This window comes from Dysgonomonas reticulitermitis, from assembly GCF_054601275.1.
The window spans coordinates 1-44290 of record NZ_BAAHWU010000025.1; the positions used below are offsets into that span (position 1 = coordinate 1).

The 44290-nt window shown below is 39.0% G+C and carries 33 protein-coding genes and 1 rRNA gene; 19 read left to right on the forward strand and 15 right to left on the reverse strand.

Annotation, left to right across the window (positions count from 1 at the left end):
* Positions 1 to 2 precede the first annotated feature (2 nt).
* The 6 genes from rrf to ACYPZI_RS10240 all read left to right on the forward strand — a co-directional run bounded on the left by rrf (position 3) and on the right by ACYPZI_RS10240 (position 4139).
* Positions 3 to 113: ribosomal RNA gene (gene rrf / locus ACYPZI_RS10215) — 5S ribosomal RNA — on the forward strand.
* A gap of 66 nt (positions 114 to 179) precedes the next feature.
* On the forward strand, positions 180 to 680 hold the full coding sequence (locus ACYPZI_RS10220; protein ID WP_459601218.1) for a PDDEXK nuclease domain-containing protein: 501 nt from the start codon (positions 180 to 182) through the stop codon (positions 678 to 680).
* Between the two features lie 22 nt (positions 681 to 702).
* Positions 703 to 1578, forward strand: coding sequence for a DUF6043 family protein (locus ACYPZI_RS10225; protein WP_459601220.1), 876 nt, complete (start codon positions 703 to 705; stop codon positions 1576 to 1578).
* A gap of 180 nt (positions 1579 to 1758) precedes the next feature.
* Positions 1759 to 2073 carry a helix-turn-helix transcriptional regulator gene (locus ACYPZI_RS10230; RefSeq protein ID WP_459601222.1) on the forward strand — a complete coding sequence of 105 codons (315 nt, stop codon included), beginning with the start codon at positions 1759 to 1761 and terminating at the stop codon, positions 2071 to 2073.
* 4 nt (positions 2074 to 2077) lie between these two features.
* Positions 2078 to 3289 (forward strand): primase-helicase family protein, encoded by a 1212-nt coding sequence (locus tag ACYPZI_RS10235; protein WP_459601224.1) that lies wholly within the window; start codon positions 2078 to 2080, stop codon positions 3287 to 3289.
* Positions 3290 to 3536: 247 nt separating this feature from the next.
* Complete coding sequence (locus ACYPZI_RS10240) at positions 3537 to 4139, forward strand: CHC2 zinc finger domain-containing protein (RefSeq protein WP_459601226.1); 603 nt, start codon at positions 3537 to 3539, stop codon at positions 4137 to 4139.
* Between the two features lie 1027 nt (positions 4140 to 5166).
* Here the strand turns inward: ACYPZI_RS10240 and tsf are convergent.
* The 6 genes from tsf to ACYPZI_RS10270 form a co-directional block, all read right to left on the reverse strand.
* Positions 5167 to 5991: a translation elongation factor Ts gene (tsf, locus tag ACYPZI_RS10245; RefSeq protein WP_459601228.1), complete on the reverse strand. Its 825-nt coding sequence runs from the start codon at positions 5989 to 5991 to the stop codon at positions 5167 to 5169.
* A 194-nt stretch (positions 5992 to 6185) separates the two neighbouring features.
* Positions 6186 to 7037, reverse strand: coding sequence for a 30S ribosomal protein S2 (rpsB, locus tag ACYPZI_RS10250; RefSeq protein ID WP_459601230.1), 852 nt, complete (start codon positions 7035 to 7037; stop codon positions 6186 to 6188).
* A gap of 192 nt (positions 7038 to 7229) precedes the next feature.
* On the reverse strand, positions 7230 to 7616 hold the full coding sequence (rpsI, locus tag ACYPZI_RS10255; RefSeq protein ID WP_459601232.1) for a 30S ribosomal protein S9: 387 nt from the start codon (positions 7614 to 7616) through the stop codon (positions 7230 to 7232).
* A 6-nt stretch (positions 7617 to 7622) separates the two neighbouring features.
* On the reverse strand, positions 7623 to 8078 hold the full coding sequence (rplM, locus tag ACYPZI_RS10260) for a 50S ribosomal protein L13 (RefSeq protein ID WP_459601234.1): 456 nt from the start codon (positions 8076 to 8078) through the stop codon (positions 7623 to 7625).
* Between the two features lie 240 nt (positions 8079 to 8318).
* Entirely contained in the window at positions 8319 to 10043 is a 1725-nt protein-coding gene (locus tag ACYPZI_RS10265) for an LIC_10190 family membrane protein (RefSeq protein WP_459601236.1), read from the reverse strand.
* A 388-nt stretch (positions 10044 to 10431) separates the two neighbouring features.
* Positions 10432 to 11418 (reverse strand): cation diffusion facilitator family transporter, encoded by a 987-nt coding sequence (locus ACYPZI_RS10270; RefSeq protein ID WP_459601238.1) that lies wholly within the window; start codon positions 11416 to 11418, stop codon positions 10432 to 10434.
* Positions 11419 to 11529: 111 nt separating this feature from the next.
* Here ACYPZI_RS10270 and ACYPZI_RS10275 point away from each other — a divergent pair, with 111 nt between their 5' ends.
* Both ACYPZI_RS10275 and ACYPZI_RS10280 read left to right on the forward strand, forming a co-directional pair.
* On the forward strand, positions 11530 to 12555 hold the full coding sequence (locus ACYPZI_RS10275; protein ID WP_459601240.1) for a glycerophosphodiester phosphodiesterase: 1026 nt from the start codon (positions 11530 to 11532) through the stop codon (positions 12553 to 12555).
* Between the two features lie 279 nt (positions 12556 to 12834).
* Complete coding sequence (locus tag ACYPZI_RS10280) at positions 12835 to 14016, forward strand: DUF5009 domain-containing protein (RefSeq protein ID WP_459601242.1); 1182 nt, start codon at positions 12835 to 12837, stop codon at positions 14014 to 14016.
* A gap of 88 nt (positions 14017 to 14104) precedes the next feature.
* Here ACYPZI_RS10280 and ACYPZI_RS10285 read toward each other — a convergent pair whose 3' ends face one another.
* Both ACYPZI_RS10285 and ACYPZI_RS10290 read right to left on the reverse strand, forming a co-directional pair.
* Positions 14105 to 14461 carry a DUF4890 domain-containing protein gene (locus tag ACYPZI_RS10285; RefSeq protein ID WP_459601244.1) on the reverse strand — a complete coding sequence of 119 codons (357 nt, stop codon included), beginning with the start codon at positions 14459 to 14461 and terminating at the stop codon, positions 14105 to 14107.
* Between the two features lie 194 nt (positions 14462 to 14655).
* On the reverse strand, positions 14656 to 14832 hold the full coding sequence (locus ACYPZI_RS10290; protein ID WP_459601246.1) for a helix-turn-helix domain-containing protein: 177 nt from the start codon (positions 14830 to 14832) through the stop codon (positions 14656 to 14658).
* A 164-nt stretch (positions 14833 to 14996) separates the two neighbouring features.
* On the opposite strand from ACYPZI_RS10290, the gene recJ reads away from it, so the two are divergent.
* The 3 genes from recJ to ACYPZI_RS10305 all read left to right on the forward strand — a co-directional run bounded on the left by recJ (position 14997) and on the right by ACYPZI_RS10305 (position 19738).
* The gene (gene recJ, locus ACYPZI_RS10295) at positions 14997 to 16724 is read left to right on the forward strand and encodes a single-stranded-DNA-specific exonuclease RecJ (RefSeq protein WP_459601248.1); all 1728 of its coding nucleotides are present in this window, start codon (positions 14997 to 14999) and stop codon (positions 16722 to 16724) included.
* 20 nt (positions 16725 to 16744) lie between these two features.
* Positions 16745 to 17539 carry an MBL fold metallo-hydrolase gene (locus tag ACYPZI_RS10300; protein ID WP_459601250.1) on the forward strand — a complete coding sequence of 265 codons (795 nt, stop codon included), beginning with the start codon at positions 16745 to 16747 and terminating at the stop codon, positions 17537 to 17539.
* A 306-nt stretch (positions 17540 to 17845) separates the two neighbouring features.
* Positions 17846 to 19738, forward strand: coding sequence for a RecQ family ATP-dependent DNA helicase (locus ACYPZI_RS10305; RefSeq protein ID WP_459601252.1), 1893 nt, complete (start codon positions 17846 to 17848; stop codon positions 19736 to 19738).
* Between the two features lie 10 nt (positions 19739 to 19748).
* Here ACYPZI_RS10305 and ACYPZI_RS10310 read toward each other — a convergent pair whose 3' ends face one another.
* The gene (locus ACYPZI_RS10310; RefSeq protein ID WP_459601254.1) at positions 19749 to 20684 is read right to left on the reverse strand and encodes an IS1595 family transposase; all 936 of its coding nucleotides are present in this window, start codon (positions 20682 to 20684) and stop codon (positions 19749 to 19751) included.
* A 584-nt stretch (positions 20685 to 21268) separates the two neighbouring features.
* Between ACYPZI_RS10310 and ACYPZI_RS10315 the strand changes: the two genes are divergently transcribed.
* Entirely contained in the window at positions 21269 to 21859 is a 591-nt protein-coding gene (locus ACYPZI_RS10315) for an RNA polymerase sigma factor (RefSeq protein ID WP_459601256.1), read from the forward strand.
* Positions 21860 to 21968: 109 nt separating this feature from the next.
* On the opposite strand, the gene ACYPZI_RS10320 is transcribed toward ACYPZI_RS10315, so the two are convergent.
* Entirely contained in the window at positions 21969 to 24626 is a 2658-nt protein-coding gene (locus ACYPZI_RS10320; protein ID WP_459601258.1) for a TonB-dependent receptor plug domain-containing protein, read from the reverse strand.
* Positions 24627 to 24869: 243 nt separating this feature from the next.
* Between ACYPZI_RS10320 and ACYPZI_RS10325 the strand changes: the two genes are divergently transcribed.
* Positions 24870 to 26036, forward strand: coding sequence for an esterase (locus ACYPZI_RS10325; RefSeq protein ID WP_459601260.1), 1167 nt, complete (start codon positions 24870 to 24872; stop codon positions 26034 to 26036).
* Between the two features lie 56 nt (positions 26037 to 26092).
* On the opposite strand, the gene ACYPZI_RS10330 is transcribed toward ACYPZI_RS10325, so the two are convergent.
* Positions 26093 to 28729: a carboxypeptidase-like regulatory domain-containing protein gene (locus ACYPZI_RS10330; RefSeq protein ID WP_459601262.1), complete on the reverse strand. Its 2637-nt coding sequence runs from the start codon at positions 28727 to 28729 to the stop codon at positions 26093 to 26095.
* Positions 28730 to 28733: 4 nt separating this feature from the next.
* The gene (locus ACYPZI_RS10335) at positions 28734 to 29669 is read right to left on the reverse strand and encodes a GLPGLI family protein (RefSeq protein ID WP_459601264.1); all 936 of its coding nucleotides are present in this window, start codon (positions 29667 to 29669) and stop codon (positions 28734 to 28736) included.
* 528 nt (positions 29670 to 30197) lie between these two features.
* On the opposite strand from ACYPZI_RS10335, the gene ACYPZI_RS10340 reads away from it, so the two are divergent.
* Together ACYPZI_RS10340 and ACYPZI_RS10345 are read left to right on the forward strand one after the other, a co-directional pair.
* A complete protein-coding gene (locus ACYPZI_RS10340) occupies positions 30198 to 31634 on the forward strand; it encodes a hypothetical protein (RefSeq protein WP_459601266.1) in 1437 nt (478 codons plus the stop codon).
* 99 nt (positions 31635 to 31733) lie between these two features.
* Positions 31734 to 33305: an OmpP1/FadL family transporter gene (locus tag ACYPZI_RS10345; protein ID WP_459601268.1), complete on the forward strand. Its 1572-nt coding sequence runs from the start codon at positions 31734 to 31736 to the stop codon at positions 33303 to 33305.
* Between the two features lie 233 nt (positions 33306 to 33538).
* Here ACYPZI_RS10345 and ACYPZI_RS10350 read toward each other — a convergent pair whose 3' ends face one another.
* Complete coding sequence (locus ACYPZI_RS10350; RefSeq protein ID WP_459601270.1) at positions 33539 to 34000, reverse strand: GNAT family N-acetyltransferase; 462 nt, start codon at positions 33998 to 34000, stop codon at positions 33539 to 33541.
* A gap of 126 nt (positions 34001 to 34126) precedes the next feature.
* On the opposite strand from ACYPZI_RS10350, the gene ACYPZI_RS10355 reads away from it, so the two are divergent.
* Positions 34127 to 35923: a chloride channel protein gene (locus ACYPZI_RS10355; protein ID WP_459601272.1), complete on the forward strand. Its 1797-nt coding sequence runs from the start codon at positions 34127 to 34129 to the stop codon at positions 35921 to 35923.
* A gap of 115 nt (positions 35924 to 36038) precedes the next feature.
* Here the strand turns inward: ACYPZI_RS10355 and ACYPZI_RS10360 are convergent, their stop codons facing one another.
* The gene (locus ACYPZI_RS10360) at positions 36039 to 36956 is read right to left on the reverse strand and encodes a helix-turn-helix domain-containing protein (protein ID WP_459601274.1); all 918 of its coding nucleotides are present in this window, start codon (positions 36954 to 36956) and stop codon (positions 36039 to 36041) included.
* A 684-nt stretch (positions 36957 to 37640) separates the two neighbouring features.
* Positions 37641 to 38627 (reverse strand): hypothetical protein, encoded by a 987-nt coding sequence (locus ACYPZI_RS10365; RefSeq protein ID WP_459601276.1) that lies wholly within the window; start codon positions 38625 to 38627, stop codon positions 37641 to 37643.
* An 891-nt stretch (positions 38628 to 39518) separates the two neighbouring features.
* Between ACYPZI_RS10365 and ACYPZI_RS10370 the strand changes: the two genes are divergently transcribed.
* The 3 genes from ACYPZI_RS10370 to ACYPZI_RS10380 all read left to right on the forward strand — a co-directional run bounded on the left by ACYPZI_RS10370 (position 39519) and on the right by ACYPZI_RS10380 (position 44175).
* Positions 39519 to 39914, forward strand: coding sequence for a hypothetical protein (locus tag ACYPZI_RS10370; protein ID WP_459601278.1), 396 nt, complete (start codon positions 39519 to 39521; stop codon positions 39912 to 39914).
* 1123 nt (positions 39915 to 41037) lie between these two features.
* Positions 41038 to 42339, forward strand: a complete 1302-nt coding sequence (locus ACYPZI_RS10375; protein ID WP_459601280.1) for a peroxiredoxin family protein — start codon at positions 41038 to 41040, stop codon at positions 42337 to 42339.
* A 1395-nt stretch (positions 42340 to 43734) separates the two neighbouring features.
* Positions 43735 to 44175: a DUF3575 domain-containing protein gene (locus tag ACYPZI_RS10380; protein ID WP_459601282.1), complete on the forward strand. Its 441-nt coding sequence runs from the start codon at positions 43735 to 43737 to the stop codon at positions 44173 to 44175.
* The last annotated feature ends 115 nt before the right edge of the window (positions 44176 to 44290 follow it).

Below are 44290 nucleotides of genomic sequence, written 5' to 3' on the forward strand. Positions count from 1 at the left end.
ATTCAGGTGGTTATAACACCGGGGTTCCACCTCTTCCCATTCCGAACAGAGAAGTTAAGCCCGGTCGTGCCGATGGTACTGCGTATAAGTGGGAGAGTAGGTTACCGCCGTTTTAAAAGGGAAGTCCTCGTACAGATAATGTATGGGGACTTCTTGCGTTGATACAGATAGATACAGGTATGTATGACCTCTATAATTTTGATTTTCTGGTATTGACAGAAAATTACAAGGAAAAAGAATTGGAAGATGCTTTGGTCGCAAATATAGCCAAGTTTTTACTGGAATTGGGACAGGGCTTTGCGTATGTCGGGAAGCAATATCCAATACAGGTGGGAAACAGAGAACGAAATATTGATTTGCTGTTCTACCATTTGGAATTACGTTGCTATGTAGTTATTGAATTGAAAGTCAAAGAATTTGAACCGGAATATACCGGCAAACTCGGATATTACATCATCGCAGTCAATAATCAATTGAAGAAAGAGGTCGATAATCCGACAATAGGATTGCTTATTGTTAAAGAGAAAGATAATATTGATGCTCAGTATTCTTTGGAAAGTAGCAGTCAGCCTATCGGAATTTCGGAATATACTTTGTCTAAATTGATACCGGAGAATTTTAAATCTTCTCTGCCGTCCATTGAAGAAATAGAAAGGGAGTTGAATAAAGAGGAAGAATAAATACAATGTCAGTGAGTAACCTATGCCCCAACAAGACTTCGACAACTTCAAACAACGCCTGAAAGGATGGAAAGAAACCCATCCAGAGGAATACGACTTGTTCGAGGAAGAAATGAACAGTCGTGATGCCGTTGGCTATCAAAAGATTTTGAATCTGGCCGTTACTCTTGTTCCTGCATATCAAAAGTTTATCAATCAGAAAGCGAATCAGGGAACTTTTGATGATATTTCCGAAATTGAAAACTTGTTCGCAGAAAACAAGTTAGCTCAAACGTTGCTCAACGGATTTGAGAATCCCGACAAAAACATCATTATTCCCGCAATGCTCTACTGGCTATATTTTGGTCAAAGTTTTGAACGCATGGTAGAAAAAGGAGAAGAATTACGCAAGATGCCGGACATTAGTTATATCAGGAAATTCCTTATCAAATCTACCATCCGTTTACTTAGAAACAAATCCACCAGCTTGGGACTTCGCGCCAAATCCGATTGGGAAAAGCATTATCAACTGATGAAAGAAGTAGATGATAGTGAAGTTCTTGATTTGGATGCAAAAGCAAATACACTACTTACTAAACCAAAGAATAACAAAGAATTATCATTGGAAGACATGATAATGGTTGGCGATGAAAAGAAAGAAATACTCTTAACCAAAATCGGGGATTACATCCGGCGGGGGACAAAAGGCAAGAAAATCGCATGGATGATTCTTGCTTTGAGACAATTAGGCTATCTTCCCAATACCACATCCGACCGACATTTGTTCAATGCTATTCGTGAAAAATTCGGATTAGACATCGGTTCGGACAAAGGTATTTATGCTTACCTTGACCCTTCTGTACAGAAGTATGACCGTTCCGAAATCGAAGCTTTGATGAACTACTTCAAGCTAAATTAGATTCAAACTGATTCAATTCCGTTGAAACTTTTTCTGTGTAAGAATGTGAACTTTTCCTGTTGATTATTCGGATAAATTTCGTATATTTTTGTAGCCGCTTTCCACTATTCGGATAGCGGCTTTCTTTTTTTGTATGCCTGCCGGAAAAGAAAGTTTCATACCGTCGGGCGTATGTAATGTATGAAAAATCTATTATCAATTATTCAAGACGAAAAAGCCAGCATCAAGTTGGAAGTAAGCGGTGAGGATTTATTGGAATTTTCCAATGACCTGATTAACCGGGCAAAATCGGAATTATCTACTGAAATTGCCGAAGCCCGGAAAGAACGATACCTCACCCGCAGTGAAGTAAAGGAAATTTGTGGCGTTTGCGATGCTACTTTGTGGCACTGGAACAAAAAGAACTACCTGAAAACTATCAAGGTAGGGAACAAAGTACGTTACCGGATGTCGGATGTCCGGCGGATTTTGGAAAGTAACCAAGAAAACCGCTAATCCCATGAAAAAAGAAAACAAGGATTCTAGGAAATACATCCGAGTGGGTACAACCCTCTATAAGATTGTCCGCCGTCCGTTGATGAGCGGTGATTTTATAGAGGAACGCCGGGTGTGGAACTATGAGACCCTCAGGCAAGACCACTCCAAAGACTTCATTTCCCGAATTGAGAAGTACGATGGCTTTTGCTCCGTCCCCGACCACATTAGTTATCAGCGCAGCATCGGCACGTTCTTGAATCAGTATGAGCCGATTAATTATCAGCCTGCACTTGGCGACTGTCCGTTGATTTTGGAATTTCTAAGGCATATTTTCGACGAACAGTTTAAAATGGGTTTGGATTATCTGCAATTGCTTTACCTCAAGCCATTTACCAAACTCCCTATTCTTCTTTTGGTTTCCGCAGAACGAAACACAGGCAAAACGACTTTCCTCAATTTCCTGAAAGCGATTTTTGCCGGAAACATGACTTTCAACACCAACGAGGACTTTCACAGTCAATTCAATTCCGACTGGGCAAACAAGTTGATTGTCGGTGTCGATGAAGCTCTGCTCGACCGTAGGGAAGATTCCGAGCGCATCAAGAATTTGAGTACAGCCCTTTCCTACAAGGCGGAAGCTAAAGGAAAAGACCGTCAGGAAGTAGATTTCTTCGCCAAGTTTGTATTGTGTTCCAATAACGAAACCTGTCCTATTATCTTCGAAAAAGGCGAAACACGTTATTGGGTGCGCAAAATACATCCGCTTACTCAAACGAATGTCAATATGTTGGATAATCTGAAAAGAGAAATTCCTCAATTCCTGTACTTTCTTTTGCACAGGGAATTAAGCACAAAGAAAGAATCCCGCATGTGGTTCAGGCATGATTTGTTGGTTACCGATGCTTTGCGCAGGATTATCACATATAATCGGGGAAAGATGGAGAATGAAATGATTCATATCATTTCAGACCTGATGCAGATACAACAAACGGAAGAATATCAATTTTCCGTCAATGATTTGTTCGATATGGTCAGGCGCACAGCCATTTCAACCGATGCCAATCAAATCCGAAAAATAATGCAAGACAAATGGCGGCTTCAACCGCAACCGCCAACCTATTATACGGCTTGCATTTTCGGTTGCAACGGCGAAATTCTATCCTTGCCCGGTAAGACGGCAAGAGTGTATTGTATCTCGAAAAAGCAATTGGACGGGATTATGTCAGAATGTTAGAAGTATGTTTTAATTTATTGATTTATAACAAGTAATAAGTCTAACAAAGTTCTAACAAATCTCTTACAACCTAACAAATGATAAACCTAACAAAAATATCGGGCTGTAAGAAGAATGTAAGACTGATAAGTTACTAATAACCAACGATTAAACAAGTATTTCTAACAATATCACAAAATTTCAAAGGACTTCTATCCAACCGGAATAATTCCCTCTGAAAGAAGAATAACAAATTAAACACAGCAATATGAACATGTTAAATGAAATATCAATAAGACAATATTTAGCAAAGATGAATATCCATCCGGTAAAAGATTACGGCTATTACGGAATGTGTCACTGTCCGTACAGAGAAGACCGGAATGCAAGCGTCAAAGTGGATTATAACAGAAATGTGTGGTATGACTTCGGAACAAATGAAGGCGGGACAATGATAGACCTTGTAATGAAAATGGAAAATTATTCATTTCATGAAGCTGCAACCAAATTGGAAAAAGAATATGCAAACAACCCCGATTCATTTTCTTTTCATGGAAAACCTGTTTCCGATGAAGTAAAGGGTGATGCTCCTGTGATAACCATTCAAAATATCATTCCGGTTACCCATCCCCAATTAGTAAGTTGGGTTCAGGAACGGAAAATAGATTTAAACCTGGCAAACCTGTATTGCCGGGAAGTCCATTACCGGAACAGGAACAGGGACAGGGATTATTTCTCTATCGGGTTCAGGAATGACAACGGCGGATATGAATTGAGCAGTCCGCCGAATTTCAAAAGTTGTATTTCGCCAAAAGATATTACAACTATCAAGAATAATAGCAATACTAGTCTGGTAAAGGTTTATACATAACGTTCAAGTATCGTTTATCAAGCCGGAACAGGGGAAATACAGGTAACGGTTTAGTAACTGTACCCTGTCCGAAAGGGGTATTTTCCGGTCTTTTTCCGGCTTCATCAACCTGTTTGCCTTTTGATTAAAAATACTGGTAATCAGTTAGTTTGCTTCAACTTACGCAAAGTTGCTTGTGGGTATTAATTTTTAACTAAAAAGTAACAAACTTCTACAGTTATCAGTGAACAGTAAACAACTCGTCACTTTTTAACTAAAAAGTAACATTTTCCCATAGTACATGACAAAAAATATTACAAAATCTTATATTGCCCTTACAGGGCGCGGTTTCAGGGATTGTATTTTCCCTCCCAAGGCGTTGCCATTGGGCTATATTATGTAGCCCCTTCAGGGCATCAAGGAAAGAAACAGGCTGAAGGCCTGATATATTCCAGCCCGGGGTAACACCCCGGTGAGATGACAACCGAAGGAACTGCGCCCTGTAAGGGCAACATAATAAGCCTTTTAAATATATATAAAATATTTTTTGTCATGTACTATGCATTTTCCACACTCAATTCGTTTTTTACTTTCTGGATTGCTTCGGGCAAACCCTCGCAATGACGAGAGAAAAACTCCTTCCTTATTTTAACTAAAATGTAACAAACCTCTACAGTTATTTTTTAGCTGTTAGCCGTTAGCCCTTGCTCGCGCGGCTACCCTCTTTGTCATCCTGACCGCAGGGAAGGATCCCGATCCCCGAGAGACAGGAGATGCTTCCTGTCGTCAGCATGACAAACTAGAATTTAACTAAAAAGTAACAAACTTCTACAGTTATTGTCGCTTCGCGCCATTTGCTAATTCGCTAATTTTCAAATTATCACTACATCTATAGATAAAACTAACGCCGGACAATGTTTCACTTCTCATCGATTCGCGCCATTCTTCATTTTTAATTCTTCATTTTTTTGAGGGTTGCCCTGTATTATAGTAAATAAAAAAGTGCGATCGTTTACCGATCACACTTCTTCCATTTTGTACTTTCGAATTATTCTGCGTTCAAAGTATAGCGTTTAAATCCTGTAACAGCCAGTTCCTTGTCGTTTGCGGCAAGATATTGAGCGATTGTTTGTTTTGGATTTTTTACAAACTCCTGTTGAAGCAATGTAAATTCTTTATAGAATTTTTGTAAAGCGCCTTCTGCAATTTTATCAAGCAGATTTTCAGGTTTTCCGGCTTCGATAGCTTTTTCTCTTGCGATGTTTAATTCTCTTCGTTTGACTTCTTCAGAAACATGTTCAGGAAGAAGGGCGACAGGATTCATCGCCGCGATTTGCATTGCCACATCCTTAGCCACTTGAGGATCTACATTTGGTTTATTAAATCCTACGATTGTAGCCAGTTTGTTTCCCGGGTGTACATATGCTACAACTGTCGGTGCTGTTACTTGTTCGTAAACGTTTAATTCCATTTTTTCTCCGGTAACACCCATTCTGTCTGTTACCAGCTCTGCGATTGTACGATCTCCAACTGTGATTGTTTTTAGAGTATCCACGTCAGCAGGTTTGTTTTCCAGAGCCGCAGTAAGTATAGATTTAGTCATTCCTACGAAATCTGCATTCATAGCAACGAAGTCTGTTTCGCAGTTGACAGCGACAATTGCCGCAAATTCGCCTTTAGTTGCAGCAAGTACACAGCCTTCAGAAGCATCACGGTCTTCCCGTTTAGCTGCGAAAGCTTGTCCTTTTTTGCGTATTATTTCGATAGCTTTGTCAAAATCACCTTCTGCTTCGGTCAAAGCATTTTTACAATCCATCATACCGGCACCCGTCATTTTGCGTAAGTGCTGAATGTCTGCCATAGAAATTGCCATATTCTTTCTCCTTTTATTTAGTTTATAATTTTTTGTTAGTTGACAAGTAAACAAGATACGAGATACGAGTTTAAAAATTTTAGTGTTTAACTTGTATCTTGTCTACTCGTTAACTTGTTTACTTTGACAAAAAAGACCAAGAAATAGTCTCGAAGAAAACTCTTAGAGGCTAGATCTTAGTCTATTCGTTTTATTTACTCTTCCTCTTCTTTAGCAAATTTGCTGGCTACCGCAGCATTCATTGCATCTTGGTCTTCTTTTGCTACCGCTTTCTTAGCGCCAGACTTAGATTTACGTTCTCTTCTTGGAGATTCTTCATCGTCTTGGGCTTCTGCAGCAGCAGAGTCAGCTTTTTCGATCTTTCTTTCTTCCAAGCCTTCTTTAATTGCTTCGCAAAGGCTTCCCAGAATTAGTTCGATTGATTTTGCAGCATCATCATTCGCCGGGATTACAAAGTCGATATCCCCTGGATCAGAGTTTGTGTCTACCATTGCGAATACAGGTATTCCAAGGCGATTGGCTTCTCTTACTGCAATATTTTCTTTCATAACGTCTACTATAAATAGAGCAGATGGAAGACGAGTCAGGTCTTGGATAGATCCTAATGTTTTCTCCAGTTTTGCACGTTGACGTGTAACTTGAAGTCTTTCTCGTTTTGACAAAGTGTCGAAAGTACCATCTTTTATCATTTTGTCGATAGTAGACATCTTTTTCACAGCTTTACGGATTGTAGGGAAGTTTGTCAGCATCCCACCCGGCCAGCGTTCTACCACATAAGGCATATTCACGTTCAGTGCCAAATCTGTAACAACTTGTTTCGCTTGTTTTTTTGTAGCAACAAACAATATTTTCTTTCCTGATTTGGCTATTTGCTTTAATGCGGCGGCAGCTTCTTCAGTCTTAGCTATTGTTTTATAAAGGTCGATAATATGTATGCCGTTGCGCTCCATAAAGATATAAGGAGCCATCGCCGGATTCCATTTTCTTTTTAAGTGTCCGAAGTGTACACCGGCATCTAATAATTGGTCGAATTCTAATTTTGCCATTTTTTTGTTTTTGTTTTCGTTTACTTTCTTTTTCTGTTAGTGAATTGTCGGGTAGTTCATTTTTCGAAGTCCCGGCAATTTAGATACTAAACGTAATTTTAGAGATGAGGCCGTCTCATCATATATTAACCAACTTAAACTTTTTAAGCAGCAAAAGCTGACAAAGCGTAATTGGGTAAAATAATATCCAAATTAACGTTTTGAGAATTGAAATCTTTTTCTTGCTTTTGGTTGTCCCGGTTTTTTCCGTTCTACAACACGTGGGTCGCGAGTCATAAATCCTTCAGCTCTAAGAGCAGGCTTATCTTCTGGGTTGATCTTTACCAACGCGCGGGCGATACCAAGGCGGGCAGCTTCTGCCTGTCCTTTATATCCACCTCCGTTAAGGTTGATCTTGATGTCGTATTTTTCAGCAACGTCTAATTTGTTTAGAGGTTGTTTTACAACATATTGAAGAATAGTTGAAGGGAAGTAATTGTCTAGTTCACGTTTGTTGATCACTATTTTTCCGGTTCCTTCGCTTACGAATACGCGAGCTACAGCAGCTTTACGTCTTCCTATTGCATTTACTACTTCCATTAATGATTATTTAAGAGAGTTAATATCTATTGTTTTTGGTTGTTGAGCCTCATGATTATGCTCATTGCCTGCGTATACGTGAAGGTTTTTCAAAAGAGCAGCGCCTAAACGGTTTTTAGGTAACATCCCTTTTACTACCTTCAGTACCAAACGGTCAGCTCCTTTTTCCATAATAGTAGCCGGAGTTGCTTCTCTCTGACCTCCGGGATAGCCTGTATATCTCAGATAAACACGGTCGTTCCATTTGTTACCGGTAAGAACAACTTTATCTGCATTGATGATAATCACATTATCGCCACAGTCTACATGCGGAGTATAACTTGGTTTGTACTTCCCTCTCAGAAGTTTAGCAACTTTAGAAGCCATACGCCCTAAAGTTTGTCCCGATGCGTCAATCACAACCCACTCTTTGTTTACAGTTGCTTTATTCGCTGAAATGGTCTTATAGCTTAAAGTATCCACTTACTTAAAAATTAATTTGGTTAATTACTTTTTTTCGATCCACACAATAACTACCCGCTTATCGAGCTAAGATATGATAAGCGATAATGATTTGTAAATCAATTTTTTACGTTTTATTTCGTAATAATCGGCTCGCAAAATTACAATTTTTAAGTGACTTAACAAAATAATTGAAGGGTTTTTAAAGCCGATTTGAAAGTTATACTTTGATTAGCAATTAATTCATCCGTAAATACTCGATTATTTACATCCTGCTTTTACTCTGAAACCATCTTGGAGAGAATATCCTCTGGCTTCAATACATTTGTAATTGACAAAATGGTAGTATCCACTTTTCACAACAGGTAGTTTATCATAGCTGAAGTTGGCTATCGCTACGTATATCGTGATACCGTTATTTAATTTATATGGGGTAAAATGGGTATTAATATCTTCTAATGTGAATGATTCGTAAAAGTCGTAGTATGAATATGGACTTATAAACATTTTGACAAACGGTTTCCTTTCTTTCTCCGATTCTATGTTGGTGATCATTCTATATCTGTCAAAGACCCTCCATGATGTCCAAATTGTACTGCAAGTTAAAAATATACTTAGAATAAGGATACCGGTGAAGCGGGAATGGTGTTCTTTATTGTTATTGATAGAAAGAGCCACACAAAGAATAAAGAATGCGGGCATCATACCACTTACAAACCGGAAGGATGGACCGTTGATCGCCCAGATAGCCAGAGCGCATAACAAACTTAGGTAAAGCGAGATTTGTATAGGGCTAATTTTCTTACGGATAATGGGCACAATCGAAAAAATGAATGATATACATGTGGATATAAAAATGAAAATAGTGATACTTTTGTCCCATGATGGTATTCCGTTTTTCACAATATCCCAACTATCCAGAAATGCTCTTGTACCTTCGGATAAAATAAGCTTCTTTTCGTTGACAACGACACTCAGAGGCAGTTTCCAGTCTAAATCAAGCAGGTCCGATCCTGCTAAAGGGAATATCAGGTAACCTGTTAAAATAATATTTCTTATCAGCCATAAGGTTCCGATCAGAAAGCATAAAGTTCCTATGAATATAATTGTCTTGTATTCTTTGTTTCTTACAAGATAAACCAGGGATAATACAGCTAATATGGCAAAAGCCGCAAATGATAGTTTAAGGGTAACTATAAATATAAGTACAATAGTTAATAGCAGAATATCTTTCTTTCCCGGATTAGGGTAGAAAATGTATTTTGATACCAGGTATAAAATAATGAGATTCGGTAGTAAATCGGTTGTCGTATTCAACATTAATTTTATACTTAGCAGATAAAATATGATGAATCCGAATAATACAAGTATTCTTTTAAATTGGAAACCGGATTTGAAAAGTTCATTAACTATCCAACAAAAAAAGGCTAGTATAAATAATGAATCCAAGGAATGGATCATTTCCCCGAATAAGAACCTGAAAGAAAAAATTGAACTCAGGAGAAGGTAATTTGAATTAAACCCCATGCGATGGTCTAGGTTTGCTAAACCGGGAACAATAGCGAACTCTTCGTTCCAGCGGATGTTCTGATGATGATAGAATAAAGAGTCGAAAGAACCCTCTTCCCAAGAGTTGGCAGTGAGTAATATGAGAACAAACAGTAATATAATAAGCTTTCCGGATAGTGTTAGTTCTTTTACGGGGTTGTAAATATCTTTTATTAAGTCCCTAAAACGTCTTTTGTTGAATAGCCAGTATATTGTAGACGCAATGATGCATACAAATAAGAAAACATGATTTGACGGTAATATCAAAGACCATATCGATAACGGTATGGATATAAAACATAAGCCCAATAGCATTTTCTCTAATAGGTTATATTCCTCTTTTCGTTTACATGCTTTATTATAAAATGTTAATAATATATCTCCAAAAGAAAGAAGGGTAAAAAAAATTATTATCCAGGAAAATAGGGTTGCGATCATAAGTCATTTATTTGCAAAGTTTTCGACAAGTGCTTCTCTCAACGCGTCCAAAGTATTTTATTTTGTAATAACCGGCTCGCAAGATTACAATTTTTTAATGAATTAACAAAGGAGTAACGTGATTTTTTCTATAACTTATTTACACTCAACTTTAAGTCTAAACCCTTTTTGTAAATCTTTACCTCAGGCTTCCGGGTTGCGATCATCTGTACCAAACGATTTTGCCATTGCGGGAATAGCTGTATTTACAGCCTCGTGGTATCGAGCCCCTGCATAAAAAAAGCAATGGCTACAATTAAGGAAATCGTGTAAGATTTATTTATTTTCATTCAGTCGGAAACCTTTACTCAAATCGTATGCAAAGTAATTCTTTTACTTTATATTCCTGCTAACTCTCTTTTGCTTCTATAAGCTTTTCTATCGTAAAAGAGTTCACCTCTTCAAACGGCTGCTTCCTATATGTACATTCAGACATTCTGCATAATGAACAAAAATGTTCGCGGCAAGAGTCTGAATGTATAGAAACCAAAGCATTTTCAGGAAACAAAGACAAAAGAGTATGCCTCAACTCTTCACACGAAGAGTGTCCTTCATCTATATTGTAATACCAGGGTAGTGTTAAGTCACAATCAATAAAATAGCTGCTTCCGGACTTCAATACTTTCAGATTATGTATATCAATCCATTCGGGCTTTCTATTTTCATTGATAGCTGTACATATCTTCTCCAGCACGTCTTCATCGGCTGTATCTATCAGGTTATTGATTGTTTTTTTCAGGATGCCAATTCCCGTATAGGCGATAATAGCGCCGAATATAATAGCTAACGCGCTATCGATCCAGGTTAGCCCTGTAAAATATAAAACAAGTAGTCCGGTTACTAATCCTATTGTAGAATAAGTATCCGATTGCAGATGCTTTCCTCCTGCTACCAATGCGATAGAATCATATTTCCGTCCCTGATGAATACTGTACCACCCTAATAAATAGTTTATCGCGCCGGACACAGCCACTATTATGACACCGATATCCAAGCTCTCTATCACCGATGGATCGAATATCCGCCGGATACCCTCGTATATGATAATGCCTCCGGCCGTAAAAATGAGTATACCCTCTATAGATGCGGATATAAGTTCTATTTTCCCATGACCAAAAGGATGATCTTCATCTTTAGGTTTCGCGGCCAGCCTTATAGCATAAAGACTGATAAAACCTGCTACGACATTTACAATGCTTTCCATCGCATCGGTCAGTATACCAACCGAATTTGTCAGAAAATAAGCTGTAAATTTCCCTGTCAGAATAATTATTCCGCAAAAGACGACTAAAGTCTGAACCCGTTGCTTTATTTTATTAGGATGGGTGCTATTCATTTATTCCAATCAATCTTCAAATTTACATCGTTTTTTTACAAGATCACAAAAAAGCAAGGTTATTATCTTCTATTTTATTAAATTTGTACTTCTAATTTACAATGCCATTCTATGAAAAAAATAGTTCTGCTTTCAGCCTTATTCCTTAATTTAAGTATAATATTCGCCCAATCAGGAAGAGAGTTATTGACGCTGGATAGCTACCTTATACCCATGAATCGGAAAGGGGCAGTCATAGGCAAAATCATCACCCGTCCGGGAGAAAAAGCAACACTCAAAGATCCGTCCAATATGTTCACGGTCAATAACGAAGGTTATATAACTCTCAAGAAGAATGTATCTATAACCGAAAAGTCACCGGAGTGTTATCAAATAACATTACAGAACAACAAAGGAGAAAAGAAAACTTTTGCATTGGTAAAAGACAATTTTATACGCAATAAGGTTATCGCCCATCGCGGAGCTTGGAAGAATCAAGACGCAAGCCAAAATTCAATAAAATCCTTGAAGAAAGCTATTGAACTAGGCTGTGAAGCAGCAGAATTTGACGTATGGCTATCATCTGATAATATTCCGGTTTTGTCTCATGACCCATCAATAGGAGGAAAGAATATAGAAGAAACCACCGCAGAAGAATTGGTTAAGATACCCCTTGAAGACGGAGACTTTGTTCCCAGCCTCGAACAATATCTACTTCACATAAAAGGCCAGAATAAGACCCGCTTAGTGTTGGAAGTAAAAGCTTCTCAAAAAGGGAAAGAACGTTGCGAAGCTGTCGCTGATTCGTCTGTGCAATTAGTACATAAGCTGGAAGCACAGGCATGGGTAGACTATATAACATTCAATTTTGATGCCGCTATACGCATGCGCGAATTAGATCCTACCGCAAATATACTGTACCTGGAAGCGGATAAAAGCCTTGAAGAATTAAAGGCAGCAAAAATATCGGGAATAGATTATCATTTTTCTCACTTCGAAAAAGACCCTGAGCTTGTTAAAAAGGCAAACGCCCTGAATCTAAAAACAAACGTCTGGACTGTAAATAAGGAAGAAGACATGAAAACCTACATCAATATGGGATTGGACTATATTACAACAGATGAACCGGAATTATTATTAAAGCTTGTGGGAAAGTAACAAGTAATGGAAAGTATTTATTACAACATAATTTTCGTTTTTGTCATGCTGACGATAGGAAGCATCTCTTGTCAGTTCCGCTTTTAAGGAACGAGATCCTTCGTGCCTCAGGATGACAAAGAGAATGTTGCATTAATTATCATAGATTACTTAACTCAATATGATCCGGCAAATTATATTATGATTCTAAAGATTATCAAAAAAGGAATTTCTTTTTCATAAAAAAAGCTTTACTTTGTTTTTTCAGGAAGTAATTTTTTTCAGCTTAAAAATTGTACCGTGAATAAAATTAAAACCATTCGTGTAGAAGCATTGGATATATTTCGTGCTATCACTATGTTTCTAATGCTATTTGTAAATGAAATACCCGGATTAAAAAATATCCCCCACTGGCTGTTACATGCTGCAACAAACGAAGATATGCTAGGCTTTTCGGATACAATTTTCCCTGCATTTCTTTTTGCAATGGGTATGGCTATCCCGTATGCAATCCAAAACAGATTAAAAAAAGGCGACACAACGATCAAAATAGGCGGGCATATTTTCTGGCGCACACTGGCTCTTCTAATCATGGGATTATTCACAGTAAATATAGGCCAACTCGATCCTGTTGAGACGGGCATGACTTCTTCTGCTTTCATGCTGTTAATGGCATTAGCATTCTTCCTAATATGGAGCGTATACCCAAAAACCGATGACTGGAAGGATAACTTATTCATAGCGATGAAAATTGCAGGTGTAATAATTCTGGTATATCTGTTTGTAATATTTGAAGGAAAAAACGGTGAAGATTTTGCTCCCAGATGGTGGGGTATTTTAGGACTGATCGGCTGGACTTACGTTCTCAGTGCAAGTATATACCTTATCACACGGGAGAATCTTTTATACAACTCTATTGCTTTGATCATTCTGATTACTTTATCTCTTTTATCTGCCTCCGGCACATTCAAAGGATGGCCGTTAATAGACCAAATACCAAGCCAGGCTACTCTGTATGCGTTCGGCATGGCCGGAGTATGGGCAGGAACATTTATGAGAAAATATGCAAATAAAGAGGAGCCAAAGCGTTTTTTTATTGTAATGGCTGCTATAGGCGTTGTTTCTCTAATAATAGCAATTATAACCCACCAGTTTTGGATCATCTCTAAAATACAAGCTACTCCCACCTGGTTTTTCTATTGTTGCGCTATTTTCTTTCCACTGTTTGCTTTTGTTTTCCGGCTCACAGACATTAAAGGAAAAAGTAACTGGTTTCACATCATAAAGCCGGCAGGTACCGTAACGCTTACCTGTTATATTATTCCTTATGCATGGTATAGTTTGCAGACAATAATAGGATTCAACTATCCTGCATGGATGATGACCGGTATAGCAGGAATAATCAAATCGCTACTGTTTTCACTGGCTATCATAGGCATTGCATGGCTACTAATGAAAGCGAAAATAAGGCTAAAAATCTAACTGTTTTTTTTATATAGAACTCCGGTAAACAAAAATTGGATGGCAAATCATATACCATCCAATTATAAAATACATCTCTAATGAAATTCTAGCGCCTTCGATCTCTCATCCGACCTTGCATCTCTTTCTGAATTTCATCGTATTTCTTCTGTTGTTCTTCTGTAAGTAAAGCTTTTATAGCTTCATCCCTTTCCTTTTGATTTTTCTGGATTTGTTCCCGCATTTTCTCGCGGTCTACACTTTCCCCACGTTGAGGCATCGACTGAGCCGATTTCAGATAAATGTCATAAACCTTTTCTTTTTGCTCCTTTGTTAACCCCAATTTTTCTACCAGAGTTTCAGTTTGCCGCTTTGCCCTTTCTTCCGGGGTCGATCTTTGTCCCTGTTGTGCAGATAGTGTAACTACAGCAAACATGAGCATCAAAAACAATACTAGCTTTTTCATACACAATAATTATAATTTAAAGAAATATTTGACCTGTACAGCTATACAAAATATATATCTTACAAACCATAATTGTTTAGACTAAAGAAACGGCATAAAGTAAAATCCGAAAAGACGAATGTTTTGGTTAAAAAAAACTAAACAGCAGGCAGATTATAAATTCTGCATCAAGGCATTACGATTAAGTATTGTAACTACCTTCCCATCCGTCTCTCTATAAGCCGCTCATCGATCATATTTCTTATTTCACGGGCCAAAGCAGGGCGAGTCACATTCAGGTATTCTGCAAGTTGCATCTGATTATGAGCTATAGAAACCACATCGTTACCGGGTTTATATTCAAATAAGTAATAAAAACGAAAATCGAACACAACGATTTCATATATATATATTATCTTTACAGATTATAGTATCGCTCTTTATGATTAGAAGTAATGATACTTATACGAGGTTAGTATTAAGAACGAGAGTAGACTTTTACCGTCTGAATGTTATCTAATCTCCCCGAGACAGAAGAAAGAAAAAACGATATAAAATGATTTACAAATGGAATTACGAAGACCTAACAACCCAGCAAAAAGAGCAAAGAGATGAGCTTGCTAAGAAATTAGGCATAAGCCCGGTTCTATGCAAACTCTTGGTACAAAGAAACATTTCATCGATAGAAGATGCCCGTAAATTCTTTCGCCCGAATTTGAAAGATTTACACGACCCTTTCCTATTGCCCGATATGGATAAAGCTATCAAGAGAATAGAAAAAGCACTGGGACAAAAACAGCGTATCCTGATATATGGCGATTACGATGTAGACGGAACGACTGCTGTTGCACTTGTTTACAAATTTCTACGGAAATTTACAACAAACCTGGACTACTATATCCCTGACCGTTACGACGAGGGATACGGTATATCCGAACAAGGTATCGACTACGCCGAAGAAACGGGCGTAAAGCTTATTATAGCGCTTGATTGTGGGATAAAAGCCGTTGAAAAGGTGGCATATGCAAAAAGTAAAGGAATCGACTTTATTATAGGCGATCATCATATGCCGGATGAGGTCTTACCCGATGCTATAGCCGTTATAGATGCAAAACGTATCGACTCGACATATCCATACGAACACCTTTCGGGGTGCGGAGTAGGATTCAAGCTGGTTCAGGCTTTGGCGCAAAACAACAAAATAGACTTTTCTGAAATACAGGACCTCCTTGACTTGGTGGCGGTTAGTGTTGCATCGGACATTGTTCCCATAACGGGTGAAAACAGGATACTCACCTACTATGGACTTAAGCAGCTAAATTCGAACCCTAGCCTGGGTTTGAAGGGAATTATCGATATCTGCGGGCTCACTTACAAAAGTATAACCGTAAACGACATCATATTCAAAATAGGACCACGAATCAACGCTTCAGGCCGGATGATGAAAGGCAAAGAGGCCGTCGATCTGCTATTGGCTAACAGTATAGAAGATGCCCGCGAGAAAAGCGCGAACATTGACCATTACAATGACGACCGCCGCGAACTGGACAAACGTATCACCGACGAGGCGATTCTTTTCATAGACCAAAATATGGATATGAAAAGTAAGAAAAGCATTGTCATATACAACGGAACATGGCATAAGGGAGTTATAGGGATAGTCGCTTCCCGGCTGACCGAAAAGCATTTACGTCCGGCTGTTGTACTTACCAAATCACAAGGTATGATTACCGGTTCGGCTCGTTCGGTAATGGGATTCGATGTCTATAAAGCCATAGAAGCATGTAAAGATATTCTCGAGAACTTCGGAGGTCATACGTATGCCGCCGGATTGTCTCTCAAAGAAGAAAATCTGGACGAATTTAAGAGACGTTTCGAAGCATTGTCTTTGAAGATGATAGCGCCCGAAATGATGCGTCCCCAGATAAATATTGATGCTCAACTCACATTCAGGGAAATAAACAATAAGTTTATAGAAGAGCTGGAATCTTTCGCGCCTTTTGGCCCCGAAAATCTGAACCCAATATTTGTCACATGTGATGTACAAGATTATGGTACCAGCAAGATAGTAGGCAAAGATAATGTGCATCTGAAACTAGAAATGATAGATAAAACCGTTATAACCCCTGTAAACGGGATTGCCTTTCGTCAAAGCGATTCTTATGAAAGAGTAAAAAACGGTGAGCCTTTCGATATATGCTATACGCTGGAAGAAAATGTTCACAACGGAAAATCGAATATACAACTGTATGTAAAAGATATAGATACCGGACAATTAAACTGATCTTCAACAAAACAAAGCTTATGAAAAAAACGTTATTATCAATTATTGCAGTGTTGTTTGTTTTTGTAGCTTGCGGGAATAAGGCCAATAGTGCAAAAGCAGAAAAAAAAAGTTCTGATTCTCTGAATATGGCACAGGAATATATAAAAGCCGATGTTTACGAAACAAATAAGGGGCCGCTGAAAGTAACATTGGTTGGACACGGATCACTGATGTTCGAATATGAAGGAAAGATAATCCAAGTAGATCCGTACTCTAAAGTTGCAGACTATACGAAACTGCCTAAAGCCGACCTCATTATTCTAACGCACGAGCATGGCGACCATCTGGATACTGTTGCTATTAACGCCATAAAAAAAGCTGATACGCATTTCATTGTATCTAAAGTTTGCAATGAGATTTTAGGATATGGCGATGTTATGATTAACGGAGATCATTCTCATTGGGAATCTCTGCATATCGACGCTGTCCCTGCTTATAACATGGTGAACAAAAAACCTGATGGTGAAGCATACCACCCTAAAGGCAGAGGTAATGGCTATATTATAACTTTCGGAGACAAAAGGGTATACATCGCGGGAGATACAGAAAACATTCCGGAAATGGACAAGTTGAAAGGTACTATAGACATAGCCTTTATGCCGAAAAACCTTCCTTATACCATGTCTGACGAAATGTTTATTGATGCGGCGAAAAAAGTATCACCCAAGATTCTCTATCCGTATCATATGTCAGAGTTTGACCAAGCAAAAATCGAGAAGGCTCTGAAAGGAACAGATATTAAGTTGGAAATGCGTCCGATGAAAAACAATTAGTGAATTTGAAAATTTGAAAATGTTGACTGATGACTGATGACTGTTGACAGCCGCTCGCGCAGACGTCCCCTGTTGTTGTGCAACAAGCACTGGAAGTCCGCGCCAGTAAGGGGCAGCCGACTATGCCGGAGGTAAAGGATTATTGGATAATGTGATTGTAATTAAATGACGGGATTACCACGCGATACAATCGCGCGGTAGCGGCGGGAAAACAATTAGCAAATTTTAAAATTAGCAGATTAGCAAATGGTATTATTGCTACGACATTCTCAAATCTTCAAATTTGCTAATTTTCAAATTGAATAAATGGATATCTTTCATAAAATATTAAGACAATATTGGGGCTACAGCCAGTTTCGCCCTTTGCAGGAAGATATTATTCATTCTATCAGCGCGGGGAAAGACACGCTGGGGCTGATGCCTACGGGAGGAGGCAAGTCCCTTACTTTTCAGGTTCCGGCTATGACAATGAAGGGGCTCTGCCTTGTGGTCACCCCTCTTATTGCCTTGATGAAAGACCAGGTTGATAACCTCCGTCAAAGAGGAATAAGATCTTTGGCTGTTTACTCAGGAATGACACGACAGGAGATTATCACGACATTGGAAAATGCTATTTTCGGTGACTATAAGTTCCTCTATGTTTCCCCCGAAAGGCTGGCTACCCAGTTATTTCTGAGTAAACTCAAGGACATGAATGTATGCATGCTGGTAGTAGACGAATCACATTGTATTTCGCAATGGGGATACGATTTCCGCCCGTCATACCTTAAGATAGCCGACATACGGCAACATCTGCCCAATATCCCCGTATTGGCGCTTACAGCAACAGCAACGCCCGAAGTCATCGACAATATACAAGAACAGCTTCATTTCAGGGAGAAGAATGTATTTTGTAAGAGTTTCGAGCGAAAGAACCTGGCTTACTCCATAAGAAACATTGAAGGAAAAGCCGAAGAATTGGTACGGATATTGGAAAAGACAAAGGGTTCGTCTATTATTTACGTACGCAGCCGGCAACGGACAAAAGAGATATCAGACTTTCTCGTCCAAAATAATTTCTCTTCCGATTTTTACCACGCGGGACTAAGTAGCGCAGACAAGACAAAGAAGCAGAATGCATGGAAAAATAACGAAACCCGTATTATTGTATGTACCAATGCTTTCGGGATGGGAATCGACAAACCCGATGTACGATTGGTAATACATACCGACCTGCCAAATTCCATAGAAGAATATTTTCAAGAGGCCGGACGTGCCGGGCGAGACGGAGAAAATTCATCAGCCATTATACTTTTTGAAAAGAATGACAGTACCAAACTCAAAAAACGAGTACGGGACGAGTTCCCCGAAAGAGAGTTTATACATCATGTATATGATTCATTGTCCTACTTCTTTCAGGTAGCCGAAGGATCGACAGGGCCCGTGTTCGATTTTAGTATCCGTCAATTTTGTGCGACATACAAACTCCCTCTTTTACCGGCACATAATGCGTTAAAGATACTAGACCTTGCGGGTTATATTGAATACACAGAAGAAATAGATAATCGCTCGAGAGTGATGTTTACAGTCTACAGAGACGAATTGTACCGTTACGATTTCGACAGGGAATATGAGCAACTGGTGAATACTATTCTGCGGCTATATACAGGCCTGTTTACAAACTATGCTACTATCGATGAATCCGAGATAGCATTGCGTCTTCACTCAAGCAGGAAGCATATATATGAGATGCTAAAAACACTTGCAAAAAGGAATATCATAGATTATATCCCGCACAAGAAAACTCCACTTATCACCTATACTCGCCGGCGTGTGGAAAATAAGTACCTCAACATTCCCCGTTTAGTAAATGAAGAGCGTAAAGAACGCTTTGAGAAGCGAATACTTGCAATAAGCCACTATGCCGAGCAAACAGAGACTTGCCGAAGCCGGTTATTATTATCCTACTTCGGGGAAAAAGATGCCCAAAATTGTGGAGTATGCGATATATGCCTGGGCAAAAACATGCCGGCAATGACAAACGACAGGTTTAGAAATATAGCGACTGCAATTAAGGATACTCTTAAAGATGGCGAACAAAATATAGATTTCATTGTAAATACGCTTTCTCGATATTCACAAAAAGAGATTGTAAATGTTATCCGTCATATGGCAGATCAAAAAGAAGTAACATTAAGTGAAGGGAAAATCAGATTATAAAAAAATATGATTATCCGTATTTATACCTAAACTCATTTTTATAGCTCACGCAAGCTATGAGCAATCTGCCAAAGAGTGCCTCTCCAAAATATCTCCGGTTGAATTTGTAGCAAAATTCGTCCAAGTAGTTTTGCCGGAACTCCGGCTTGATGTCATGAAAGGTGTTTATCAGTTGCCTTTTGGCGTTACTGATAGCGAAGTGTACCCAGGGCAATACCTCGCCCACTTTCTCCTTGGGAATAACCTGAGCGTTGTGCTTGGGGACAAAATGCTTTAAGTCGACATAAGAGGTCGAATCATCCGTGTCCATTTCTGTGACATTGCCCGTGAGCTCTCCAACGACTTTATTGATGGTTTCCTTTTTCAAATCATCAATCACTTTCATTTTTAAATAGCCTACCCTACGGGATTTTTGCCCTTCCTTCGGAAATTCCACCAGTTCACTTTCTGCCATAACAAGAACCTTTGTCTTCTTTTGGCTTCCACGCCCACGCTTGAGGGGTTTTTCTTTTTCAGCAGCGGGTGTCCCGGTGGAAAAATAGACCTCATCCAGCTCTATGCGTCCGGCTAAGATGTACTCATCATCCCTTCTTCCCATCGCCTGACGGAGCTTGTGTACCATGTGCCAGACAGGCTGATACCGATTATGACCCAGCTGGCGTTGAATCTCCTTGGCTGAAAATGTCTTTTTCGTGGAAGTAAGTAAATCAATAGCGATGAACCAATAACGAAATGGCAGTTTGGATTTGTGCATCACTGTACCGCTTTTAAGGGTTATGCGCGTACGACAACCCTTGCACTCATATTGCTCCTTGTCCTGCTTCCAATAATGGTCATCCCCACCACATTTAGGGCAAATAACACCAGATTGGTCTCGATACTCTTTGAATTTTTGCTTACAACTTTCTTCGTCCGGAAATTGAGAGAAAAAATCGATTAAGGTCATAGAACTTAGATTTTTCTTTGTAAAGATAATCATTTTAGGTAAATATACGGGTATCAATTAAAAAGAAATAGGAAAGTAGATATGCAGTATATAATGGGCTTCATTTTAGTAAGTATATGTTAGTTTTTGGAGTTTTTGGCTTACAAATATAATAGAGTTTATATTTAATAAAAGATTATTCTATTTATTTACAGGTATTTATACATAGTTGATTTTTTAACCACAGAGTTGCACCGAGTTAAATATCACGGAGTTACACCGTGATACACCGTGAACCATAACTCCGTAAACTCTGTGGTTAATTGTTTGTTTATGAAATCCATAAATCTTTATTCTATATAATATCTAATGTTATTCTTCTAAAAAAGGATATTAAATTATTTATTCAGGGCAACTCCACGAAATTCATTTCATCTGGATGCTGATTGACATTAGCATTAGAACTTTTGTTAAATAATCTTATCCTGTTGCCTAATTCATAAATTTGTTTTTTATTTGCATTATCACATAATTTTCTATTAATAACCTCTAAAAAAAACAGCCTATAGAATAAACATTACTCTTTTTATTTAAAATATAAGAGAATGGAAGAATTATTATCGCTGACCGACGAGCAGTTGGTTTCTGATTATTCTAATGGCAACAATCTTGCATTTGATATTCTGTTGGATAGACACAAACAAGTTGTCTATAGTTATATTTATTTCGCTGTGCGTAACAGGGAGCTGACAGAAGATATTTTTCAGGAAACATTTATTAAGGCTATTGTCACCATCAAGCAAGGGCGGTATACGGAAACAGGAAAGTTTCGCGCGTGGATATCGCGTATAGCTCATAATCTGATTATTGATCACTTTCGTCAGAAAAAGAATGAGAATACAGTATCGAATGATGAGGCTCCGGTGGACTTGCTCAATAATCCGTCGTTATGTGATGGGACTGTTGAAGATGAAATAGTCAGATTGCAGATCACATCCGATATTCATAAGCTTATATCATTTCTTCCCGATAGCCAGCGCGAAGTGCTTGAAATGCGCTATTACCAGGATTTGAGCTTTAAAGAAATAGCAGAGCAAACAGGTGTCAGCATCAACACAGCCCTGGGGCGGATGCGTTATGCGATACTCAATATACGCCGCATGGCCGAAGAGTACGACATTGTGCTTACAATGTAATGAAAAGTAGTTTAGTTAAGTTAGTTTAGGCCGTTTAAGAAGAGACAGGCAGTGCTTTGGTTGGCATTGCCTGTTTTGTGTTATGAGATTTATAGTTGCTTACTTTAGCCTATTTTGGATTTAATATATTTAACTTCTCAACTGATCGTATGATTTTGCCATCCTTAGATATACCTTCAATTATCATAGTATATTGACCCGGGTAATCTGCCGTGTAAAAATCGAAAATAACTTTACCGTCTTCTTTTGACCGCAGGGACGGATTCCAATAGACAGTTGTTCGCAGATCAGGATTCGGGCTGTTTCTCTTCTCTTCAGTATCGTATCGGGGAGCATAAAATTCGGCAGGTTTCTGATAGCCTAACGGTTGTATTTGCTCTCTGTTTATGGGAATATCGCTTTTCATATTATCCCCTTTTTTTGTTGTAATCACAATAGCCGGCCCTCCTCCTAATGCACCTAACATAAGGGAACTGCCTAAGGTTTTGAAAACGGCTATTTCCTGAATGTCTTGAATAGGTATTAAGTCATCAATTGTCTGTCCTTCAAATAACGTAACATGCATTCCATCAATAAACACTTTGACTAGTTCTCTGCCTCCAAGAAAAGATATTCTACCATATATATTTCCGTTTTCCACAATAAATCCTGAGATATATTGCATAACCTCAGATATTGTAGCGACTCCGCTTTCACGGATGAACTCTTCGGAGAAAATATTATTGGACCAACGGCTATAGAATGATTTTTCCACAACTGCTTTTTTAGCTTTAATCTCTATCGGATCTAAGTAAATCAGCCTCATCCCATTTTCGTAAGTGTATTTCTTATTTACTTTACTGATATATGCATAGTCATCCATATCATTCGCATTATCAGTCTTTGTTTTATTATTGATGCCTTCCGCAATATAGATTGCTGTTCCTATAGGAGGAATTGTATCTTTCTCTAAAATTAATTCTACCCCGGATGATCCTTTTTTGCTGACGGCCTGTATAAAATAAGCAGTACTGTCGGGAAATTCGAAATCCCGGAAATGAAACCGTCCTTCATCGTCTGTTGTTGTCACATCAAAAAAGCCTGTTTGCTTTGAGAAGATACTGACTTGAGCATCTTTGGCAGGTTTGGCTTTAAAGAGGCCGCCTAATGCCTGGCCGGATATTTCTTGTCCCACTTCCACCGGAATATGGGGTTTGGCGTATGTGTGTTGTATAACTTCGGGGATATTATATCTGCGCCATCCATGGGTAAGCATAAGCATATCCAATGCTTTCGATGCTTTTGGATTATTTTTTTCAAGATAGTAATCCGGATTAGGTATATACCCTCTGATATCGGAAGTCAATAAAAGAGAGGACGATATAGAATTGTTTTTAGAAGCATCCACATCTTTATCGTCTGTCACCGAAACCGATAAGTCAGCTTCCAGCGGGTTTTCTTGTTGATCCGATACTTGTAAGTCAACGGAAACACGATCCCTGGTTTTAATTTCAGACGTTATTTTTTTATTAAGGACAGCTTGGTCTTCATTATTACAAAAAATGAGCCTTTCACTCAACGTTTGTCCTCTGGAATTTATAAGTAATATATGTAATATACCCGAGAGGAATTTCTCTTTTTGAAAACTAATTTCTTCATTTTCAATATTCCATTTTTGTACGTAATACGGAATACCTCGTGTATGCATGACTATATATAATGAATCTGTATTTATATCCGGTGATTTTGAAATTGACAGATGAAATTCATTTTTTATGTTAGTGATTCTCAGTCCTGCTGTATTTTGTGCTACAGGTAGCTCGGTTTTTTTCTCAATTCCGGCTTCATTTTTTGATATTGTATAATATTTGATTTCTTTTTCAGGTTTCATAAAAAAATACCCCATACCATCATGGTACGTTGTAAAGTTTGTGATACTGTCTCCTTTTTCGTTTGTTACATATCCTGTAATATCTGCCGGTTTGCCGTTCCCATACAATGATTTAAATGCCACACAGTTTATAGCCTCCGATATGGTGTTGCCTCCTTCGGGGAAAAAAGTTACTTCATAATCCTCATGAGGGTTTGGAATTGTAATATATTTTTTATATTTATCACATTCTACAAGTAATATATCCTCTCCCTTCTTTCTGGCGAATGTGTAATAAGGCATCCCGTCTTTCTTTTTCGGAATTAAAGTTTTGCCGTCATATGTGACAGATAATACCGTAGGTGAAAAGTCTGTATTGTTTTCAATATTATTAATGGAAAGGCTTAGTGAAACTTTGTTGCCGGCAGGGTATTCAAATTGTGGGACTATACTCATAACCGCTGATTGGGGAGCACTTATGTATACCGGAACATGAGGCCAATAACCTTCGTCCAGATTTTTCATATATGAAGTGTAAGCACGAAGAATGTAATTTCCCTCTACTAAATCTTCGAGTAAGTCTATATGCCCCTGAAACAAACCTTCTTCGGCTTTTATCATTACCCGGGATTTAACCTTTTGCAAAGGATCTATAAGTTCCACATATACATATCTGCTCGACCGATCCGGAGTATGTAGCATCGCATTTACCAGAAAAGCCTTGAACCAGAGGCGTTCATCCGATACGTAATGGGGCCTGTCGATCTGCAAATGTATTTTTTCTTGTGGATATAGTATAGCCTGATTTAAGAAACGGTCTACAATACTATCTTTGGCTTCGAGAGGATTGATTTGCGCATTCACTCCTGATATAGAAAAGAATAAAAGCCCTGTAACAACTGCTTTTCGAATAAGCATCGTATACATATGTTTCTCAATTTGAAGTTAACAATATTATTTAGGACTATAAATATAACATGTTTCTAAATAATAATGAATAATTCAAAATAGTTTTTTTTGCAGTTAGTTTAACAAGTTTATTCACTATGGAATAAGTAATCAATAATTTTTTTAGCTTTGTAATATATACTGTGTGTCGATTCCGGATGATAAACAAGTTATAACCGATATTACTGCAAATAATAAATTAAATTGAAAATAATGAAAAAACTAATACTTTTTGTAGCTTGTTTGCTATTAGTAGCACAAGCGTATAGTCAGCAAGCATTGGGAAAAGGTTCGGAGATTGTTTCTCCCGAAGTACATGCAGACAATACAGTAACCTTTCGCTTGCAAGCCACAAATGCTAAAGAAGTGAAATTGACCGGCGATTGGATTCCCCGTAAAGACTGGACTACCCCTACTGTGGATATGGTGAGCGATGGTAACGGTTTATGGGTATATACTACTGAAACTCTCCCTTCAGACTTGTATAGCTACATGTTTTTTGTAGATGGTGTTGAAGTAAGAGACCCGAACAATGTATACCTGAACAGGGATGTGGCAACTGTATCGAATATATTTATTACCGGTAATGGAAACGGAGATTTGTATAAAGTGCAAAAAGTACCTCATGGGTCTGTTACACGCCGTTGGTACGACTCTTCCGGGAATAATATGTCGCGGCGTATTACTATATATACTCCTCCGGGTTATGAAACAAGTAAGGAAAGCTATCCTGTGCTATATCTATTGCATGGTATGGGTGGCGATGAAGAAGCTTGGATGGCTTTAGGGCGTACGTCCCAAATTTTGGATAATCTTATTGCACAGGGTAAAGCTAAGCCTATGATAGTGGTGATGACGAACGGTAATGTCGTTCAGGAAGCAGCTCCGGGCGAATCTTCCTTAGGGTTGTATAAGCCTGCGTTCCAGCTTCCTCATACAATGGATGGGAAAATGGAAGAGACATTTCCGGAGGTAATAAGCTTTGTGGAAAGTAACTACCGGGTAATTACCGACAGGTCGGGCAGGGCTATTGCGGGATTGTCGATGGGTGGATACCATTCTTTGCACATATCGCGTTGTTATCCGAATATGTTCGATTATATAGGTTTGTTTTCTCCGGCAATTCTGCCTTCGCAAGGAGTGAACTCTAAAGTATATGAAGATATTGACGGAACATTGGCCGGACAAATAAGAAATGGATACCGGTTGTACTGGATAGGTATCGGTAAAACAGACTTCTTGTATAAAGCAGTAGAAGAATACAGGGCAAAGTTGGATAAGCTTGGAGCGAAGTATACCTATGTAGAAACCGAAGGTGGCCATACATGGAGCAATTGGCGGGTTTACCTGTCTCAGCTCTTGCCATTGCTGTTCAGGTAAGATAAACCATTATGATAAAAGAATGAGGGTGTGTCAGAAGGCCTTTTGACACATTCTCATTTTAGTTTAAACCGAATTTTGAAGAGTATTTCGGCTGGTCGTAGGTTGTATGAATAGTAGTATCTTCCTATATCGCTATAGGAGGTAGATACGTATTTTTTTGTATTGAATATATTGGTATAGTCGAGAGATAATTCTATCTCTTTCAGTTTATATTTGACAGAAACGTCACCAAACCACATGGAACGGCTTCCTGATTGTATGGCATTGTTGTAAAAATTTTCACAAGAAACAGTCGCTGTAAGTTTTTTTATTGGAAATAGGTTCACATTTATTTTTTGCGATAGAGTGCGTATATTGGGCAAATCTTCTTTGTTCGATTCTATTTTACTTTTGCTCCATGCTATATTGAGGGTGTAATTGATGTTCGCAAAACCTTTAAACCGGGTTGTGAAATTGGGGGATACTGAGATGTATTGATATTGATAATCGGAAATGGTACCCTGGCTAAGTTGCGATGAACTTGAATAGGCGTATCTGCTTCCAACAGAGAATGAAGAAGCTAGTGCATCTATATCTTTCCCTATTCTCATGCTGAGATCGAAATTTTCACTTGTATTCGGATGTTCAATTGACGATTTTATCCTGAGTATTCCCTGATACGTATAGTCGTTGAGTAGATTAGACCGCGTATTCCGGTATGAAGCAAATATATTTCCGAAAAGGGTAGTCAGCGGATTCTTATACATCAGGTGCCCCATTGCGGAATGGCTGCGCCCCTTACTTAAAATGTCGTCATTTCTCAGGAGATTACGATACGAGGTCATAATATATCCGGTATATGCTTCGCGAATCCCTCCGATACTATTGTTGTAGTTATAGTTTGCGTAAGTAGACCAGAACGGTGAAATTTTATAATTGATGAATACAGATGGAGTTACGTATAAATAATTGGAATTTTTAGTATTGCCGGATATTTGATCATTCCGGTGCAGTAAAATATATCTTGCCGGAACAGTCAGGCTTATATTTATCTTGGATGTCGGGCTATACCTGTATGTAGGTGAAAATACCCATTCATATTTATTCCAATTCAAGTTGTTTTGTAACGAATCGGGTGCTATAACCTGATTATTTGTTTCAGCTTGTAGTCCGGTCTTTAAATGCTGCATGTCACTTCTGATTTCTACTCTATAATCTTGGCTTATATCTCCGCTTTTACCCCACGAAACAGCATTGCGCGTGGAAAAATTGCTTAGATCCATTCGTTGTTTCATGTTTCCATCGGGTGAACTGAGATTAAACAGATCGCCGTATAATAAGGGATAAACACTGAGAGTTTGAGATATATCCCTATATCCGAAAAACGAATTAACTTTCACTGTGCCATTCTCCTTCACTTTTGTCCAATCCATCGTATTGCTTATGCCAAATACCGGATTACGTAAATGCTGTCTTATGCTATCGTCAGTGAATGCGTCTCCACGTTCCCTGTCCCATTCTCCTTCCAATTTTAGCAGATTGTTGAAATAGAATTTTTCGGTATTGGCATTCAATTGGATATCTGTTCCTAATCTGTTCTTATACAGTCCGGATTGCATTGTTTCGCCTACGGCCAATATACTATCGCCCGGCAGGTAATATTCCGAATACGAATAACTGTTTTTTTCCGGTCTGTCATACAAATAATTAATATTTGTAGTGAGGGTATAGTCTTTGTTTAATTTTCGCAGATCATTTATCGAACCCAAGTGTGCATCATTGAACAAATGACGCTGTTGACTGATTGCCGGAGGGGTAGGGCTGGGGATACTCAACATTTTGTTGCTATTCATGTCATTCGCTTCGTTAGAATAAAAAGAATTTATTTCCCTCGATATATCCCTCCCTGTATTGTCTCCTTTGTACATGATTATATCCTGCCTGTTCTTTGCAAATAACATGCCTACGACTTCGTTACTTAGCAAGAGGGGGGAGGCTCCTGTTCCGGCTTGTGCGTTAGCCGTGAAAATACCTTTCGCCGAATCTTTTAGTTTCAGGTTTAGAGCTGCATGCTCCGATACTTCTTTGCCGTTCAGCGCTTTTATAGGCTGGTGGTTTTCGAGAACCTGTACTGTTGCCACTTTGCCGGCATCTATGTTGTTCGTGGCTATACCATACTTTCCTTGCAACAAATCCATATCTTCTATGTAGAATTTGTTTATAGGCTTGTCCTGATATAATATAGCGCCGTTTTCCTGTACTTGTATGCCCGGCATCTTTTTTAAAACGTCGCCAATGGTTCTGTCATTCCTGTCGGTAAAACTTTCGACGAGGTAATTCAATGTGTCTCCTGTTTGCCTTATCTTGGGTGGTTTTATTCTTACCTCGTTCAATGTTATCGCCTCACTTTCTATATAAAAGTCAATCGTTTGACTACGATTACTTACTGTGCAAAATTGTTTCTTCAAATTAAGTCCTGATACTGTTACTACAATGCTGTCTTTGTTTCCTGTATATTTTATTTCATACCTGCCTTTGCCGTCAGTCATCGCATAATTCAGCATAATTGCTTTACCGGGTTCCGAAACGGATATGTTAGCAATGTCGACCGGTTCTTTTGTATCGGCATTATATATGGTTCCTCTTATCACGGTTTGCGAATGAGCAAGAGTGCAAACCATGATACATATTATCAATATGTATTTTCCCATAGGGTTATTCCGTTTCTAATTGAAGGTATTCGTTCAGGTTTCTTTTGCTTACCAGAGTTACATTTCCCCCGTTAATGTTGATGGCCATACCTCCGCTCTGTTTAGCCTTAACTTTCGCCAGGTCTTTCCGGCTACAATTGATGTATTCCTCTTCGGCCATGTCGATATTCACAGGTGGTTGAAGTTGCTCCAAACCTATAATCTCGAAAGAAAAAATATTATCTGTGTCTGATGCTTTGAGTATTAAGCCGGGTAAGCCGTATAGTTTCCAAGGGCCGTCATTGACCGGTATTTCGGGAGTAAACCATGCTTCATAGTTGCGCCCTCTGAAAGAACCGGTGGCTTTTTGGCATAGATAACCCAGCACAGTTAGTGTATCGGAGATAATATTCCATTGTTGCGAGGTGTTTTTTTCCGTGCATTTATACCTTTGCGTGCCATCACCCCTATCGGTTATAATAACTTCCTTATCTTGTCTGTTTTTGTATAATTGGGCCGTTTCTCCCCGCGATGTGGATTCAAAAGTTGTTCCGCCTTTTCCATCTAATATCGAAGCATCTTGATCTTTTAGTACGGATAGACTTTTTATATTACTCGGATTCATACTATTGGTCATCATTTTTCCAAAGATAGAGTCTCTTTTTATGCGTGTGCCATCATAATACAAAGACACCTTAGATCCTATATCCAAAGTCATGGTATCTGTCGCCTGCAACTCTTCTTTATCTATTATAAGTGGTTGTGTGAATTTGTAATAACATCTGATCGTAGCTGCATCCAACGTGTTGATTTTGATGTCTTTTTTACTTTTTTTCGTCACAGTTATGTTCGATGCCGTGGTTTGGCCTCCATTGGTTGTACCTGTACCCGTTATAACTACTTGGGCAAAACCTGATGATGCGGTTATAAATAAGACTGAAAGTAGAATTGTTTTTTTCATAATAGAGTTTATATTTAATAAAAGATTATTCTATTTATTTACAGGTGTTTATACATAGTTGATTTTTTAAACACAGAGTTGCACCGAGTTAAATATCACGGAGTTACACCGTGAACCATAACTCCGTAAACTCTGTGGTTAATTGTTTGTTTATGAAATCCATAAATCTTTATTCTATATAATATCTAATGAATGATATTTTGATATATACAAATGTAGTCTAAAAAAATAGACTTCAAAATATTTTGTCTAAAAAAATAGACATTTTGACGGAAATAGTATTTTGATTTATTGTTTGTGTTTTTTAACATAATGAGCGCAACAAAGTAGTGCTTGTATGCATCTTTTATATAAAGAATAAATTACTTAAGAAATTAAGTTCGTATATTTGTTAATCTTGATATAAATATAATTATTAGCAGATTGATTAAACCTTTAAGATATTGAATAGTCTAATGAGTAATTGAACTTTATGTAAGACTAGTTAAATACTTTAATTAAAAATAAATAAATATAGGAGAGCAGATTATGAAGACTAAAAATTTATTACTGTTGATTCTAGTGTCGGTAATACCATTCTTTGTTTTTGCACAAGAAGAATGGGATGACGTCTACGCTCCTTCAAAATCGAAAGAGAAGAAGAAGACAGAGGTAAAAAAAGTGACTTCCCAGAAGCAAACTAAACCTACTCAAGTACTTTTAGTGAAAGATAACGGAGATGTGACTTTGGAAACTGTTGGCGATGTTACTGTAGACGTGGATGCTTATAACCGCAGAGGAAATGTAGACGTATACGATAATCAGTATGCCGAAGATGATACAATATATACTGAAGAGGAATATCAAGACTATCAGTATACTGACCGGATAGTCAAATTCCATAATCCGGAAAATAGCGTGAAGATATCCAGCGATGGTGAAATAAATGTCTACGTGTTAGATGATAGTTACAGTAACTATTATGGTGCCCGTTCTCGTTTTGGCTTCGGTTGGAACAGTTATTACCCATGGTATGATCCTTGGTATTCACCATCTTATGCATGGGGATATTATGATCCTTGGTATTATGGCAGTTGGGGCTGGGGTTGGAATAGACCTTGGTATTACAGCAGTTGGGGCTGGGGCTCCGGTTGGAACAGCCCATGGTACGGCGGCTGGTATGCAGGTGGCTGGTACGGTGGCGGCTGGTACGGCGGACATAGTAATGACCATTACGGATACCGTCGTAATCAATACAACTATACAGGGCGTCCTCGTACAGGATATTACGGATCTAACCGTGGATATGCAGGTGTAAGTCGCGGTTCAAGTGTAGGTACCCGTCCTAGTTATAATGCTGGAGGTCGTGGTTCGAGTGTAAATACTCGTCCGGGCTATAATGCTGGTGGTCGTGGTAGTTCAAGCGTATCAACAAGACCGTCTACACGCCCAAGCTATAATAACTCAACTACCGGAAGAGGTTCATCATCTGGCGTATCAACAAGGCCATCTACCCGTCCGAGCTACAATAGCTCAACCAATAGCAGTAGCAGTGGTCGCGGTTCATCTGGTAACGTAACTACAAGGCCGACAACCCGTCCGAGCTACAATAGCTCAACCAATAGCAGTAGCAGTGGTCGCGGTTCATCTGGTAACGTAACTACAAGGCCATCTACACGTCCGAGCTATAATTCAAACTCTAGTAGTTCAAATACTAGTTCTCGTCCTAGTTATAACTCTGGTAGCTCATCTTCGAGTTCTCGTCCGAGCTACAATAGCTCTAGCTCAAGTAGCAGTTCACGCCCAAGTTATAACAGTTCAAGTTCGTCAAGTTCCTCAAGTTCGAGCCCGAGTTATAGTTCAAGTTCTCGATCATCGAGTTCAAGCTCATATAGCAGCGGCTCTTCCTCAAGCAGTTCATCTTCCCGTTCTTCGTCTTCAAGTGGCGGTGGCAGCAGTAGAGGCGGCAGTGGTCGAGGTAGATAACACTAATATAAAACAAACATAAGTATGAAAGGCTGTTTCAAAAGAATAATTGACGTTGAAACAGCTTTTTGGTAAAAGGTATAAATAAAATAAATAATTATGAAGAAGATAACATTATTCTTAATCGCAGCTTTATTTTCATTAGGAGTTGTAAAAGCTCAGAATGCAATGGACGCTTATAGATATTCTAAGAATGATTTGACAGGTACTGCGCGTTCTGTTTCTATGGGAGGAGCCTTTGGAGCGCTGGGTGGAGATATATCCGGCATAGCTATTAATCCGGCAGGTATAGGTGTATATCGTAACTCGGAAATTGTTACAACTTTGAACTTTCAAAATTCGGGTACTCAAACGGAACTATTGAATAGTGGCAAAATTGATCAAAATAAATTCAGTGTAAGCTTTGATAACCTTGCTTTTGTTACTACATTCCCTCTGAACAGTGATGTCGCTCCAACTTTGAATGTCGGTTTCTCATATAATAGATTGAAAAGTTTCGACCGTAAATATCAAACAGGTGCAGGTGGGCTGAGCAGATTATTGACTGATCACATGGCAGACATCTCTACAGCGCCATCTTCCTCTGTATCTTTGGATGGATTAACCGGTGCTCCGATGTGGGATGTATGGAACAATCAGGACTGGTTGACAGTTCTTGGATATAATTCATATTTGATTAATGAAACATCATCGGGTGCGTATGAGTCTGCTATAAAAGACTTATATGTTGAGAATAATTTGTTTGCGAGAGAAAAAGGCTCGGTGAGCTCTTATGATTTTAATGTGGGAACTACTTTTTCGGATGTACTCAGTGTGGGGTTGACATTATCTATGACAGATATTAACTATCGTTTGTATTCTATCTATACAGAAAACTTTGGAGATGGAGGTTCCGATATGGGCTACGACATGGAAAATAGCTTCCGCACCGATGGTACAGGATGGCAGGTTAAGGCCGGAGTTATTGTAAAACCTGTACAAGAACTGCGTATCGGAGTGGCCTATCATTCTCCTACTTGGTACGATATGACGGATCGTTTCTTTACAGATTTGACTCATGATTTGACAGGCTTAAAAGGTATTGCAAATATAGCGCCTGATTATGCGAAAGGAACAGTTGGTACATATAATGGTGATGATGCAGCTGTGATGGATTATCAATACCGGACACCGGATAAATGGACGTTCAGCTTGGCTGGCGTTATCGGAAGCAAGGCCATTATCAGTGCCGATTATGAATTGACTAATTATGGAAATATGAAATTGTACGACAGGGACGGACGCAATTTTAATGCAGATCCCAATCTGTTTATAAAGAAATTTTTCCGTGCCGCTTCTACTGTGCGTGTAGGTGCAGAATATCGTTTCACTGATAAGTTCTCAGGACGTGTTGGTTATGCATGGATGCAGAGCCCTGTAAAACCAGAGGTAAAGACAGGTGACGATTATATTATTACAGATGCACGTGCTGTTACTCAATATGCATTCGATGGTGATGCCCATTATATTACTTATGGTTTGGGTTACAAGATTACTCCTCAGTTTTATACAGACATTGCTTTTGTGATGAAGAGCCAGAAAGATGATTTCTATTCATTTGATTTTTCAGATAAAACAATCTTTAAAACAAATAACTTCCAGGGTTTATTAACTGTAGGATATAAATTCTAGAAACAAAATATATGAATAAAGAAGAGGCTGTCCCAAAAGTATGGAACAGCCTCAAATGTATTTGGATATTACGTCAAAAAGTTGTTTTGTATTAGTCTTACCTGTGTAATTATGAATAACAAAAGAACTAATCATCATATCATCTCAAATATAAGAGGAATCGACACTGCTGACAAAAAAAGAAGGCATCTCGCTTTTGAGACACCTCCCTACTTATTTTATCCATATTTAAATCAAACATCCTTGAACTCTATAGAGCAATTAACCCATTCTTCGTCAAAGCGTGTACCATATTTACTGTAAAAATCAAGAGCCGGCTGATTCCAATCCAATGCCTGCCACATCATTCCACTGAAATCTCCGCTTTTGCCCTCCTGCATGACAGCATCAAAAAGCATTGCGCCGATTCCTTTTCCTCGCATTTCCGGCTCTACATATATATCCTCCAGATATATCCTCCGCCCTTTCCACGTGCTATATCTGATATAATATAAAGAAAATCCGCAAACCCATCCGTCTATCTCCGCTACAAATGCCCACCATACAGGATTATCGCCAAATCCGCTTTCCTCAAAATGAGAAAGAGAAACGGTCACTTCTTCAGGGGCTTTTTCATACTCAGCCAATCCTTTTACTAATGCCATTAATCGCGAGCAATCTTCACGAGAAGCCTTCCTGATAACAATATTACCCATTAAAATATTTTTATTCCTGCGAAAATAATACTTTTAGAACAAAGACTATGCTATAAAATATAGTTTTGCATTTTTATTCTAAATGACAGCTTTTTTTTATAATTTTGGAGGTTCAAAATATGTCTTATGTCATCAGAAAAACTCTATAATAATTTCTTGGTTTGGAAAACTCGAAACTTAAAGGAAAAGCAGGTTGTACTATGTGTTAGTTTCCTCATTGGAATATTTACAGCCTTAGCCGCGCTCATATTAAAAACCCTTATACATTTTATTCAACATATACTGACTTCCAACTTCCTTACTCACGGAGCAAACTATATATACCTTGTATATCCTGTTGCGGGTATTCTTATAGCCGGACTATTCGTAAAATATATTGTAAAAGATGATATCGGGCATGGTGTTACCAAAATACTATATGCAATATCGCAGAAAAAGAGCTTTATCAAATTGCATAATGTATATACTTCTATTATTGCCAGCTCTATAACTATTGGCTTTGGTGGATCAGTCGGAGCAGAAGCGCCGATCGTACTAACAGGTTCAGCCATAGGCTCCAATTTGGGACGGTTCTTTAAAGTGGAACAAAAATACCTGATGCTTCTGATAGGATGCGGTGCAGCCGGAGCCATTGCGGGAATATTTAAAGCTCCTATTGCCGGACTTGTATTTGTGGTAGAAGTACTGATGCTCGATCTGACGACATTCACTGTACTCCCATTACTCGTTACTTCCGTTACGGCAGCCACATTATCATATCTGACAATGGGTACAACGGCGATGTTTAGCTATGCCCATACAGATGCGTTTTTGTTCGAACGCATACCATTTGTAATCCTTCTTGGTATTTTCTGCGGTGTGGTGTCCTTATATTTTACACGGGCTATGAACTGGATCGAAAATATCTTCCGGAAACTCTCTTATTGGAAAAAGTTTGCTTTGGGGGCGAGTGTATTAAGCATCCTTATATTTCTTCTTCCGCCTCTTTACGGAGAAGGTTACGACACAATAAATGCTCTGATCAACGGAACGAAAGACTACAATGCATTGCTTGACAACAGCATGTTCTTTCAATTCAAAGACTATCGCTGGACAATCATATTATTCTTAGGTGGTATCTTAGTTATGAAAGTATTTGCTTCCAGTTCGACCAATGGCGCCGGCGGAACAGGAGGGATATTCGCGCCTTCTCTCTTCCTGGGCTGTATAGCCGGTTTCATTTTCTCCTTTGTTATAAACCATTCCCAGCTAAGTGAATACCTTCCATTTTTACCTGAAGAAAATTTTGCGCTAATGGGTATGGCAGGGGTGATGGCCGGGGTGATGCATGCTCCGCTTACGGGAACATTCCTGATAGCTGAATTGACCGGAGGCTATGAACTATTGCTACCTCTGATGATCGTTTCGGTATGCTCCTTCGTGGTGATAAAATTATTCGAACCCCATAGCATATATTCTATGCGCCTGGCCAAAAAGGGAGAACTCATTACACACCAAAAAGATAAGGCTGTACTTACACTGATGGACATAGAAAAGCTCATTGAGTTCAATTTCCAGAAAATACGTCCGGATATGACATTAGGAGATCTTGTAAAAGTTATATCACGTTCCCCACGAAATATATTCCCCGTAGTTGATAATCAGGACCGTTTTCTGGGAATTGTGCTGATAGACAATATACGGAACATTATGTTTCGCCCGGAACTATATAGTCGCTTCAAAGTATCGCGTGTAATGACGTCACCGCCTGCTATTATAAAGGTAGGTATGACTATGGAATCGATAATGAGGAGCTTTGATGATACCAAAGCATGGAATCTGCCTGTTGTAGACGAAAAAGATACATACCTGGGCTTCATATCCAAATCGAATATTCTGGATGTATACAGAGAGGTACTTGCCGAAAATTTTGTAGATGAATAACAGATGATCGCAACCCGGAAGCCTGAAGTAAAGAGATACTTACTAAGTGGCGGAATCTGTTTATTTAACGCATATAAACAATTACAAAGTTAGGTATTATTTCTTCTAATTTGCCTTAGATACAATTATTCATTTTTACGCTTTCTTTACCTATTTCGTTCCCCTTCCTGTTGCGCCGTATCTCACCCGGCGTATGGCCCAGGCGCTGCTTGCAGAAGCGGTTGAATGTGGATACGGATGCAAAACCGAATTCGGAACTTAATTCTTTCAGGTTATGGTTGCCGAAACAAAGGGCATGGTATATCTTTTTTGCCCTGTGCTCATTCATCCACTTGTATCCGGATATATCAAATACCTTCTTGAAACGTTTCTCTATGCCCGAGAGGGACATATTCATGGCAGCAGCCATTTCGGTAAGGGTGCGGTAATTGTGGTAATTGTCCACGATGTATTGGGAAAAGTCAGAGTCGCTGCTAAAGGCTTCGCAGAAGAACATCCTGAGTTCCTCTTTTGTGTAAGACTCTCCGAGAAGGTATAACAATTCCTTTATTTTCAGTTCATTGTAATATTCGCAACAGAGTCCTTTGCGTATACAGTAGACCAGCATATCCGTATAACCCCTTAGGGTTTCCTTCATTTTCAGCAGATAGGGGGAATCCTTCCGCGTATTCGAGGGGTCATGCGCTTCCGGGCTCCGGAGTACCAAGCTCTCCAGCCTGTAGCAGTCGCAGAAGTGCAACTTGCAGTAAGGGCGTATGAACAAGAGCAGGGATCCGGATTCAGCCTTGTAGTTGAAGTTGTAGCCTACAGGTAGGTAGAGTATCTGTCCGCAGCGCATCCGGTAGTTGTTGTATATCCCGAAGGAATAGGTGATCTTCCCCTCGAGCAGGAAGATGATCGTACTCTGCTGGGCCTGTTGTTCATAGTAGCTGCCGGTACTGATTTCTTTGATTTCAATGGACGACCTGGCTTCCTTGACATAGTTCAAGCATGTCTGGTCGGCTATGTGTCCATTAACGTGTAATGATTCCATATTTGGTTGGTTTTGAGTCTGTTTAATTAAATTGTTCGTGTGTAAGCCTGATTTATGATATAGTAAAACATTGGTTATAAACAAATTAAAAAATATCCCACATCCTGTTCTTCTTCCGGTGGAGATTTCCGTTTTTTTTAACAATTTATATCAAAGACCCACCTTTATCTTTATTTTATTTAGTTAAGTAGTTCAACAAAATTAGTTTAAATGCACCCCGTCACTTACCCGATGCCTGAAATATTCCGGTTATATATACACGGTATATATCTCCACTAAACTGTAATTATAAGCCATCTTTTTTATTTAACACTGCTATCACACTGAATGTTTACTTTTTACAAAAAAAGTTCAATTTTCGCATAAAACTTATTGATTATATATATAATATTCACTATTGGAATTGCTAATTTTGTAAATTGCCCGATGAGCATGTTTTGTATTAGCTTATCTAATATTTATTTAGTATTATTTCGCAAAAAAATTAAATATATAGTTCATAAAGCAGTGTTTTCTAAAATACAATCTTCAATATTTGCATTTTAAGAATATGTTCTTTTTATTGTTTGCTTATATCGAATATACAGTTCGGGTTTGGGCATCCGATATTATATGTTTATCATCGGTCCAAATACCTGATATATTTTAGGAACGTTTCCGTCCCGCAATCTATATATGCTTTTACTATTCTTCGCTTAAAGCATCGACTATTTTCCTTTGTTGTTTAAAATATTTTGCCCGGAATATTTCTCCGCTTTGTGTAATCAGTATTGAATATTTCTTAAGAGTGCTTATCCAGAAACTATGCATTCGGTGAATTGACGAATCATGGGTATACAAAAAGTCCAGGTCGTATAAACGTACCCGGCTGTATTCGAATAAGTCCGATTTAAAAAGAGAGTAGCAAAAATTAAAATCAATTTCCGAAATATAAATCTTAACCCGCTTGCCGGTAGGGAACATGCCTGTTGTGGTTATTGTTTCAATCTGGCTGAGCATCGAGTACAATTCGTTTTTCAAATCACGCAATTCCTCACTTGTAATAAGTCCGACACGGACGAAATATTTAATATCATCAACAAACGACTGGAATATATGCCTGTCTAAAATGTACTCGTTATTATCAACCGAATGTAACATATATAATCTTCTCATCATAAGTGAATGTGTCTCCTCCGGCAGTATCAGCTTCGACAAGGAATCAAAAGAAAAATTCGCGTCAGCCTGGTACATCCATTTAAATATGACGAATTTTGCCAGCGTGTTGTATTTCAAATAAAAAGAAGCGGGAACGATATTATATGCCAGCTTCATAGATGAGTTCACGAATGTATCCTCATGCTTAAAGTGGGTAATGGAAGTTTCCAGTTGTTTATGGTAAGTATTGATAAAGTTGTCGGAGTATTCCTTATAATTAAGCGAAAATATGACATTATTTTCACTTTCCGGATGGACTATTTTATCCAGGGATATCCCTGTTTTCTGGGCAATTTGCATTGCTTCGTTAAAAGTGAACGGCACTTCCCCTCGTATTCGCCTGTAGACCGCATCCCGGGTATAACCGAGAATCTCCGCAATCTTATCTGATAATTTGTTTTGAGGAAAGCGTTCTAATAATTCATTTATTAAACAACTGTTTATAGTTGTATGGTCTATATGCTTTTTTACCATGGTTAAAAATTATAACATTATATACAATAAACATTTAATGACAAAAGGTTGTTTTATTTAAAACAATTCCCGAAACACAGGTGGCGATAATCACCTCTGTTTTTTATCACCTTTATATATGTAAAGATAAACTAATAACATTTAATTATTAATTGCAGAAAAGTTTAAAATTAAATTCTATTAAGGCTATTTCGCTTTTTTAAAGGTAAGTGAAATTTCATATCGCAAATATATATCTTTTGGATAACTTTTTATACTCATACATATCTTTCTTGTTTTCAATATATGCGAATTATGAAACTATATTAATCTGTTAATTGGAATGGATGTTCAAAAAAATATACGACAGAATACAAAATGGGATATAAATGGGTAAAAATGGGTAATCATTTATAAGGTATTAACAACTAACTTTGTAATCATATATATACAGCAAGCAAATTCCAACACCTAGCAAGTGTCGGAATAAAGTGACGAGAATAAAATTTTGAAAATCCCGGTTAAATCCTTTGTGCAAAACAAACAGAAAAAAATGTGCATATCGTTGATTCTCAGGAAACAGGAACGGTTAAGGCGGTGGCTGGCGTTCGTTTTCCGTCGTAGGATATTATTGTCCTTGCGGCGTTTTACGCGCCTGTTATCAGATTCAATAATAAACAGTTGGGATAATTTTATCCTGCGGGGAGGCGTTTACGTCGCAAATTGCTTTATTCATTGCCTTGCAATTGTATCCGCCGTGCTGCCGCTTGTGAAAGCCGCGGTGCGCCGTCTCCCTTGTTTTTACAACAAGCCTTTATATACAATAGGTATTCAACATATGCGTTATGCAAGTTTGATTCCGGCTAAAATAGTAAAGAAAGAAAGTCTAATAATATAAAAATTTAAAGAAGAATGAAACAGATTTATATAAAAACTTTAATTACGCTTCTGGCTATCCAGTTCTGCGCCATCCTGTATGCCGAGGACGATAAAGGAATTGGCAACAAATCCATCCCCGCCTCCGCAGAGAACCGGCCTGAAGCAGCCCCAATAATAAAGCCTACCGTACCTGACAAGCCCATGGTGAGCTCCTTTCCGGGGGGCATCATCCTTTCGTGGGTACAGCTAAGAAGTAGCGATGACCTGTTCCCATACGCCGATAAGGAGTCCGGCAATTATGACAAACAGAGCCAAAGCCTTGCCGGCCTTTTGGTCTTCCATACCGGGGGCGGGGACAGTTCCCTTCCTAAAGGCATGTATGTGTGGGACGGGGACAAATGGCAGAAAGTAAGCTATGAACTTAAATAACGGACTACATATATATAATTATCAGATGAAAATCAAAGTGAAACTTACGATTATTATACTGCTGCTCACAGCTTATGTCGGGGCAGCATGTCTGACTAAGCAGATCATACATACGAGAAGGGATTGTAACAGGTAAATTTAAAGGAAACCATTAATTATAAATGGATATATATAAATCTATTGAATATAAACGCCGATGAAATACATAAAAAGACTCGGTATATTCTTCAAACGGGTGTACATGCGATGCTGGAATACCATTTTGGGTACGCATAGCAAGCGACGTATGATAAACGATTACCTGAATAAATATAAATAAGGGAAACGGGAAAATACATCAGGGCAACAAAAAAGTGAAGAAGAATGAAACATTGTCCGGCATTAGTTTTATCTATAATAGACAATTTGAAAATTAGCGAATTAGCAAATTAGCAAATGGCGCGAAGCGACAATAACAGTCAACAGTTATCAGCCAACAGTCAACAATGGCGCGAAGTGGCAAAGGCTATAAGCTAATGGCTAATTGAGTGTAGAAGTTTGTTACTTTTTAGTTAAAAAGTTACGAGTAGACGAGGTACGAGGTACAAGTTGTTGACTGCTGACTGTCGCACGTCATTGCGAGGGTTTACCCGAAGCAATCCATTAATAATCAATACTCTGGATTGCTTCACTTCGTTCGCAATGACGAAAAGACCTTGCTTACTGATAACTGTTGACTACTGAGTGTGGAGTTTGTTACATTTTAGTTAAAAAGATACGAGTAGACGAGGTACGAGGTACAAGTTGTTGACTGCTGACTGTCGCACGTCATTGCGAGGGTTTACCCGAAGCAATCCATTAATAATCAATACTCTGGATTGCTTCACTCCTGTTGGCTCCGCCGATTCTTCGAATTCGCAATGACGAAAAGGTCGACTGACTACTGACTACTGACTACTGACTACTAACTACTAACTACTAACTACTGTTTACTGTAGAAGTTTGTTACTTTTTAGTTAAAAGGTAGGAGTTAAAAAGTTATGAGTTATGAGTTTTAAGTTATGGGTACTTACTACTTACTACTGTCTACTGTTTTCCGTGGACAACCATGTATTGCAATATCAATGAATAAAACATAAAAAAAATGAAACGAATATTCTTACTGCTTTTTACAACATTCATAATAGCCGGTGCCTACAGCCAGAGCGTAGAACTCAACTTCCCGCACTTTGCAGGGCAGCAATACCGCTTCGGGGCATTCCGCGGTGAGGGAAAAGATACGATAGCTATCGGGACGCTCGACGGGCAAGGCAGGGCAAAGCTCGTTTTGCCGGACAGGATGAGCGGTTTCCGCGGCATGACGCAGTGGCAGCTTACAGGTGGCGGCGGCTTGGATATGATCTTCGCGGGCGGCGAGAATTTCTCGGTCTCCTGTCCTGAAGCCCAGCCATCGGAAAAAACGATTGTCTACACCGGTACACAGGAGAATGTTTACCTGAACAACCGTTACCATCGCCAGCAGGATATACTCGGCAGGATAGACGCCATGCGTATGGCGGCAGCGGCATACAAAGACAACGGCGAATTACTTCCCATCTTTAACACAGAGCTACTGAAGCAGGAGCAGGCTTATAAGCTCCTACAGGAAGAGACGGCAGCTAATCCTCTCTATGCGGCACGCTTCGCACAGATCGTGGATGTTACCAGGGGGCTGCCTCCTGTCCTGGCTCCCGGCCATGAAGAAATAGTCGGGTTGCTGAAAGATTTTGTACTGGACAAATTAGACCTGGAGGCGCTTTACACTTCCGGGCATTGGGCGGGAGTGCTGGAGCAGCTTATGGATTGGTATAGCTACAAAGAAGAAAACCGCCCGGCATTCATACCCGGTATGATCCGCCTGGTAAACCGCGCTTCTTCGGATGAAGTCTACGCGGCCCTGTGCGAAAAGGTAATCGTGTTTTGTGAAAAGAAAGGCTGGCACGATCAGGAATTAGAATTCGCCTTCTTCCTGCTGAATGACAACCGTATAAAAGAACCTAAAGGAAAAGTCGCTTCGCTTTATACGCTGCTGAAGATAAGGAAAGGAAGTAAGGCTCCGGCTCTGTCGCAGGGCAAACTACCCGAAAGCAAAACCTTGCTGGTGTTCTACGAATCGGGCTGTAATGCCTGCGAGAATGAGATACAGCAACTGAAAGGCAACTATCCGCTCTTGCGGGAGAAAGGCTATGAAGTGGTATCTGTGGCGGCAGACAAGGACAAAGCTGTTTTTATGAATACATCCGGGACTTTCCCGTGGAAAGATAAATATTGTGATTTTCAGGGTTTTACAGGAAAAGATTTTATCGACTACGGGGTTATCGGCACGCCTACCTTCTATGTAATAGATGAAAATGGTGTATTGCAGGGACGGTACGCAAAGCTGGCAGACACGGGAATATTGAATTAGCAGGCTTAGATCCGTGTCCCGCGAGTTGTACTGTCAAGTTGGCCGTAGCCGTCATACTATTGTTGGTGGCAGTTCTCTATATTATTGCGTTCATGGATTGCTCTGAAATATGTAAAAAAAAACACCAAGGTATAAAATGGAACATAAATGGGTAACGATTATTAGAAAATAACCGTTTACTTTTGTATCCGTAACCGGCGTAAAATATCATCCGGCACTCGCTAAGTGTCAGATCAGGATGGGACAAATATGCGATGCGGCAGATTATGTTTATTCAAAGGTTATTCAGGAGGTGATAGACAATAAATGGAACGTTTAACAAAAGTAGACAGACTTTCCTTACCTGAACATTAACAACAGAACGCGCATTTTTCTCTCTATGCCCGCCAGGCTGTCTGGCCCTAACAGGGATGCGGTTTGATATTCAAAACCAACCCATAGGGGAACGGACGGCGGGACGGACATGAGTGAACCATAGTAAGGGTATACGGGAATATCCGGTGGACGAGAGAAGTACCGGCAACATAAACTGATAGGATAAATAGAAATGAATATATGTAGTTTGTGTTTGGCAGCTCCGCTAGAAGCGAATTATTCAGGCTTTCCCTGAATGAGGAGACGTAGCAGGTGGCAACAACTTGATGTTTATACAACTTGTCTTTTATGTCCTTACGGTCCCTTGCGAAAGACGCTATAAGGTCTTTTGTCTTAACGTTGTCACCGGCTGCCTTTTCATCAGACAATAGCAAAATTATCAGGTAAAAAAGGCAATGAAATGTTAGCGAAAGATAAATTAAAAGTTACAGGACTATACAAGCCGATAGTGTCTATAGTTTGTAGAGTTTGTTGTGTGAGGACAGATAAGTGTTTTGTCTCCAATAGGGTTACCATAAGTCTGAGAGGAGCTTGGCTGCTCTATTGTTATATCGAATCCGGCAAGAAAACGGAATAGTAAAAAATCGGGTAAGACAGGTTAAAATGTATAATTTGTTGAAAGAAGCTGTCCTGAAAGAAAAAATAAAAAATCCTGTAGAATACTAAAATGGTCAATAAATGGGTAAAAATGGGTACCGATTTATAGAATGTTAACGCCTAATTTTGTACCGATTTACATACGTTAAATAAACAATATGACAATTAAAAACGTTATTATTACTTGTTCATGTAGTTGTGGGCTGATAGGCTCTCTGTTTGTGTTCATAATCCCATATGCTCTATCATTGGGAGCCTGCATTAGCCCGGCAGTTATAAACCGTGTTAACAGAGGTAACGTTTTTAAATAAAAACTACTGCTAATATTGAAAAAATAATTGACTATGCGTAACCATCTCGTGTCAATGCCGGAATGTCCGCGTAAAGAAAAAGAAATTGCACTGGTAAATAAATAACGGATATATGCAGAACAAAGGAAATTATAAGAACAAAGGATTCACGGCGGCGCTGCGTATCCTGCTTTGTATTCTGGCCGCTGGTACTGTACAGGCACAAGACATACCGGATACCGTCCGTGTACCGTCGGCCGTCCTTAAGACGAACCTGCTGTACGACGCTACCGGCAGCCTGAACCTTGCCGGCGAGTTCCGGCTAAACAGGAAGCTAACCCTGGACCTTCCCCTGACCTACAATCCCTGGACTTTTACGGGCGGTAAAAAGCTGAAGCTGCTGCTTTTCCAGCCCGAATTACGCTACTGGACGAAAGAATCGTTCAGGGGCTTCTTCGGTGGCTTGCATATTCATGGGGCACTGTTCAATACAGCAAAGATTATAGACGATTACCGTTATCAGGGCTGGCTTGCCGGGGCAGGCCTCTCTGTCGGGTACCGGCAATGTCATTAAGTTAAGGATTTTCATATAGCATCTCTTTGATTTTTAGAGACCTTTGGTCGTACTCTCTTTTTATATCTGAATTTATTTCGCATATTAGAACGATTGGGTCTTATTGGTATCATAT

Excerpts from the sequence above, each read along its gene's own strand:
- ACYPZI_RS10220 (WP_459601218.1), top strand. The coding sequence starts at position 180 with ATGTATGACCTCTATAATTTTGATTTTCTGGTATTGACAGAAAATTAC.
- ACYPZI_RS10225 (WP_459601220.1), top strand. The coding sequence starts at position 703 with ATGCCCCAACAAGACTTCGACAACTTCAAACAACGCCTGAAAGGATGG.
- ACYPZI_RS10230 (WP_459601222.1), top strand. The coding sequence starts at position 1,759 with ATGAAAAATCTATTATCAATTATTCAAGACGAAAAAGCCAGCATCAAG.
- ACYPZI_RS10235 (WP_459601224.1), top strand. The coding sequence starts at position 2,078 with ATGAAAAAAGAAAACAAGGATTCTAGGAAATACATCCGAGTGGGTACA.
- ACYPZI_RS10240 (WP_459601226.1), top strand. The coding sequence starts at position 3,537 with ATGAACATGTTAAATGAAATATCAATAAGACAATATTTAGCAAAGATG.
- tsf (WP_459601228.1), bottom strand. The coding sequence starts at position 5,991 with ATGGCAATTTCTATGGCAGACATTCAGCACTTACGCAAAATGACGGGT.
- rpsB (WP_459601230.1), bottom strand. The coding sequence starts at position 7,037 with ATGGCAAAATTAGAATTCGACCAATTATTAGATGCCGGTGTACACTTC.
- rpsI (WP_459601232.1), bottom strand. The coding sequence starts at position 7,616 with ATGGAAGTAGTAAATGCAATAGGAAGACGTAAAGCTGCTGTAGCTCGC.
- ACYPZI_RS10265 (WP_459601236.1), bottom strand. The coding sequence starts at position 10,043 with ATGATCGCAACCCTATTTTCCTGGATAATAATTTTTTTTACCCTTCTT.
- ACYPZI_RS10270 (WP_459601238.1), bottom strand. The coding sequence starts at position 11,418 with ATGAATAGCACCCATCCTAATAAAATAAAGCAACGGGTTCAGACTTTA.
- ACYPZI_RS10275 (WP_459601240.1), top strand. The coding sequence starts at position 11,530 with ATGAAAAAAATAGTTCTGCTTTCAGCCTTATTCCTTAATTTAAGTATA.
- ACYPZI_RS10285 (WP_459601244.1), bottom strand. The coding sequence starts at position 14,461 with ATGAAAAAGCTAGTATTGTTTTTGATGCTCATGTTTGCTGTAGTTACA.
- recJ (WP_459601248.1), top strand. The coding sequence starts at position 14,997 with ATGATTTACAAATGGAATTACGAAGACCTAACAACCCAGCAAAAAGAG.
- ACYPZI_RS10300 (WP_459601250.1), top strand. The coding sequence starts at position 16,745 with ATGAAAAAAACGTTATTATCAATTATTGCAGTGTTGTTTGTTTTTGTA.
- ACYPZI_RS10305 (WP_459601252.1), top strand. The coding sequence starts at position 17,846 with ATGGATATCTTTCATAAAATATTAAGACAATATTGGGGCTACAGCCAG.
- ACYPZI_RS10310 (WP_459601254.1), bottom strand. The coding sequence starts at position 20,684 with ATGACCTTAATCGATTTTTTCTCTCAATTTCCGGACGAAGAAAGTTGT.
- ACYPZI_RS10315 (WP_459601256.1), top strand. The coding sequence starts at position 21,269 with ATGGAAGAATTATTATCGCTGACCGACGAGCAGTTGGTTTCTGATTAT.
- ACYPZI_RS10320 (WP_459601258.1), bottom strand. The coding sequence starts at position 24,626 with ATGCTTATTCGAAAAGCAGTTGTTACAGGGCTTTTATTCTTTTCTATA.
- ACYPZI_RS10325 (WP_459601260.1), top strand. The coding sequence starts at position 24,870 with ATGAAAAAACTAATACTTTTTGTAGCTTGTTTGCTATTAGTAGCACAA.
- ACYPZI_RS10330 (WP_459601262.1), bottom strand. The coding sequence starts at position 28,729 with ATGGGAAAATACATATTGATAATATGTATCATGGTTTGCACTCTTGCT.
- ACYPZI_RS10335 (WP_459601264.1), bottom strand. The coding sequence starts at position 29,669 with ATGAAAAAAACAATTCTACTTTCAGTCTTATTTATAACCGCATCATCA.
- ACYPZI_RS10340 (WP_459601266.1), top strand. The coding sequence starts at position 30,198 with ATGAAGACTAAAAATTTATTACTGTTGATTCTAGTGTCGGTAATACCA.
- ACYPZI_RS10345 (WP_459601268.1), top strand. The coding sequence starts at position 31,734 with ATGAAGAAGATAACATTATTCTTAATCGCAGCTTTATTTTCATTAGGA.
- ACYPZI_RS10350 (WP_459601270.1), bottom strand. The coding sequence starts at position 34,000 with ATGGGTAATATTGTTATCAGGAAGGCTTCTCGTGAAGATTGCTCGCGA.
- ACYPZI_RS10355 (WP_459601272.1), top strand. The coding sequence starts at position 34,127 with ATGTCATCAGAAAAACTCTATAATAATTTCTTGGTTTGGAAAACTCGA.
- ACYPZI_RS10360 (WP_459601274.1), bottom strand. The coding sequence starts at position 36,956 with ATGGAATCATTACACGTTAATGGACACATAGCCGACCAGACATGCTTG.
- ACYPZI_RS10365 (WP_459601276.1), bottom strand. The coding sequence starts at position 38,627 with ATGGTAAAAAAGCATATAGACCATACAACTATAAACAGTTGTTTAATA.
- ACYPZI_RS10370 (WP_459601278.1), top strand. The coding sequence starts at position 39,519 with ATGAAACAGATTTATATAAAAACTTTAATTACGCTTCTGGCTATCCAG.
- ACYPZI_RS10375 (WP_459601280.1), top strand. The coding sequence starts at position 41,038 with ATGAAACGAATATTCTTACTGCTTTTTACAACATTCATAATAGCCGGT.
- ACYPZI_RS10380 (WP_459601282.1), top strand. The coding sequence starts at position 43,735 with ATGCAGAACAAAGGAAATTATAAGAACAAAGGATTCACGGCGGCGCTG.